General features: G+C 65.0%; 56 protein-coding genes (2 of these 56 cut by a window edge). 20 read left to right on the plus strand and 36 right to left on the minus strand.

The features are described from left to right. Nucleotides 1-729, plus strand: the 3' portion of a protein-coding gene (locus tag ACSYG9_RS06270) for a phosphotransferase family protein (RefSeq protein ID WP_454841642.1). The gene continues 333 nt to the left of window position 1, outside the view; 729 of the gene's 1062 nt are visible here — the last part of the coding sequence; the start codon falls outside the window, past its left edge; its stop codon occupies nt 727-729. Nucleotides 730-752: 23 nt separating this feature from the next. Beyond that, nucleotides 753-1670, plus strand: a complete 918-nt coding sequence (locus ACSYG9_RS06275) for an enoyl-CoA hydratase (protein ID WP_454841643.1) — start codon at nt 753-755, stop codon at nt 1668-1670. 8 nt (nt 1671-1678) lie between these two features. On the opposite strand, the gene ACSYG9_RS06280 is transcribed toward ACSYG9_RS06275, so the two are convergent. The 7 genes from ACSYG9_RS06280 to ACSYG9_RS06310 form a co-directional block, all read right to left on the minus strand. After that, nucleotides 1679-2092 carry a DNA-binding protein gene (locus ACSYG9_RS06280; protein WP_454841645.1) on the minus strand — a complete coding sequence of 138 codons (414 nt, stop codon included), beginning with the start codon at nt 2090-2092 and terminating at the stop codon, nt 1679-1681. A gap of 77 nt (nt 2093-2169) precedes the next feature. Next, a complete protein-coding gene (gene dctP / locus ACSYG9_RS06285; protein WP_454841647.1) occupies nt 2170-3432 on the minus strand; it encodes a TRAP transporter substrate-binding protein DctP in 1263 nt (420 codons plus the stop codon). Nucleotides 3433-3465: 33 nt separating this feature from the next. After that, the gene (locus tag ACSYG9_RS06290; RefSeq protein ID WP_454841649.1) at nt 3466-4503 is read right to left on the minus strand and encodes an LLM class flavin-dependent oxidoreductase; all 1038 of its coding nucleotides are present in this window, start codon (nt 4501-4503) and stop codon (nt 3466-3468) included. Beyond that, nucleotides 4500-4970, minus strand: coding sequence for a Zn-ribbon domain-containing OB-fold protein (locus ACSYG9_RS06295; RefSeq protein ID WP_454841651.1), 471 nt, complete (start codon nt 4968-4970; stop codon nt 4500-4502). The genes ACSYG9_RS06290 and ACSYG9_RS06295 overlap by 4 nt, the downstream gene beginning before the upstream one ends. Before the next feature lie 5 nt (nt 4971-4975). Further along, nucleotides 4976-6124: a thiolase family protein gene (locus tag ACSYG9_RS06300; RefSeq protein ID WP_454841652.1), complete on the minus strand. Its 1149-nt coding sequence runs from the start codon at nt 6122-6124 to the stop codon at nt 4976-4978. Then, on the minus strand, nt 6121-6918 hold the full coding sequence (locus ACSYG9_RS06305; RefSeq protein ID WP_454841654.1) for an SDR family NAD(P)-dependent oxidoreductase: 798 nt from the start codon (nt 6916-6918) through the stop codon (nt 6121-6123). The genes ACSYG9_RS06300 and ACSYG9_RS06305 overlap by 4 nt, the downstream gene beginning before the upstream one ends. A gap of 43 nt (nt 6919-6961) precedes the next feature. Next, nucleotides 6962-7816: an SDR family oxidoreductase gene (locus ACSYG9_RS06310; protein WP_454841655.1), complete on the minus strand. Its 855-nt coding sequence runs from the start codon at nt 7814-7816 to the stop codon at nt 6962-6964. A gap of 119 nt (nt 7817-7935) precedes the next feature. Between ACSYG9_RS06310 and ACSYG9_RS06315 the strand changes: the two genes are divergently transcribed. Continuing rightward, nucleotides 7936-8406: a nuclear transport factor 2 family protein gene (locus ACSYG9_RS06315; protein WP_454841656.1), complete on the plus strand. Its 471-nt coding sequence runs from the start codon at nt 7936-7938 to the stop codon at nt 8404-8406. Between the two features lies 1 nt (nt 8407). On the opposite strand, the gene ACSYG9_RS06320 is transcribed toward ACSYG9_RS06315, so the two are convergent. The 5 genes from ACSYG9_RS06320 to ACSYG9_RS06340 form a co-directional block, all read right to left on the minus strand. Next, a complete protein-coding gene (locus tag ACSYG9_RS06320; protein WP_454841657.1) occupies nt 8408-8623 on the minus strand; it encodes a ferredoxin in 216 nt (71 codons plus the stop codon). Between the two features lies 1 nt (nt 8624). Beyond that, the gene (locus ACSYG9_RS06325; RefSeq protein ID WP_454841658.1) at nt 8625-9821 is read right to left on the minus strand and encodes a cytochrome P450; all 1197 of its coding nucleotides are present in this window, start codon (nt 9819-9821) and stop codon (nt 8625-8627) included. A 19-nt stretch (nt 9822-9840) separates the two neighbouring features. Next, entirely contained in the window at nt 9841-11124 is a 1284-nt protein-coding gene (locus tag ACSYG9_RS06330) for a C4-dicarboxylate ABC transporter substrate-binding protein (protein ID WP_454841659.1), read from the minus strand. Nucleotides 11125-11327: 203 nt separating this feature from the next. Then, nucleotides 11328-12068 (minus strand): FadR/GntR family transcriptional regulator, encoded by a 741-nt coding sequence (locus ACSYG9_RS06335; protein ID WP_454841660.1) that lies wholly within the window; start codon nt 12066-12068, stop codon nt 11328-11330. Between the two features lie 130 nt (nt 12069-12198). After that, nucleotides 12199-13260 carry an enoyl-CoA hydratase/isomerase family protein gene (locus ACSYG9_RS06340; RefSeq protein WP_454841662.1) on the minus strand — a complete coding sequence of 354 codons (1062 nt, stop codon included), beginning with the start codon at nt 13258-13260 and terminating at the stop codon, nt 12199-12201. A 55-nt stretch (nt 13261-13315) separates the two neighbouring features. Here ACSYG9_RS06340 and ACSYG9_RS06345 point away from each other — a divergent pair, with 55 nt between their 5' ends. Together ACSYG9_RS06345 and ACSYG9_RS06350 are read left to right on the plus strand one after the other, a co-directional pair. Next, the gene (locus tag ACSYG9_RS06345; RefSeq protein WP_454841663.1) at nt 13316-14530 is read left to right on the plus strand and encodes a CoA transferase; all 1215 of its coding nucleotides are present in this window, start codon (nt 13316-13318) and stop codon (nt 14528-14530) included. Then, nucleotides 14527-15927: an amidohydrolase family protein gene (locus ACSYG9_RS06350; RefSeq protein ID WP_454841665.1), complete on the plus strand. Its 1401-nt coding sequence runs from the start codon at nt 14527-14529 to the stop codon at nt 15925-15927. Before ACSYG9_RS06345 ends, ACSYG9_RS06350 begins: the two co-directional genes overlap by 4 nt. A 1-nt stretch (nt 15928) precedes the next feature. Here ACSYG9_RS06350 and ACSYG9_RS06355 read toward each other — a convergent pair whose 3' ends face one another. From ACSYG9_RS06355 to ACSYG9_RS06370, 4 genes are all read right to left on the minus strand, one after another. Beyond that, nucleotides 15929-16831, minus strand: a complete 903-nt coding sequence (locus ACSYG9_RS06355) for an LLM class flavin-dependent oxidoreductase (RefSeq protein WP_454841666.1) — start codon at nt 16829-16831, stop codon at nt 15929-15931. Nucleotides 16832-16880: 49 nt separating this feature from the next. Next, nucleotides 16881-17978 (minus strand): 2-oxoacid:ferredoxin oxidoreductase subunit beta, encoded by a 1098-nt coding sequence (locus ACSYG9_RS06360; RefSeq protein WP_454842893.1) that lies wholly within the window; start codon nt 17976-17978, stop codon nt 16881-16883. Next, nucleotides 17978-19945, minus strand: coding sequence for a 2-oxoacid:acceptor oxidoreductase subunit alpha (locus tag ACSYG9_RS06365; protein WP_454842894.1), 1968 nt, complete (start codon nt 19943-19945; stop codon nt 17978-17980). The genes ACSYG9_RS06360 and ACSYG9_RS06365 overlap by 1 nt, the downstream gene beginning before the upstream one ends. A 108-nt stretch (nt 19946-20053) precedes the next feature. Further along, on the minus strand, nt 20054-20770 hold the full coding sequence (locus ACSYG9_RS06370) for a dienelactone hydrolase family protein (RefSeq protein WP_454841668.1): 717 nt from the start codon (nt 20768-20770) through the stop codon (nt 20054-20056). Nucleotides 20771-20958: 188 nt separating this feature from the next. On the opposite strand from ACSYG9_RS06370, the gene ACSYG9_RS06375 reads away from it, so the two are divergent. Together ACSYG9_RS06375 and ACSYG9_RS06380 are read left to right on the plus strand one after the other, a co-directional pair. Next, on the plus strand, nt 20959-21651 hold the full coding sequence (locus ACSYG9_RS06375; RefSeq protein WP_454841669.1) for an SDR family NAD(P)-dependent oxidoreductase: 693 nt from the start codon (nt 20959-20961) through the stop codon (nt 21649-21651). 76 nt (nt 21652-21727) lie between these two features. After that, entirely contained in the window at nt 21728-22225 is a 498-nt protein-coding gene (locus tag ACSYG9_RS06380) for an SRPBCC family protein (RefSeq protein ID WP_454841670.1), read from the plus strand. A gap of 181 nt (nt 22226-22406) precedes the next feature. Here ACSYG9_RS06380 and ACSYG9_RS06385 read toward each other — a convergent pair whose 3' ends face one another. From ACSYG9_RS06385 to ACSYG9_RS06395, 3 genes are all read right to left on the minus strand, one after another. Then, nucleotides 22407-22682 (minus strand): WhiB family transcriptional regulator, encoded by a 276-nt coding sequence (locus ACSYG9_RS06385; protein ID WP_454841671.1) that lies wholly within the window; start codon nt 22680-22682, stop codon nt 22407-22409. 10 nt (nt 22683-22692) lie between these two features. After that, nucleotides 22693-23889: an acetyl-CoA C-acetyltransferase gene (locus tag ACSYG9_RS06390; protein ID WP_454841673.1), complete on the minus strand. Its 1197-nt coding sequence runs from the start codon at nt 23887-23889 to the stop codon at nt 22693-22695. A 137-nt stretch (nt 23890-24026) separates the two neighbouring features. Further along, the gene (locus ACSYG9_RS06395) at nt 24027-25241 is read right to left on the minus strand and encodes a CaiB/BaiF CoA transferase family protein (protein WP_454841674.1); all 1215 of its coding nucleotides are present in this window, start codon (nt 25239-25241) and stop codon (nt 24027-24029) included. A gap of 235 nt (nt 25242-25476) precedes the next feature. Between ACSYG9_RS06395 and ACSYG9_RS06400 the strand changes: the two genes are divergently transcribed. After that, a complete protein-coding gene (locus ACSYG9_RS06400; RefSeq protein WP_454841675.1) occupies nt 25477-26916 on the plus strand; it encodes an MFS transporter in 1440 nt (479 codons plus the stop codon). Between the two features lie 54 nt (nt 26917-26970). Here ACSYG9_RS06400 and ACSYG9_RS06405 read toward each other — a convergent pair whose 3' ends face one another. After that, entirely contained in the window at nt 26971-27864 is an 894-nt protein-coding gene (locus ACSYG9_RS06405; protein WP_454841676.1) for a LysR substrate-binding domain-containing protein, read from the minus strand. 109 nt (nt 27865-27973) lie between these two features. Between ACSYG9_RS06405 and ACSYG9_RS06410 the strand changes: the two genes are divergently transcribed. Both ACSYG9_RS06410 and ACSYG9_RS06415 read left to right on the plus strand, forming a co-directional pair. Beyond that, entirely contained in the window at nt 27974-28894 is a 921-nt protein-coding gene (locus ACSYG9_RS06410) for a CoA transferase subunit A (protein ID WP_454841678.1), read from the plus strand. After that, nucleotides 28891-29667: a CoA-transferase subunit beta gene (locus tag ACSYG9_RS06415; RefSeq protein ID WP_454841680.1), complete on the plus strand. Its 777-nt coding sequence runs from the start codon at nt 28891-28893 to the stop codon at nt 29665-29667. Before ACSYG9_RS06410 ends, ACSYG9_RS06415 begins: the two co-directional genes overlap by 4 nt. Nucleotides 29668-29692: 25 nt before the next feature. On the opposite strand, the gene ACSYG9_RS06420 is transcribed toward ACSYG9_RS06415, so the two are convergent. The 8 genes from ACSYG9_RS06420 to ACSYG9_RS06455 all read right to left on the minus strand — a co-directional run bounded on the left by ACSYG9_RS06420 (nt 29693) and on the right by ACSYG9_RS06455 (nt 38198). Continuing rightward, nucleotides 29693-30166 carry a DoxX family protein gene (locus ACSYG9_RS06420; RefSeq protein ID WP_454842895.1) on the minus strand — a complete coding sequence of 158 codons (474 nt, stop codon included), beginning with the start codon at nt 30164-30166 and terminating at the stop codon, nt 29693-29695. Between the two features lie 138 nt (nt 30167-30304). After that, on the minus strand, nt 30305-31333 hold the full coding sequence (locus ACSYG9_RS06425; protein WP_454841682.1) for an acyl-CoA dehydrogenase family protein: 1029 nt from the start codon (nt 31331-31333) through the stop codon (nt 30305-30307). After that, nucleotides 31330-32475 (minus strand): acyl-CoA dehydrogenase family protein, encoded by a 1146-nt coding sequence (locus ACSYG9_RS06430; protein WP_454841683.1) that lies wholly within the window; start codon nt 32473-32475, stop codon nt 31330-31332. Before ACSYG9_RS06430 ends, ACSYG9_RS06425 begins: the two co-directional genes overlap by 4 nt. After that, entirely contained in the window at nt 32472-33089 is a 618-nt protein-coding gene (locus tag ACSYG9_RS06435; RefSeq protein ID WP_454841684.1) for a TetR/AcrR family transcriptional regulator, read from the minus strand. Before ACSYG9_RS06435 ends, ACSYG9_RS06430 begins: the two co-directional genes overlap by 4 nt. Continuing rightward, nucleotides 33086-34654 carry an acyl-CoA synthetase gene (locus ACSYG9_RS06440; protein ID WP_454841685.1) on the minus strand — a complete coding sequence of 523 codons (1569 nt, stop codon included), beginning with the start codon at nt 34652-34654 and terminating at the stop codon, nt 33086-33088. Before ACSYG9_RS06440 ends, ACSYG9_RS06435 begins: the two co-directional genes overlap by 4 nt. A 2-nt stretch (nt 34655-34656) precedes the next feature. Then, nucleotides 34657-35814: an acyl-CoA dehydrogenase family protein gene (locus tag ACSYG9_RS06445; RefSeq protein ID WP_454841686.1), complete on the minus strand. Its 1158-nt coding sequence runs from the start codon at nt 35812-35814 to the stop codon at nt 34657-34659. A 24-nt stretch (nt 35815-35838) separates the two neighbouring features. Continuing rightward, nucleotides 35839-36648 carry a crotonase/enoyl-CoA hydratase family protein gene (locus ACSYG9_RS06450; protein ID WP_454841688.1) on the minus strand — a complete coding sequence of 270 codons (810 nt, stop codon included), beginning with the start codon at nt 36646-36648 and terminating at the stop codon, nt 35839-35841. A 119-nt stretch (nt 36649-36767) separates the two neighbouring features. Further along, a complete protein-coding gene (locus ACSYG9_RS06455) occupies nt 36768-38198 on the minus strand; it encodes an ABC1 kinase family protein (protein ID WP_454842896.1) in 1431 nt (476 codons plus the stop codon). A gap of 187 nt (nt 38199-38385) precedes the next feature. Here ACSYG9_RS06455 and ACSYG9_RS06460 point away from each other — a divergent pair, with 187 nt between their 5' ends. Beyond that, nucleotides 38386-39417, plus strand: a complete 1032-nt coding sequence (locus ACSYG9_RS06460) for a sigma-70 family RNA polymerase sigma factor (RefSeq protein ID WP_454841689.1) — start codon at nt 38386-38388, stop codon at nt 39415-39417. A gap of 20 nt (nt 39418-39437) precedes the next feature. Here ACSYG9_RS06460 and ACSYG9_RS06465 read toward each other — a convergent pair whose 3' ends face one another. Both ACSYG9_RS06465 and ACSYG9_RS06470 read right to left on the minus strand, forming a co-directional pair. Beyond that, nucleotides 39438-39896, minus strand: coding sequence for a VOC family protein (locus ACSYG9_RS06465; protein ID WP_454841691.1), 459 nt, complete (start codon nt 39894-39896; stop codon nt 39438-39440). A gap of 70 nt (nt 39897-39966) precedes the next feature. Continuing rightward, a complete protein-coding gene (locus ACSYG9_RS06470; RefSeq protein ID WP_454841692.1) occupies nt 39967-40503 on the minus strand; it encodes a hypothetical protein in 537 nt (178 codons plus the stop codon). 115 nt (nt 40504-40618) lie between these two features. Here ACSYG9_RS06470 and ACSYG9_RS06475 point away from each other — a divergent pair, with 115 nt between their 5' ends. From ACSYG9_RS06475 to ACSYG9_RS06485, 3 genes are read left to right on the plus strand one after another with little or no spacing between them, the layout of a single operon-like run. Continuing rightward, complete coding sequence (locus ACSYG9_RS06475) at nt 40619-41845, plus strand: sensor histidine kinase (protein WP_454841693.1); 1227 nt, start codon at nt 40619-40621, stop codon at nt 41843-41845. Beyond that, nucleotides 41842-42480 carry a response regulator gene (locus ACSYG9_RS06480; RefSeq protein WP_454841695.1) on the plus strand — a complete coding sequence of 213 codons (639 nt, stop codon included), beginning with the start codon at nt 41842-41844 and terminating at the stop codon, nt 42478-42480. The genes ACSYG9_RS06475 and ACSYG9_RS06480 overlap by 4 nt, the downstream gene beginning before the upstream one ends. A gap of 34 nt (nt 42481-42514) precedes the next feature. Beyond that, complete coding sequence (locus tag ACSYG9_RS06485; protein WP_454841696.1) at nt 42515-43456, plus strand: PaaI family thioesterase; 942 nt, start codon at nt 42515-42517, stop codon at nt 43454-43456. Here ACSYG9_RS06485 and ACSYG9_RS06490 read toward each other — a convergent pair. Further along, complete coding sequence (locus ACSYG9_RS06490; protein ID WP_454842897.1) at nt 43431-44606, minus strand: serine hydrolase domain-containing protein; 1176 nt, start codon at nt 44604-44606, stop codon at nt 43431-43433. The two genes, ACSYG9_RS06485 and ACSYG9_RS06490, sit on opposite strands and share 26 nt — an antisense overlap. 180 nt (nt 44607-44786) lie before the next feature. Between ACSYG9_RS06490 and ACSYG9_RS06495 the strand changes: the two genes are divergently transcribed. Further along, nucleotides 44787-46754 (plus strand): M13 family metallopeptidase, encoded by a 1968-nt coding sequence (locus ACSYG9_RS06495; RefSeq protein WP_454841697.1) that lies wholly within the window; start codon nt 44787-44789, stop codon nt 46752-46754. Between the two features lie 65 nt (nt 46755-46819). Here the strand turns inward: ACSYG9_RS06495 and ACSYG9_RS06500 are convergent, their stop codons facing one another. Together ACSYG9_RS06500 and ACSYG9_RS06505 are read right to left on the minus strand one after the other, a co-directional pair. Continuing rightward, entirely contained in the window at nt 46820-47542 is a 723-nt protein-coding gene (locus ACSYG9_RS06500) for a M23 family metallopeptidase (RefSeq protein WP_454841699.1), read from the minus strand. A 276-nt stretch (nt 47543-47818) separates the two neighbouring features. Then, nucleotides 47819-48535: an enoyl-CoA hydratase/isomerase family protein gene (locus ACSYG9_RS06505; RefSeq protein WP_454841700.1), complete on the minus strand. Its 717-nt coding sequence runs from the start codon at nt 48533-48535 to the stop codon at nt 47819-47821. A gap of 161 nt (nt 48536-48696) precedes the next feature. Between ACSYG9_RS06505 and ACSYG9_RS06510 the strand changes: the two genes are divergently transcribed. Genes ACSYG9_RS06510 through ACSYG9_RS06525 form a run of 4 tightly spaced genes read left to right on the plus strand, consistent with a single transcriptional unit; the run spans nt 48697 to nt 53208 of the window. Next, nucleotides 48697-50238, plus strand: a complete 1542-nt coding sequence (locus ACSYG9_RS06510) for an AMP-binding protein (RefSeq protein WP_454842898.1) — start codon at nt 48697-48699, stop codon at nt 50236-50238. A 39-nt stretch (nt 50239-50277) separates the two neighbouring features. Then, complete coding sequence (locus tag ACSYG9_RS06515; RefSeq protein WP_454841701.1) at nt 50278-51459, plus strand: amidohydrolase family protein; 1182 nt, start codon at nt 50278-50280, stop codon at nt 51457-51459. Then, nucleotides 51456-52883, plus strand: coding sequence for a FadD3 family acyl-CoA ligase (locus ACSYG9_RS06520; RefSeq protein WP_454841702.1), 1428 nt, complete (start codon nt 51456-51458; stop codon nt 52881-52883). Before ACSYG9_RS06515 ends, ACSYG9_RS06520 begins: the two co-directional genes overlap by 4 nt. 34 nt (nt 52884-52917) lie before the next feature. Next, entirely contained in the window at nt 52918-53208 is a 291-nt protein-coding gene (locus ACSYG9_RS06525) for a DUF3263 domain-containing protein (RefSeq protein WP_454841703.1), read from the plus strand. Between the two features lie 51 nt (nt 53209-53259). On the opposite strand, the gene ACSYG9_RS06530 is transcribed toward ACSYG9_RS06525, so the two are convergent. Beyond that, nucleotides 53260-53688, minus strand: a complete 429-nt coding sequence (locus tag ACSYG9_RS06530) for a pyridoxamine 5'-phosphate oxidase family protein (protein ID WP_454841704.1) — start codon at nt 53686-53688, stop codon at nt 53260-53262. Between the two features lie 188 nt (nt 53689-53876). Beyond that, nucleotides 53877-54470 carry a TetR family transcriptional regulator gene (locus tag ACSYG9_RS06535; RefSeq protein WP_454841706.1) on the minus strand — a complete coding sequence of 198 codons (594 nt, stop codon included), beginning with the start codon at nt 54468-54470 and terminating at the stop codon, nt 53877-53879. Nucleotides 54471-54552: 82 nt separating this feature from the next. Here ACSYG9_RS06535 and ACSYG9_RS06540 point away from each other — a divergent pair, with 82 nt between their 5' ends. Continuing rightward, a complete protein-coding gene (locus ACSYG9_RS06540) occupies nt 54553-55350 on the plus strand; it encodes an SDR family NAD(P)-dependent oxidoreductase (protein ID WP_454841708.1) in 798 nt (265 codons plus the stop codon). Between the two features lie 7 nt (nt 55351-55357). Here ACSYG9_RS06540 and ACSYG9_RS06545 read toward each other — a convergent pair whose 3' ends face one another. Further along, nucleotides 55358-56533, minus strand: the 3' portion of a protein-coding gene (locus ACSYG9_RS06545) for an MFS transporter (protein ID WP_454842899.1). Its footprint extends 189 nt past the window's final position; only the last 1176 of its 1365 coding nucleotides appear in the window; the start codon falls outside the window, past its right edge; its stop codon occupies nt 55358-55360.

The raw sequence follows: 56533 nt of genomic DNA on the forward strand, positions 1-56533 counted from the left end.
ATCAGCGGTTTCACCGCCACGACCGAGGTGCCGGAGCCACATGCATCGTCCGCCGAAGTGCAGCACGCGATGGGACTGGCCATGGTCGACGCCGCAGCCGCACTCGGGCGCGTCGACCCCGCCGCCCTCGGACAGAAACAGTTCGATCGCGCCGACGGCTGGATCGAGCGGCAGGTCGGACGCTGGCGTAAGCAACTGGATTCGTACCACGAGCTGGACGGCTGGCCCGGACCCGATCTCGATGGCGTCGACGAACTCGGCCGGTGGCTCGACGAACACCGCCCCACCGAATGGAGGAAGGGCGTCATCCACGGCGACTTCCACTTCGGCAACGTCATGTTCCGGCACGGCGGCCCCGAGGTCGCCGCAGTCGTCGACTGGGAACTCGCTACGATCGGCGATCCCCTGCTCGATCTCGGACATCTGCTCGCGACGTGGCCGGACCCGAACGAACCCCGCACGAAAGGGCTGGCCCGACAACTGGACGGCCTGCCGTCCCGAACCGAGCTCATCGCACGGTACGGCGAGACGAGCGGTCGTGACATGACCGGATTCGACTGGTACCAAGTCCTGGCCTGCTATCGCCTCGCCATCATCCTCGAAGGCACTCATGCACGCGCGTGCGCAGGCAAGGTCGACGAGGACCTCGGGAAACGCTTCCACAGCGTGTCCCAGGCTCTGCTCGACCAAGCTCGCGCGCTCGTCTCCACATCACCGCAGGCTCTCTGAGCCTGTTCCAGGAAGGACTTCCCGTGACCACTGATCCCCGGGCAACCACCGAGTACAAGTACCTGCAGTACGAGACCCACGACGAGGGCACCATCGCACGCATCGTGCTCGACCGCGTCAAGTACCGCAACGCCCAGAACCGCGGGCTCCTCGTCGAACTGACCGACGCGTTCCTGCGCGCGGAGGCCGACGACGACGTGCGGGTGGTGATCCTCGCAGGCAACGGCCCCGTCTTCTCCTCCGGGCACGATCTCGGCAGCCCCGACTATCTGGCCGAGCGCAACCCCGGCCCCGATCAGCACTGGTCGTACGCCTGCACCGGCGGCACGAAGGACGCAGTCGAGTCACGCTTCCACCAGGAGTGGCACTACTTCTACGAGAACACCCGCCGCTGGCGTGATCTCCGCAAGATCACCATCGCCGAGGTGCACGGCAACGTCTTCTCCGCTGCGCTGATGCTCACGTGGGCATGCGATCTCATCGTCGCCGCCGAGGGCACGCAGTTCGCCGACGTGGTCGCAACGCGACTCGGCATGTGCGGTGTCGAATACTTCGGTCACCCATGGGAATTCGGACCGCGCAAGGCCAAGGAACTACTCCTGACTGGAGACAGTCTCGAAGCCGAGGATGCCCGCGCTCTCGGAATGGTGAGCAAGGTCTTCCCGGCGGAGAACCTGACCGAGCGGACCCTCGAATTCGCCCGGCGCATCGCCCAGGTGCCCACGATGGCGGCGTTGCTCGTGAAGGAGTCGGTCAATCAGAGCCAGGATGCGATGGGCTTCTCCAGCGCGCTCGACGCGTGCTTCACGATTCATCAGCTCAACCACGCCCAGTGGACCCACCTGTCGGGTGGAAAGGCCGTCGTGGGGACTCCCGAACTCGGAATGCCCGACTGGAAGACCGCGCCCCCTATCAGGCGCGCGGATCCGTACACCCCCTGATCGTCCGGTCAGGAGTCAGTGCGTTTCAGCAGTCGTTCGTAACGCTGACGGGCAGCCTGGGTGCTTCCGAGGCCGAGCCCGAAAGCGATTTCCTGCCAGGTCATCCCGCGCTCACGTGCGATACCGAGTATCAATGCCTCCAGCTGGTCCATCTCGGCTCTCGCCTTGGGAACGAGTCCCAGCGCAGCAGTGACGTCGGCGGTGTCCACCTCGGGTTCTTCGGGACCCGGCTGGTGGACGCCGCCGGCGAGTGCCGCGACGATGCGGATCGCGCCCAGCGGGTCGAGCATCTCCGGATGCGACTGACGGGCTCGCTGTTCCGCAGTGGCGCCGTGCCGTTCGGCGATCCGGAACAGACCGGCGTACTCGCGGTGGGCACGTTCCCGGCTGGGGTTCGGCGGAGTGAATTCGTCGTCTGTCATACATACAGCGTGAGCCGTGAACACCACGTTGTCAACCAACCGTTGTAAACATAGCGTTCACGGCTCATCGTTGTTGTTCAGGAAGGGCGATGCTCGAGCAGCACCTCGGCGAAGAGCTCGTCGACGAATGCGGCCGTGTCGAGTTTCTCAGGGCTGTACCAGTCGGCGAAGCCCGCGTAGTCCACGGCGCCGTCGTAACCCAGATCGGTGACCGTCGTCTTCCACTTCGACGCGGCATCACGTACCCGCTGAACGAATTCGTCGCCGCCGGGCGCCGTTTCGGCAAGACCGTCCACGATCGTCTCGTTCTTCGCGATCAACACGTCGCGGGCGTCGTCGGCGAACGGTTCGGCCGAACCGTTGAACTGAGCGATGGTCGCGGACGCATCGACAGTTCCCTCCCAGATCTTGTTCATGCTGCCCTCGACGAACACGTCGAGACGATCCCACATCAACTGCTGCGCGACGAGTGGAAGATCTTCCCACACATCAATATTCATCGCCAGCGCACCCGAGGTGTTCACGAATCCCGCCTCGGGATCGATCACTACGTGAGGCGCGACCTCCATGATTCCCGCGATCATGCCTGCGGTCAGCGTGGTGGCAGCGCACGCCGCGACCCCGCGCTGGAGGCTTTCGTAGTACTCGGTGTACCCGATCGACACCGGGTTACCGCCGAGCGCGGCAACCTGTGTACCGAGGGTCGCAGAGCCGGAGGCGATCGACTGCCCCTTCAGCTCGGCCAGATCGTTGCGGGCCTCGGAGCAGATCAGGGCGATCGAACCCGAGTTGAACGACGGCAGCAGCAGCTTCAGATCATGGTCCTCGTACTCGGCCAAGAGCTCCGGAGTCGCGAACGCCACATCGACCGGCCAGGCGTTCGACGACAGGCTTCCGACGATCACGCTGTTGTCCGACAACACGCTGGCGTTGTTGAGGGCGAAGGTGGCCGGGTATTCCTGCGGTTCGTACGCGCCCATGACCTGGGCCAGGTCCAACCGACCGTCCTGCACCGCGTTGTCCGATTCGGTCGGAGATGCCACACCGTTGGAGTAGACGATGTCGAATGTGATCTTGCCACCCGACCACTCGGACACCGCTTCGGCATACTTCTCGATGTGCTGACCTCCCGAAGCGCCTTTCGCTGCGGGCGACTGAGTGTGGATCACAATCGGATCCACGGAATCGAACGCCTCCCGGTACTCCGCGATGCTCGCCCCGTACTCGACACCGGCGCCGCCGCCCTGCCCACCAGTCCCGGTCGATTCGGCGCAGGCCGTCAGCACCGTCGCGCCCGCAGTGAGACCTGCGACCGCACACGCAACCGATCGAAATCTCATGATCAACTCCCTTTTCCTGATGATCTTCGCTGATTATGCCGGAGCGGCACTGCGACGGGAGTCGCTCGAATCGCGCAGTCCGAGTTTTTCGAGTTCGGGGAGAACCTCGGCTGCGAACAGTTCGAGGCTCCGCCACCCGATCTCTGGTGCGAGTCCGCCCATCAGCGGCTGGAACATCAGCTCGGAGTCGTCGCCCCGACTCTGCGCGAACTCGACGCACTGTTCCGGTGTGAGCACCACGAACTGCGGTTGTTTCTTCAGATCGTCCACGGTCTCGACATGCGTGTACCCCGTCGTCCCGACACCGCGCTCCTTCGCCCACTGCGCATTCATGTTGGTCGTGTATGTCAGATGCGGTGCAAGCAATTCCCAATCGCGCTCGGGATCGTGGGTCACGTGCAGGAACAGGGGGCCCGCCGGCGCGGGGCGCGGCGGGATCGGCAGTCCCAGACGGGTGCGCTCGGCGTCGTACAGCGTGTACAGCCGGTCCTTCTCCGAGCCCGCAGGCATGTAGTTGTCACCGAGTCGTGCCGCACGCGCCGCGGACGCGTCCGCCGAACCGCCGATGTAGATGGGGGGACGCGAGGGACCGACGGGGGTGGGACGCACCTGCACGGTCTGTCCCCGGAATTCGAATGGCTCGCCTGTCCATGCCTTGTTCAGGACTTCGACGATCTCTTCGAGAATTCGGACGCGACGCTTCATCGGTACGTCGAACATGTCGAATTCGTTCGGCCGGTATCCGATTCCCATCGTCATCTCGACGCGGCCACCGCCGCCGACGAGGTCGAGGGTCGCGAGATCCTCGGCGAGCCGTAACGGATGGTGCAACACCGCCACGAGGGCCGAGAAGTGCACGTGGATCCGTTCGCTCCGCCCGAGCATCGCCGCACCCAGGATCATCGGGGAGGCGCAGTAACCATCCTCGGCGCCGTGATGCTCCGCGATGTAGACGGTCTCGAAGCCGAACGAATCCGCCCATCCGGCCTGTTCCACTGCCGCCTGGTAGAGGTCGACAGCAGGCGCGCCGATCGCGGGGGCGCGCATGTCGTAGCGCAGTGACAGTCTCATTGCGATTGCCTTTCTCGTACACGCCGATCCTGCTCGAGCGCGAAGGTCGGCAACGTGTGGGTGTCGAAGACGGACGGAGACAGCACAACCCGGTCGCCGATCCGCGGGGACTCAGCGCCGTCTCCGACCAGGTTGGTCACGAGGCGCACGCCCGGCGCGTCCTCGAACTCCACCAGCGCCACGACGTACGGCGGTGTCGATCCGGACGGCAGAAACGCGCGGTGCACGATGGTGAACGAGTAGATCACTCCCCTACCCGCAACTGCAGACCACTCGAGCTCGTCGTCGTGACCGCACGGGCAGCCTGGGCCGGGGTACCAGTGCCATCTCCGGCATCCGCGGCACCGCGGAAACACGAGTTCCCCGCGAGCGACTCCGTCCCAGAACGGTGCGAGTTCCGGAATGTCCTTCGGTGGTGCATATTCCGGGACGGACACCCCGGCATCGGTAAGGTCTGTCTCGGTCACGCTTCTCACCGGTCCTTCGTCAGGATCAACGTCGTGTGCTCGCCGCCGGCCAACGCGGCAACCAGCGCGGTCGAGGTATCCGGCACCTGCGCCTCGCCTCGAATCCCGCGAACCTGACGCACGGCTTCGATCACGTGGACGATCCCGGGGATGTAGGCATACGCGAGGTGACCGCCATGGGTGTTGACCGGCAGCGAACCGCCTGGCCGGGTGTGTCCGGCGCGGTGGAATTCCACCGCGTCACCCCGACCGCAGAGTCCGAGGTCCTCCATCTGGATCGCCTGTGAGATGGAGAAGCAATCGTAGATCTCGGCGACATCGATATCTGCCGGAGCAAGGCCGGCATCGGCGAATGCACGCGGGCCGGAGACCGCAGAGCCGAACGAGCACATGTCCTCGGCCTGGGTGAAGTACGAGGTCATGGACGGTCCCACGGCCACGGTCGACGATCCGGCCACGACGACAGGTGTGCCTGCGATGTCGCGTGCACGTTCGGTCGTGGTGACGACGACGGCACCGGCACCGTCGGAGATCAGGCAGCAGTCCGCAGCGCGCAACGGCGACGCGATCATGGGCGAGGACAGGTAGTCGTCCTCGGTGAGCGCTTTGGGTCGCTGCGCGTTCGGTGTCATCGCCGCCCAGACGCGGTTCGAGATTGCGATCGAACCGAGCGCATCGGGCTCGATCCCATAGGTATGGCAATAGCGCTGTGCCCACGCTGCGAAGTACACGGGTTGGCCGTACCACCCGAAGGGCATTTCCAGGCTGGCCTTCACCGGGTCCTGCGCGTGGAAGCCGTACGGACCCCCCGGCTTCGACCCTGCATAGCCGTAATACACGAGTACCGACGTCGCACGACCGGATTCAACTGCCGCGCGGGCAGTCTCGACGGCAGCCAGCGGGCCCGCGCCCGCGGGGATCCCGGGAGCCGCCGTGTACCTGCGGTCGATGCCCAGCGCGACCGATACCTCATCGGGTCCCGGATACGCCCCCGCCGCGACCACGCCGTCGATGTCCGGCGCGGTCAGTCCCGCGTCGTCGAGTGCGTTGCGGCATGCGTCGAGGACCAGCTTGGCGATCGGACGGTCCACGGACCTGCCGAACTGCGACTCACCCGCCCCGACAATCACCGCTGCAGACGCTGACGCACTCATGCGCGCAGTCCACGCCACGCGGTCGTACCGCCGTCGACGGGGACGACTATCCCGGTGAGGAACGACGAATCGTCGGACGCGAGGAATGCCGCGACCTTCGCGATCTCGTCGCCGGTGCCGAATCGAGGGATCAGGTGTGCCCCGACCATCGAACGTTTCCGGGCTTCGCGTACCTCGTCGGTGTCTGCAGCGTCGAGATACGCACGGCTCATCGGGGTCTCGATCGAACCGGGAGCGAATGCGTTGACGCGGACGTCGGGAGACAGTGCGATTGCCGAGGTGCGGGTGAGCTGGATGACCGCGGCCTTGCTCGACGGGTACGCCGTACTGACGTAACCGACCATGCCTGCCACGGAGGCCGCGTTGATCACCGAAGGTCCACGGCCGGAGGCGCGCAGATGTGGTGCAGCAAGTTTCGTCGCAAGCCACACCGACTTGACGTTGATCGCATACACCTTGTCCCAGACGTCCTCGGGAAGTTCCTCGAAGGTCGTGTGCTCGGTGAACGCGTTCTCCATGACACCGGCGTTGTTCACGAGGGTGTCGAGACCACCGGAGGCGGAGACGACGGTATCGATCATGCCCGCGATCGCGGAACTGTCCGCCAAGTCCACGGTGATCGCAACGGCAGCGACACCCATTGATTCGATCTCGGCGGCCACTTCCTTGGCTCCGTCGCCGTTGAGGTCGGCGACACCGACGAATTCGGCGCCGCGCCGGGCATATTCCAGCGCGATATCCCGGCCCATTCCCTGCGCCGCCCCGGTGACCAGCGTCCGCTTGCCTGTCAGCATGTTCTGCTTCCCTTCTCCGTCGACAGCGTCGACGACATCTCGATCACAACCGTGTGGTCGTTGCGGTGGTGGTACGTCCGGCTTCGAGCAAGGTCACGGGCTGCTCGTAGCGTCCGCTCGTGTACGGCGATCGACCCGCGATGCCCGTCATCCCGGCATCGATCGGGAACGTCACTCCGGTGACGTAGGCCGCTTCGTCACTCGCGAGGAAGAGCACGCCGGCAGCGACGTCCTCCGGTCTGAGCGCGCGGTCCATCAGTGCACTCTCGCTGAGCGCCGCAGTCGCGCCGGGGAGGTCGTCGGCGCCGCCCGCAACGACGACCGCCGTCATCGGTGAGACCACAGCCCCGGGGATCACCGTGTTGACCCGGACCCCGAACGGGCGTAGCTCGGCCGCCACCGACTTCGACAGACCGACGACGGCAGCCTTCGCCGCGCTGTACACGTGCGGGCCCACGCCGCCGAGCACGCCCGCGGGGCTCGACGTCGCGATGATGACTCCCGAGCCCTGCGGCTTCATCACGCGCGCGGCGTGCTTGAAGCCGCACAGCACTCCGCGCAAGTTCACCGCAAGTGTCACGTCTGCCTCGTCCATCGGCGTCCGATCGATCGGGCCCAGCGTGCCCATCACCCCGGCGTTGTTGAACATCACATCGAGCCTGCCGAAGCTGTCGACGGCCAGGTCCACGGCTGCCGCGATATCCGCTTCGACGGCGACGTCGGTGCGGATGAAACGAATCCGCCCACCGAGTTCGTCGGCGAGCAGACGGCCCGCCTCCTGCACATCTGCCACGACGACGGAAGCGCCTTCTGCATGCAAGGCCCGCACCACGGCCTCACCGATGCCGCTTGCGCCGCCGGTGACGACTGCGACCCTGCCCTCGAATCGGTTGCTCATCCGCTTCACAGTCGACTCTCCCGCTTCTCGGTGATTCTGCAATTCCGTCCGAATCTTTCTCTACTCAAGTAACTTTCACTCGCCTATAGTCGACTGATCGTGTCCGACAGAGGAGGAACATGTCTACCGAACTCCGATTGCAGGCCCTGCTCGACGATCTCGTGTCGAGGGTGACCACGCTCGAATCAGAACGAGCCGCGTCCGGTCTGATGCACCGATACGCGGCCCTGCTCGACAACCCGGTCCCGGATTCCCTCGCATCTCTGTTCACCGACGACGGAGTGCTGACGACCGGCCGCGGCATCCACACCGGCCGCGACGAGATCGCCGGCTTCTTCCGATCCGCACGGTCGACGGACGACTCCGAGAAGCGCCATTTCATCTGCCAGCCGGAGATCCGGGCACACACCCACGACCGTGTGCACCTCCAGTGCTATTTCGGTTACACCGCCAGGGCCCGAGGGGGCTCCGGTATCGGCTGGGGAACCTACACAGCCGATATCCGGGCCTCCTCGGGCGAAGCGCGGTTCGAGTCGTTGACGATCGATCTGCATGTCGGAACCGATCTCGAACGAGGCTGGGACCGCTGACCTACCTGGCGACGGTGATCGCGTGCTCCGGGCACGCGTCCACCGACGCCTCGGCCTGACCGACGAGTTCGGCGGGCACGTCGAATTCCTCGCCGGCCTGCGCGACGAAGCCCTCTTCGTCGTCGCTCAGCAGATCGGGGGCGACGGAGTAGCACCGCCCGTGGCCCATGCACTTCTCACGCGTGATCGTCATCGTCGTTCCGGATGTCCCGGCCATGTCAGACCTCCCATTCCAATTCGAGCTCTTTCAGGGTCAATTGAGAACCACGCTCGACCAGCCCTGCACCGGCCTTGATCCGGTACTCCGGGATCAGCTTGTGCCATTCTTCGAGGACGACGGCGAGTTCGAGTCGCGCAAGGTGCATACCCAGGCAGCGGTGCGGTCCCGCGCCGAATGCAAGGTGCTGGTTGATTCCCGGCCGACCGAGGACGAAGGTGTCCGGATCGTCGTACTTTCGGGGATCCCTGTTCGCCGAGCCGATTCCGAGCCAGATGACGTCCTTCGCAGCCATGTCGATGCCCTCGAATTCGCAGCTCTCCTGCACCTCGCGCCCCGCCTGGATCACCAGCGGATACATCCGGATGAACTCCTCGACCGCGTCGCGCGTCGACTCGGGCTCCTCGATCAGCATCCGGCGGTCGTCGTCGTGGGTCGCAAGGTGCGTGAAGATGTATCCGAGTGCCGACCGGGTGGTGTCGAGACCGGCAAGCATGATGGACATGCAGGTGGTGAGAATCGTGTCGTGCGAGAGGGGTTCACCGTCGAGCTCGGCTTGGACCAGGCGTGTGACCATGTCCTCGGCGGGATCCCGCGGATTCTTGCGTCGCGCCTCGATGGCCACGGTGAAGTAGTCCAGGATCTTCTGTCTCGGAACCTCGGCACCATCGAGATCGCCCTGGAGCATGCAGTTGAACATCTCTTCGGTCCACGGCAGGAAGAAGTCGCCGTCTTCGACGGGCAGGCCCATCAGCACCAGGAAGAGATCCGTCGGGTACCGGATGGCAAACTCCGCCACGAAGTTGCAGTGCCCCTTGGGGGCGAGTTCTTCGAGCAGTTCCACACAGCGGGTATGCGCCAATTCCTCCATACGCCGAACCGCAGCGGGCGCGAAGAACGGATTGATGATGCGACGGAACTTCTGGTGCTCTTCCCCGTTGAGGTCCTGGGGAAGCAATGGAATCTTGCTCTCGGGGAACAACGCCGTACGAACCGCCGTCGTCCAGTTCTTGTGATTCTGAAAACCGGCGAGGACATCCTCGTAACGCGTGAGCATCCAGAAACCGCGTTCGGTGGTGTCGTTGAAGTGGAACCGCGCGGCCTCACGCTCTGCATCGAGAGTTGTGTAATGGCCGTATATTTCGGTCTCTGTGGTGTAGTCGGTGTGGCTGACGGGGCAGCCCGTGGGGTGCGACATGTGTTTCCTCCGGTTGCGGTCAGGACGGACGGTGCGGCAGGAAGATCTCCTCGTAGACCTTCGCGCTGTAGTCCTCGAGATCGAGCCTCTCCGGGCTGTACCACGTAGCGAACTCGTCGTAGGGGACATCGTCGTAGAGATCGGCCAGTGTGGATGCCCACTTCTCGGTCGACGAATCGATGCGGTCGACGAACGCGTCGCCGTCCTCGAATGCCGCGTTGGTCCGCTGCGCGTCGAGGAGTCGCTCGTTCTCGGCCGCGAGTGCGGCCCGGGCGTCTTCGGCGTACGGGCCGACGGTACCGTTTGCGGCGAGGACCGCTTTCATCCCGTCTGCGGTGTTGGGAAGAATCTTGTCTTCGATGTTCGACTCGACGTACACGGTGAGGCTGTCCCAGATCAGCTGCTGCGCGACGAGCGGAAGCTCCTCCCACGCTTCGGTGCTCATGGCCATGCCACCCCAGCCGACCGCGACGCCTGCCTCCGGATCGATCACTACCTGCGGTGTCTGCCCGAGGAAGCCGCCGAGCATTCCGACGGTGAAGGAGGTGACGGAGCAGTCGGCGATGCCGCGCTCGAGCGCCTCGAACAGTTCGGTGTATGCGATCGACACCGGCGTTGCGCCGAGCGACGCGACTTCGGCGTTGATCGAAAGACCGGAAGCGGTGACCTGAGCGCCCTTGGTGGACGCCAGATCTCGCCGCTCGGTGGCACAGAACAGGCCGTTGGAACCGGAGTTGTACGCGGGCAGCAGCAGCTTCATGCCCTTGTCCTCGTACTCAGCGACGAGTTCCGGCGTCTCGAACGCCACTTCGTTGGCCCAGGCATTCGATTGCAGCGGCCCGAGCACTGGTGTCTGGAGCGAGACGAAGCTCGAGTCGATCAGGGCGGCCGTCGCGGGATACTCCGACGGTTCGTACTGCGGGATCACGTGTCCGAGGTCGAGCCGGCCGTCCATCAGCGCATTGTCGATCTCTGCGGGAGGCGCGACTGCATTCGAGTAGGCGACGTCGAAGGTGATCTTGCCGCCGGACCACTCGGTGATCCGGTCGAGGTACTTCTCGACCGGTACACCGGTCGCCGAGCCCTTCGGGGCGGGGGATTGAGTGTAGAGCTGGATCGGATCGACACCCTCGAATGCCGCGATGTAATCGTCTTTGGTGGCGCCGTACTCGACGCCGTCGCCGCCTCCGCCACCGGAGGCCGAGGCCGATTCGGCGCATCCCGCAACGAGCGTTGCGGCGAGTGCCAGGGCGGCGGTCGAGCCGCAGAGCGTCCTCGAGCGGGTGGTGCGGAAAAGGGTCATGCGCTGCTCCGTCTCTTGGGGTGCGTAGCACGCTCACGCATCGGTGATGCAAATCACGACTATCATGCGCATGATTAATTCCATTGTCAACACTTATCCATGACCCAAGTCACTGGATACTGCGACTCACGGAACGACAGCAGCGGCGGGGCGACCGTGAGGGTCGCCCCGCCGCTGCAGGCCGGGTCAGGGATGTGAACGCGTCAGGTGACAGCTCCCCACGCTATCGGCGTTTCGAGCGCGTCCGGGTAGTGCTTCTCCTCGTAACGCCAGATGCCTGCGATGTGCTCTTCCATCGCCGTGAGCGCGGCCTCCGGGTCGCGGTCGGCGACCGCATGGTAGATCTTCTCGTGGATGTCGAGAGTGGCACGGCGGTGCCGTTCCGAATACTCCATCCCCATCGCCGATCCGTCCAGCATGTCGAGCAACGCGTGAATGAGGTAGCCGAACAGGGCATTTCCCGACCCCTTCGCCACGGTGTCGTGGAACACGCGACTCATCTCGAGGAAGATCTCACCGTCGTCGAGGTTGTCTCGCATGTGCTCGACGGAGTACTTCAGATCGGCCAGCTGCTGCTCGTTGATCCGCTCCGCGGCGAGCTTGGCCATCATCGGCTCCAATGCCGTCCGCGCCTCGACGATGGTTCGGAACGGTGCGTTCTCGAACTGCAGCAGGAGCGTGATCGAGGTCGCGAGACCTTCACTGTCGGGTTGCTGGACGATCGGTCCACCTCCCGGCCCAGGCTTCAGTGCAATCACACCCTGCAGCTCCAGAAACCGCAGGGACTCGCGCAGGGTGCCCCGGCCGACGTCGTATTCATCGAGCATGACCCGCTCCGGCGGCAGTCGATCACCGACCTTGTTCCCTCGCCGATTGATATCCTGAACGATCCGCTGCGCCACCAGCATCGCCGTCTTCTGCGGCCGTAGCCCTGCCCGTCCCATCGATGAACCTCCGCCGTCAGAACTCCCCCGGGTTCCCGGACCGAGTACCCCAGATATAATCTATGACAATCTTTACACTATAAGCGATTCATGACAACGATTTCTTGAACATTCATCCAACGCATCGATATCATCCGAGCTCCGAGACCTCGTCGATCAATCCCCATGCGAGTGCGCGACCGGCATCGAGAGCACACGCGGTGACGAACAGGTGCATCGCTCTCCACCTGCCGATCCGTCGTGGAATGCTCGCCGTCCCCCCGGCTCCCGGGATCAGGCCCATCGACACCTCGGGAAGCCGGAACACCGTTCCCCGAGCCGCAACCACCCGACTCGCGAAAGCCGGGATCTCGATCCCCGCACCGACACAGTGCCCGTGCACCCGCACTTCGATCCGATCTGCAAGCCGCGCGACCAAACGGCCCGCACCACCGCGAGTGCGGATCAGATGTGCGGTGGCGGTGTCGGGAGTGCGTCCGAATTCGTCGAGGTCTCCCCCTGCACAGAACGACGGGCCCGCACCGTCCACCACTACACGCTCGATGGTGTCGTCGAGCTCGACGAGGCGCAATGCCTCGACAAGCGCGTCACGCAACTGGGTCCCGTAGGCGTTGCGACGCTCGGGGCGGTTGAGCGTGATCTGCAGTGTGTCGCCCACCCGCGCGACGAGGACCGGATCTGCGGGGGCAGGCGGCGGAAGCGGGCGCGGTCCACGCTCGTCGAGCCACCGCAGGAACTCGGGTCCACCCTGCAACGTCGAGTACCCGAGCGACTCGACGTCGATCGCGGCAGCCACCCCCACGGTGTCGGCAGCTCGGAGCACATGCCGCACGACCAGCGCAGCGTGCGGATTCTGCGCGACCGCGGTGTCGAACGCCGACAGGCTCGCGCCGAGATCGTCCGTACCGACGACAGTCGACGACCGTGGATCGGGCTCCACCGAATAGGTCAGGTCGAGAGACTCCAGTAGGGGCGCCAATGCCGTGTCATCGATCGAACCACCGGTGAATCTGCCGACGAGTAGGTGATCGCTCCCCCTCGCACGTTCAGCTGCACGCTCGATGACCGAGTCGGGCACGTCGTCCAGATCGACCATCAGGAGAGGGTGAGCGACCACGCCGCCATCACCGAGAACCGGCGTATCGGCGATCCCGTCTGCAAGCTCCACGGCAGAGATCGTGTTCGCGCCCATCAGTTCTGCCCTCGTGCTCGCCGCCTGCTCATTCCGGCAATGTAGCATCACGGGCGTGTTCGAATCCCCGTCCGCGGACTCCGTGCGCGACTGGGCAGAGAGCGGAATCGCTTGCCTGACCGGCAGGCCCGACGGCCCCCCGCTGATCCCACCCGGACGTGCCGCAACCATCGCCCGCGAACTCGCGGCTCGGATCCGGTCCGCGACCGGCGGAGCAGTACGGCTCGACGGAGCGCGGCTGTTGTCCGAGCGGGCCGCGTTCACCGGACACCGGCGGGCAGGTGCGATCTCCGTCGGCGGCTCGTGCAGATTGCTGCCCACCGCCGACGGCTGGGCCGCAATCTCGTGCGCACGCCCCGACGATCCGCTGCTTCTCGGCGCACTGGTCGGTACCGACGTGGGCGAGGATCCCTGGCCCGCGGTCACCTCGTGGCTGGCAGAGCACACCGGCCACGACCTTCTCGAACTGGCGGAACCACTCGGCATCGCAGCGGGACCGGTCTCCGCGGTTCCCACGACAACACCGCGGCCCCTCGTTCCACGTTCGGTCGACGGGTTGCTGGTCGTCGATTTCAGCTCACTGTGGGCAGGTCCGCTGTGTGCACACATTCTCGGCCTTGCAGGTGCCCGCGTGATCAAGGTCGAGACGCCGACACGGCCGGACGGCGCGCGCCTGGGCAATGCCGAGTTCTACCACCTGCTACACGGCGGGCACGAGTCGGTGGTGCTCGACCCCGGCGACGCCGTCCAGCGCCGGGAACTCACGGACCTGGTGGCGGCAGCCGACATCGTCATCGAAGCGTCCCGGCCGCGGGCTCTCGCCGGATTCGGTCTCGACGCCCACCGTTTCGTCGCGGACGGTGGCACGTGGGTGTCGATCACTGCGCACGGCCGCGATTGTTTCCGCATTGGTTTCGGCGACGACATCGCGGCCTCGGCAGGGTTGATCGCTCACGACGCACACGGACCCATGTTCGTCGGCGACGCCCTGGCCGACCCCCTCACCGGTCTCGACGCCGCAGCGCTCGCGCTCTCGCGTCCCGCTGACGGCAGCGGAGCGCTGTGGGACATCTCGATGTCGGCGCTGGTGTCGTCCACGCTCGGCACCGACGCACGTCCACCTGTGTACGAGCGGGCCGGGCGTTGGTGGGTCGATGCACCGTCCGGCACGGTCGCACTCGCGGAACCGGAACGTCGTGAGCCGGCGGGCGAGATCGCTGAGACCGGCCGCGACACGTCGAAGATACTGTCCGAGTTGGGTATACGATGACCGATCTGATCCTGCGCAACGTCGAGATCGACGGAGATACCGGACTCGACGTGCTCCTGCGCGCAGGTGTGGTCGCGCAGGTCGGAAAGGAGCTGGAGGCATCCGAGCGGTGCGAGATCGTCGACGGCAGCGGCGGCGCACTGATCCCCGGCCTCCACGATCACCACATCCACCTGCACGCTCTGGCCGCCGATCGCGTCTCTGTGCGATGCGGACCACCTGATGTCACCTCGTCGGACGATCTCGCGTGCACCCTCGCCGCTGCTCCCGGCGATGGGTGGATCCGCGGCGTCGGATACTTCGAATCCGTCGCCGGAATGCTCGATTCCGAGGTCCTGGATCGTCTGCAGAACACGCGGCCCGTGCGCATCCAGCATCGCAGTGGCGCCCTGTGGATACTGAATTCCGTGGCCGCTCGACTCGCGCGACTCGACACGGCCGATCATCCCGGCGTCGAACGCAACGACGCCGGCCACCCCACCGGGCGGATATGGCGGGCCGACACGTGGCTGCGCGAACGCCTCCCCGCTACCACTGCACCCGAATTGGACTCGATCGGCGCGGAACTCGCGCGATACGGCATCACCGGTGTCACCGACGCGACACCCGATCTCACACCGAGCACGGTCGCCGCCCTGATGGATGCACATGCCACCGGTGCGATTCCCCAGCGTCTGCACCTGCTCGGCGCCCCGAGCGGCTTCCTTCCCGGAGAACCGCACTGCACTGTCGGTCCGTACAAGATCGTCATCGCCGACTCGGCTCTCCCCGACATCGACGATCTCGTCTGCTCCATTCGCGGCGTTCACGCGGCCGGCCGTGCCGTCGCGGTGCACTGCGTCAGTCGCGAAGCGTTCGTGATCCTCCTCGCGGCCCTCGACGAGATCGGCCCCCACCCCGGCGACCGGATCGAGCACGGCGCGCTCGTCCCGGCCGAATCGATCGACGACCTGCGGCGACGAGGCATACACGTGGTGACGCAGCCCGGATTCCTCGCCGACCGCGGCGACGCATATCTGCGCGACGTCGATCCCACCGACCTGCCCGATCTCTACCGCTGCCGCAGCCTGCTCGACGGCGGAGTTCCCCTCGCGTTGTCGAGTGACGCCCCGTACGGCCCGGTGGACCCGTGGGAGGTCATGGTCGCCGCCGTCACCCGGCGCTGCCCGACCGGTGACGTCGTCGGTGCAGTAGAGCGGATCACGCCGCCCGCGGCGCTCGACCGCTACCTTGCGCCTCTCGACGACCCGGGCGGACCGGCGCGTCACGTGACGATCGGCGCCGAGGCCGATCTGGTGCTACTCGACGGGCCGCTCGCGGAAGTCCTCGACGATCCCGATGCGAGGAGGGTGCGTGCCACGTGGATCGGTGGTCGCTGCGTCTACTCCAGCCCCTGATCTACTCCAGGCCCTGCTCCCGAAGTGGCGCGATGACATCACGCCCGAACCTTTCGAGTGTTTCCGGTGGCGAGAAGTCGTGGAAGCGGAGCACGAACAATTCCACTCCGCGCTTGTGTTCGACAGCGATCTGTTCGATCAGATCCTCGGCTGTGCCGATCAGCGGTGCGCCCCAACCGCTTTCCGGCAATCTACGCGACACCGACACCGTCACGCCGGGGATGTCCTCGGCATCGCCCGCAAATCCCACCGCGTACTGGACCGAAATCCGGGCATCACCCTTGAGCGGTGTGAGTTCCTCGAGCCGGTTCCGTGCGTGACCTACACAGTTCCACCAGTCTGCGTGACGTGCGACCAGCGGCATCGTCAAGGTTTTCCCTGCGCCACCGATATGCACCGGAATCCGATCTTGCACGGGTGTCGGCAGTCCGTACGCCCCGCGCAACCGGAAATGTTCACCATCGTAGTCGAACTGCTCGCCCGTACACATCAGACGGAATATCTCGAGCGTTTCGTGGAGTGCTTCCGCGCGTTCCCGCCGCGAACCGACCTCGACACCGAAGGTCTCGAATTCTGCCTCCACCGAACCCCACCCGAGCCCGAGGTCGAGCCGGCCGCCACTGATGTGGTCGACGGTGGCGGCCATCTTCGCGAGTAGGGCCGGGTGCCGGAACGGCGCACAGCCCACCATGTGCCCGAGCCGGATGGTGGAGGTGGCGCCGGCGAGCGCTGTCAGCAATGTCCAGCTTTCGAGCGAATCCGCCGGTCTGCCACCCGGTGAATACAGATGATCCATGAGCCAGAACGAGTCGAAACCGGCGCGTTCCGCAGCCGACGCCCGGGCCTTCACTTCGTCGACACCGAGCCGGAACTGCGGAACGAACACACCGAATTGTATTGTCATCGATCACTTTCCGAAATCAAAGGCGTGGGCCTGATCGACAGGATGGACGTCACGGCACCGTCCAGGTACTCGAGCCATTGAGCAACGACTGCAGATCAGCCGGTTCGTCGGCCGCGGCGGCCGCGACCTGGGCGCGCGCCCGGTCGTCGTAGGTGGGTTGCGACACCGACCGCACGATTCCCGTGACCGTGTACGTGAGGTCCTGCGCAGACAGTCGCGACAACGCATACGCGTACTCGGGATCGACACTGTGCGCGTCGTGAACCACGATCTCGTCTCGGTTCACCTCCGTGATGCGTGCCACGCGCAGCCCGAAACCTCTTCGTACGACGCAGAGCTCGTCGTCGGTCCCGAAGATGATCGGTTCCCCGTGACGAACGTGGATGAGATGGTCCTCGGCATTGCCCTTGCGGAGCACATCGAACGACCCGTCGTTGAAGATCGGGCAGTCCTGAAGGATCTCCACGAAGGCGGCACCGCGATGTTCGGCGGCCGCGAGCAAGACCTCGGTGAGCCCGGCGCGGTCGGAATCGAGCACCCGCGCGACGAAGGTCGCCTCGGCACCGAGAGCGAGTGACATCGTGTTGAAAGGGGCATCGATCGACCCCATCGGCGTCGATTTGGTGATCTTGCCGGATTCCGATGTGGGCGAATACTGCCCTTTCGTCAACCCGTAGATGCGGTTGTTGAACAGCAGGATCCGCATGTTCACGTTGCGTCGCAGGGCATGGATCAGGTGGTTTCCACCGATCGACAGCGCATCACCGTCACCGGTCACCACCCACACCGACAGGTCCGGTCGGGTCACGGCGAGACCGGTTGCGAAGGTCGGGGCTCGGCCGTGGATCGAATGGACCCCGTAGGTGTCGAGGTAGTACGGGAACCGCGACGAGCACCCGATACCCGACACGAAAACGATGTTCTCCCGCTTCAGACCCAACTGCGGCAGCATGGCGCGGACCGTTGCGAGAATGACGTAGTCACCACATCCCGGACACCACCGGACCTCCTGGTCGGACGTGAAATCCTTTGCCTTCTGCGGACTGTCGGCTCGTGGCACCTCGGCAAGAGCACTGATTCCGAGGTCGGTTCCGACAGGCACCCGGGCACTACCATTGTGCACGGCACCGTTCGTGGTTTTTCCCATCATCGATCACCTCGCTGAATCGTCGCGGCCGCGGAGACCGCGGCGAACGTCTTGGCGTCCTCACTGTCGCTCAGTGTGCCGTCGATCTCCGCGAGGAGTGCTGTGTGTAGTTCATCCGCGCGGAATGCCATGCCGGAGACCTTGGTGACAGGCTGGATCTGCGCGGCGCACCGCGCCTTCAGCAACATAGACAGCTGGCCCAGGTTCATCTCCGGAATCAGTACGCGCCGATAGCCTTCGAGCACGTCGCAGAGGTTCTTCGGCATGGGATTGAGGTGCCGGAGGTGAGCCCTGGCGACCGCATGGCCGCTGCGGCGGGCACGGAACACCGCCTCACCGATCGGACCGTAGGACGAACCCCAACCGAGGACGAGGATTTCGGCGTCGCCCGTGGGGTCGTCCACCTCGAGGTCGGGGACATCGATACCTGCGATGCGAGCCGCGCGCACGCGGGTCATCAACTCGTGATTGGCGTGGTGATACGAAATGTCGCCGGTGCCGTTTGCCTTCTCCAACCCGCCGATACGGTGTTCTCGCGATGCGGTGCCCGGAATCGCCCAGTCCCGTGCGAGTGTCACGGGATCGCGGGCATACGGTTGGTAGCCCGGGTCGTCATCATCCGGTGGTGTGGCGAATCGAGGTTCGATCGGGGCGAGGGCACTCACCTGGGGAATACGCCACGGCTCCGAGCCGTTGGCGATCGCGCCGTCGGACAGGAGCATCACCGGTGTCCGATACGACACGGCGATTCGCGCCGCCTCGAGCGCCGCGTCGAAGCAGTCGGCAGGCGACTGCGGCGCAATGATCGCAACCGGCGACTCACCGTTGCGACCGAACATCGCCTGCAGCAGATCGGCCTGCTCGGTCTTGGTGGGAAGACCGGTCGACGGCCCACCGCGCTGGACGTCGACGACGACGAGCGGCAGTTCGGTCATCACCGCGAGCCCGATGGCCTCCGACTTCAGTGCGATCCCAGGACCCGAGGTGCTGGTGACTCCCAATGCGCCGCCGTACGATGCCCCGACCGCCGCACCGATACCGGCGATCTCGTCCTCCGCCTGGAAGGTGTGGACGCCGAAACGCTTGAGTCTGCTCAGCTCGTGGAGGATGTCCGACGCGGGCGTGATCGGGTAGCTGCCGAGGAAGACTTCCATACCTGCCGCCTTGCCTGCAGCGACCAGTCCGTATGCGAGCGCGGTGTTGCCGGTGATCTGGCGGTAGGTGCCCGGCGGCAGATCAGCGCGGTCGACTTCGTAGGTCGATGCGAAGGATTCGGTCGTCTCCCCGTAGTTCCAACCCGAGTGCAATGCAAGGATGTTGGCGCGGACGATGTCGGGCTGTGACGCGAACTTGGATTCGAGAAAGGCCTCGACGGCGGTGATCGCGCGGCCGTACATCCACGACAGCAGACCGAGCGCGAACATGTTCTTCGCTCTGTGGGCCTCTTTCTTGCCAACTCCGGAGGGTTCGACCGCACCGAGCGTCATGGTGCTCATGGGGACGGTGTGTACCTGCAGGTGCTCGAAGTCGTCCGACTCGAGCGGGTTGCTGTCGTACCCCGCCTTCGAGAGGTTGCGCTTGCTGAACTCGTCGCTGTTGACGATGAGGATGCCGCCGTCGGGCAGGTCGCCGACGTTCGATTTCAGCGCTGCCGGATTCATCGCGACGAGCACGTCGGGCCGATCACCCGCGGTGAGGATGTCGTGGTCGGCGATCTGGATCTGGAAACTCGACACGCCGGGTAGAGTGCCCTGCGGTGCGCGGATCTCGGCCGGAAAGTTCGGCTGCGTAGCGAGATCATTTCCGAAGGCTGCGGCTTCGGCAGTGAATCGGTCGCCGGCAAGCTGCATGCCGTCGCCGGAGTCTCCGGCGATGCGGATGACGACCTGGTCCAGCCTCGTCACGTGACCGGTCACGTGCTGGTCGGGCTCTGCCACGTGCGACGTGCGGGTGTCCTTCGACTCCATACTTGTCTCGCTTCCCCCGGCCCCTGTGCGGTCCGGTGCCTGCGCTCCATAGTCGTCTTCTGTCGCGCACATGCAACCGGTTCCTGCAGTTTCTGTAGAACTTCCCGGCTAAAGGCCGGGCACCGTGTCGCCGATGAACCGCAGTACCTGCGGCCACGACACGGCATACGCGTCGGCGTTGGTCGGGTTCGTGTGCCGGTCTCGGCTGCTGAATCCGTGCTCGGCACCGGGAAACACCGAGATGATGCTCGCGCCCGCGGTGCGATTCTGCAGCACGGCCTGTAGTTCGCCGAACGTTTCGGGTGACATGACGGTGTCGGCACCGGCGTGGAGGATCATCACCGGCGCGGTGATACGTGATGCGGACTCGACCGCCTCGACGGTGTGGTTCGGGGGCGTGGGCACGAAGATCGATGGGTGGTAGGCAATCACATTCGCCAGCCGAGGATCACCACCGCCGAGGATCAGCGCCAGCCGGCCCCCGAGACACCAGCCGATCACCCCCATCTTCGACAATCCGAGTTCACCGAAGGCGTACTCGAGCAGGGTGTTCATCTCGGTGAGGACGGCGTCATCCTGAAGTGCGGCCATCCATTCGACGAGTTGTTCCCGCGGTGTGTCCTCGGCACTGTGGCCGTGCCACGGGTCCCACACGAGGGCGGTCACGCCGGTGTCTGCGATGTCCTCGGCGTATTCGCGGACCTGCTCGTTGATGCCGGTGATCATGGGGAGCAGCAGCATCCCGCCGCTGCTTCCGCCCAGGGGGCGAGCGAGAAACGCCCGCAGACCACGGGCTTGGACGAACTCCGCTTCGATGTCGGTCACGTGATGCACCTTTCGACGATGAACCTGCGCTTCATCATGCCGATCGCAGAGCAAAGGACACCCTCTTCCCACTGTATGAGATTTTCGAGAATGTCATTTCCCTATGCGATAGGGTCGTTATCAGTCCCGCACCGGGCAGGACCGGATCAACACGCGAGACCTCGACAACACTCGGAAGGACGGTGGCCATGACTCGCACCGCACTCGTCAGCGGCGGCACCGGCGGACTCGGAGCTGCCGTGACCGCGCATCTTCTCGACACCGGGTGGCGTGTCGTGGTCCCGTGGGTCGCCTCCGAAGAACTCGAGCGCGTCGGCACTCATCCGAATCTGCACCTCGTCAAAGCCGACCTCTCCGACGAACAACAACTCGAGGATGTGCTCGCGGTTGCGGCCGATGATCCTGGCGCCCCACTGTTCGGCGTCGTCAACCTGGTCGGCGGATTCTCCTCCGGCCCGCGAGTTCACGAGACGCCGATCGGCGTGCTCGATTCCCAGTTCGACCTCAACGTGCGCACCGCCTACTCCGTCAGCCAGGCTGCGCTGCCCCACCTGATCCGTCGCGGCGGTGGATCGATCGTCTGCATCTCCGCCGCCGCGACTCACAATCCGTTTTCGGGCGGCGCATCGTACATCGCCTCCAAGGCTGCGGTCTCGGCGCTGGTCGAGACCATGGCCGTCGAGTACCGCGACGATCACATCCGCGTCAACGCACTGCTCCCCGTCGTCATCGACACGCCGACCAACCGCGCGGCCATGCCCGACGCCGACACCAGCCGGTGGTCACAGCCGGCCGAAGTTGCGAAGGTCATCGAATTCCTGCTGTCCGACGCGGGATCCCCCGTGACCGGCGCACTGATCCCGGTGACGAACGTCGGCTGAGTAGGCCGACCCGATCTCGGTTAGCATCGGCGCACCGTCACCGTCGAAGATCGAATCGAGACCAGAAGGAGTATCCGTGCGTCTGCGCGACACCCCGACCGTTGAAGTCACCGGTACATTGCCCTGCAGCCCGGAACACGCCTGGGCATTGGTCACCGACATCGAATTACCTACCCGTGCAGACGGTGAGCTGCAGCGCGCAGAGTGGCTGGACGGCGCCGACGGTGTCGCAGTCGGGGCACGATTCCGCGGACACAACCACAGCTCACAAATGGGTGAGTGGCACACCGAACCGGAGGTCGTCGAGGTCGAGGACGGTCGCCGCTGGGTATGGCGCGTCGGCCCGACTGATGCGCCGATCGCCTTCTGGGGCTTCGAGGTCGATCCCGCAGCCGAAGGCACCATCGTCCGTCAGTGGGCCAAGGTCGGTTCCGGCAAGTCACCGTTCTCCGATTTCATCGAGCAGCATCCGGACAGGGAAAGTGAGATCGTCGCCTACCGGCTCGGTGTGTGGCGAGACGGCATGACAGCCAATCTGTGTCTGCTCGAGCAGCTCGCAGCCGACAGAAACTGAATCCCTCGAGCTGCTACTCGCGCCCCGACTCGTCACCCCGTGCACTCGTGTGCGGCGACTTCTCGCTTGTCTTCACCCAGCTGGCAACAGCGGGACTCCTGTGACGCGCTCGCAACAACCGCAGTAGACGGATACACCGGTCCTGAACCGGTGTATCCGTCTACTGCGTAAGCGAATTCAGTCAGGCAGGTATCGGCCGGCCCAGTTTCTTTGCCCTGGCGACCGCGCGCCGCTCGGAGTAATTCATCCCACCCCAAATGCCGTGCGGCTCATCGTTGACCAGCGCATGGTCGCGGCACTCGATGATCACCGGGCATGTGCGGCAGATACCCTTCGCATTGCGCTCGGCACCGGCCACCGGGCCACGGCCCGATTCCTTCTGCGGAAAGAACACGGAGGTCTCGAACCCGCGGCAGCGCGCGGAGAGCATCCATTCCCTATCGGCCAGCCCGCTCATACCGCTCCCCTCAGGCCGTGGTGATCGACGCGGCCATTCCCTGGCCACCGCCGATGCACATCGTCACCAGCGCGCGACCACCGCCGCGACGATTCAGTTCGTGCAGAGCCGTCGTCGCCATCCGGACACCCGTCGCCCCGATGGGGTGACCCAGGGAGATCCCGGATCCGTTGACGTTGAGCTTGTCCCGATCGTCCCAGCCCCACTGCGACAGCACACCGAGCACCTGGCACGCGAAGGCTTCGTTGAGTTCGACGAGGTCGACATCGTCGAATCCGAGACCTGTGCGATCGAACAGCTTCCGGGTGGCCGCTACCGGGCCCAGCCCCATGGTCGCCGGGTCGCATCCGGCTGCGGTCCATCCTTCGAGGAAGCCGATCGGCTCGAGACCGTACTCGTCGAGCTTGTCCTCGGCGACCACGAGAAGCGCTGCGGCCGCATCGTTCTGCTGACTGGCGTTACCCGCGGTGACCACCCCACCCGGCGTCACGGATCGCACCTTCGCAAGGGATTCGGGGGTGCTGTCCGGACGGATACCCTCGTCCCGCGCAACAACGGTGACGTTGCCCTTCCGGTCCTTGACCTCGACCCCGACGACCTCGTCGTCGAAACGTCCTGCCTCCCATGCGGCGTGGGCACGACGATGACTCTCCGCGGCGAGCGCATCGGAATCCTCGCGCGTGATCCCGCACTGCTGCGCCACGTTCTCGGCAGTTTCGATCATTCCGCTGATCTTGCCGAATCGCCATTCGGGCTGTGACCGCTCGCGACCCCGATCGAGGCGATCGTACAGATTCAGACCACCGGAGCGGGCGCCCCAGCGGGCACCGGTCGTGTAGTGCTCGATGTTGCTCATCGACTCGACACCCCCGGCAACCACGACATTCGCGGCACCGGTCTGCACCATCATCGCGGCGGTCACGAGAGCCTGGAGGCCGGTGCCGCAGCGGCGGTCGGTCTGGATGCCTGCCACCGAGATCGGCAGGCCCGCATCGAGCGCAGCCCACCTTCCGATGCACGGCGCCTCCGAACTCGCGTACGACTGACCCATCGCCACTTCTTCGATGAGTTCGGGGTCGATACCCGAACGCGCGACGGTCTCCTTGATGACGGTGGTCGCAAGGGTCACCGCCGAGACATCCTTCAGCGCCCCTCCGAAGCGGCCGACGGCGGTACGAACGGGGGCGACGAGTGCCGCTCGGGTCATGACCCACTCCTCTGAGTACAACGATTTGTACGGCCATTTTCGAATATGTACGCACCGAGGTCAATCGGCGGGCGCTGCACCAACGATCCGAATTGCCGATACGAATGGCTTGCCGTACCTATATGGCCGGATATTCCCTACCCGACGATCCCGGCCGCACGCAGGCCCGCAACCTGTTCGTCCGTCAGACCGAGCCTGTTCAGGACAGCGTCGGTGTGTTCACCCAGCGAAGGCACCGCACCCATGGGCAGTTCGACGTCGCGGAAGTTCATCGGCGGCAGGATGGCGCGTATCGCTCCCGATTCGGTCTTCACTTCACGCCATCGATCGCGCTCGCTCAACTGCGGATGTTCGATCAGCCCCGACAGGTCACGCAATCTCGCCGCGGGGATTCCGGCCGCGGCGAGTTTCTCGTCCAGGTCTGCGCTGGCATATGCAGCGGTGGCGTCACCGACCAGTTTGTCGACCTCGCCCCGGCGAGCGACTCGTTCGACGTTGGTCGCATACCGCGGGTCGTTCGCGAACTCCGGCATCCCCAGCACCTCGGTGAGAGCCCGCCAGCCTCGATCGTTCTGCACACCGATGAGAATCTCACCGTCGGCGGTCGGGTACTTGTCGTACGGGGTGATCGACGTGTGCGCGAGCCCCATCCGCGGGACCTGCCGATCCTGATACATCTGCAGGTACATCGGATATCCGAGCCACTCGGCCGTCGCATCGAACATGGACACGTCGATCGTCGCGCCCGCTCCCGTGCGGTATCGCCGCAGCAGCGCCGCCTGGATCGAGGTCAGCGCGTACATACCTGCGGCGATATCGGATGTGGGAATACCCGTCTTGACCGCGGTCTCGGGGGTACCGGTGATCGAGCACAGTCCGGACTCCGACTGAACCAGCAGGTCGTAGGCCTTCCGGTCACGCATGGGGCCGTCGGTCCCGTACCCGGACATGTTGATGACGATCAGCTCCGGATGATCGGCACGCAGGTCGTCGGCAGCCAGACCGAGACGATCGACCGCGCCGGGAGCGAGGTTCTGCAGGAACACATCGGCACCCGCGATGAGCGACTTCACCGCTTCGACGCCCGCGGCGGCCTTGAGATCCACCGCGAACGACTCCTTCCCGCGATTGAGCCACACGAAGTGCGCCGCGAGACCGAGGACGGCACTGTCGTAGTCGCGAGCGAAGTCGCCGTCGCCGACACGCTCGACCTTGACGACTCGTGCGCCGAGGTCGGCCAAATGCCGGGTCGCCAGAGGCGCCGCAACCGCCTGCTCGAGACTCACCACGGTGATGCCTTCGAGCGGCAGCTCGTACGCACTTGCCGCGCTGTTGGTTTGCTCGCCTGTCATATCGACGTCCTCCCTCGAAACTGGATCGGCTTGTAGTTCTACCAGCGATTCCTGATCGATATTTCGCAAAACATAATATTTATGAGCATCAATACCCTAGTTATTGATACGTTTTTCGAAACAATCCGACAGGAATCAAGTATTGGACGGGATCAGATTCGGCTGCCAATCTCAATGAGACGTACGACACATCCGGCTGCTTCGTCCGACCGGATCGACCAGAGAGCGGAGTCGCATGGCACCCTCGGCACCCACCGAACAGGAAGTCGCGAAGAAGGCCCGGAAAGCAGGAATTGCCTCCTTCATCGGCACGACCATCGAGTGGTACGACTTCTACATCTACGGAACGGCGGCCGCGCTCGTCTTCGGAGAGATTTTCTTCTCCGACGATCTACCCGCCGGCGTCGGGACCCTGCTCGCATTCGTCACGCTGTGGGCAGGCTTCCTCGCCCGGCCCATCGGGGGCATCATCTTCGGGCACCTGGGCGACCGCATCGGCCGCAAGAACACCCTGGTCATCACCCTGATCATGATGGGCATCGCGACCGTGGGCATCGGCCTGCTCCCCACCTACGCCCAGATCGGGATCTGGGCGCCGATCCTGCTCGTCGCACTCAGAGTCCTGCAGGGTGTCGCGGTCGGCGGTGAATGGGGCGGTGCGGTTCTCATCGCCTCCGAGAACGCACCCAAGGGCAAGGGGATTCTCTACTCCGCGTTCGCGCAGCAGGGCTCCCCCGCCGGGAACCTCCTCGCGACCATGGCGTTCTTCTTCCTCGCCGCGATGCCCACCCCCGAGTTCCTGCTCTACGGCTGGCGCATCCCGTTCCTCGTGTCTGCGTTGCTGGTGATCGTCGGCATGGTCATCCGCCTCAAGCTCGAAGAGTCGGACGCGATGAAAGCAGTCATCGCCAGCAAGAAGGTCGTCAAGCTCCCGATCGCCGAAGTACTGCGCAAGCACTGGGTTCTGGTGCTGCTCGGCGCAGGCGCTCTCCCCCTCGCTCAGGTCACCTATTTCAAGAACACGTTCGCATTGTCCTGGGCGACAAGTGAACTCGGGTACGAACGAGGAACCTTCCTCGCGATCATCGCAATTGCCCTCGTCGTTCAGTTCATCGTCCAGCCGTTCGGCGCGGTCCTGGTTTCCCGGATCGACATGCGCAAGGCCATGTGCTTGATGATCGTGCCCGAGTTGTTCCTGATGCCCGCGATGTTCTTTGCGATCCGCACCGAGACGTTCGCCGTCGCCGCGATCGGAATGTGCCTTGCGACGATCCCGCATTCGATGTTCTACGGCGCCATTGCAGGCGTACTCGCCCGGGCATTCCCTGCAAACATCCGCTACTCGGGACTCTCCGCGTCCTACCAGCTCTGTTCACTCATCGTCGGCGGCGGCACGCCTGTGCTCGCCCAGTGGATCCTCAATTCGTCGGGCAACGTCACCGGTGTCGCGATCGCGGCAGGATGCTATGCAGCGGTGTCGCTGGTGTGCACGCTGCTACTGCTCAATCGCACCGGCTACGACCCGAAGGCCCTGTCCCACGCGGAACAGTCCGACGAGAACGAACTCGAACTCGACCACCACGACGGCGAACGCACAGGCAACGACGACGAGTCGCCGATCCACGTCGAGACCGGCAAGGCCGCGAAGCACGAACAGGTGCGCGTAGGAACCTGATTCGAAACGTCCGATCCGAGCGGTGCCGACGGTCCCAGTGACCGTCGGCACCGCTCATTCGTGGGTGGGCAGCGCCTCTTCTGACAGCCTGAGGACCTCGGCGAGTGCCGAACTGGTGTCGTCCTCCCGCCATACCAAGCGCACATCGATCGGCCCCCGCTCGGCGAGGGGCACGAACACGACTTCCGAATTCACGACGTGCCGGGCCACCGACGACACCGTCAGTGTGCACCCCACTCCGGCCGAGACCAACGCGACCAATCCCAGCGAATCGGGAGCGCTCTGCACGATTCTCGGTGTGAACCCGTCCTCGTGCGCAAGCTGCAGCAGCAGGTCGCGCAGCATCGAGCCCGGCTCGGACGGAAGCATCACCCACGGCTCGGTTGCCAGATCCGCCAGGTGCACTGCCGGTTCCTCCGCGAGCCGGTGTTCCCTCGGCATTCCGATGACGAGATCCTCACGAGCGATCACACGCGAGGCGATCCCCGGCGGGAAGAACAGCATCCGCACGATACCGATGTCGAGCGTGTTCTCCGACAACCGATTCAGAACTTCGCTCGCGTAGGCCGAGCTGGCGAGCACGAACTCGATACCGGGGTGGGTACTGCGCACCAGCTTCGCCCACTGCCCCACCAGGTGATGTGACGACGACCCCGCGAATCCGATGCGTACGCGGCCGGTCTGTCCGCGGCCCGCTGATGTCACCGCCATCTCCGCGAGCCGCACTGCGTCGAGGACGGCCCGAGCCGGCTCCACGAGCGCTCGTCCGGCTTCTGTCAGCTGCACGCTGCGCGTGCTGCGCTCGAACAGAGACGCGCCGAGTTGCTTCTCGAGCTGCTTGATCGTCCGGCTCAACGGGGGCTGCGCCAGGTGCAACCGCTGCGCGGCCCTGCCGAAATGCAACTCTTCCGCCACCGCGAGAAAGGCCCTGATCTGATGGATTTCCACGCGTTCATTATTACCGAGTACGCAATAAAAGGCTCGACACTTTGTATTGGACTACATCTATTACTCATGTCACAGTCAATGTGACGCCAGACCGCGGCAGGAGATGGATATGCCAGCAGACAAGACCATGACCATGCGTGATGCCATCGCGACGTACGTCCAGGACGGGATGACCGTTGCCCTCGAGGGCTTCTCGCATCTCATTCCGTTCGCCGCAGCACACGAGATCATCCGTCAGGGCCGCAAGGACCTGACACTGTGCCGGATGACACCGGACATCATCTCCGACCAGCTCATCGCCGCAGACTGTGTCGCGACCCTCGTCGCGTCATTCTTCGCGAGTGGATCCGCCGGGTCACTCTACGAGATCCGCCGACGCATCGAGAAGCACGATCCCGTCAAGCTCGACGTCGAGGAGTACAGCCACTACGGCATGGTGTGCCGCTACCAGGCAGGCGCAGCAGGCCTGCCGTTCTTCCCGCTGCGTTCATACGCCGGGAGCGACCTGCCCGCCCTGAACCCGAAGATCAAGCTCGTCGAGGATCCCTACGGCAACGGCAGTACCTATGTGGTTCCGCCGCTCAACCCGGATGTCACGATCATCCATGCGCAGCGCGCGGACCGGGCAGGGAACATCCAGATCTGGGGAATCGCCGGGGTCCAACAGGAAGCCGTGTACGCCGCGAAGCACGCGATCGTCGTGGTCGAGGAGATCGTCGACGACGAGATCGTCCGCTCCGACCCCAGCCGCACACTCATCCCGTCACACGCTGTCGACGCGGTGGTCGTGTGCCCCCGCGGTGCGCACCCGTCGTACGCGCAGGGCTACTACGACCGCGACTGCGGGTTCTACCGCCGCTGGACCGACATCAGCAAGGATCCGCAGTCCCTCCGCACCTGGCTCAAGGACTGGGTGTACGAATGCGCCGATCACGAGGAGTACCTCGTCAAACTCGGCGACAATTACTGGAGCGATCTCGAGGTCGCGCCACGCTACTCCGAAGCGGTCAACTACGGGAGCCGAAAGTGACTACTGCCGAAACGTTTTCCACCACCGAACTGATCGTGTCGGTCGCCGCCCGTGCCCTCGCCGGTAAGAGCCGTGTATTCGCAGGCGTCGGCCTTCCCACCCTTGCCGTGGATCTCGCGTGCCGCACCTCGAATCCGGGTATCGAACTCATCTACGAGTCCGGTGTGTGCGGGGCACACCCGGAGGCGATGGCCGAAGGCATTGCGGATTCCGTCGTCGTGTCCGGCGCCGAATCCGTCGTCTCCATGGCGTCGCTGTTCGGATACGTCCTGCAAGGCGGCAACGTCGACGTCGGATTCCTCGGTGCCGGCCAGATCGACCGCTACGGAAGCCTGAACACGAGCTTCATCGGTGACTGGGACAAGCCCACCGTGCGGCTTCCCGGCGCGGGCGGTGCCGTCGAGATCATGCCGAACGCCGGCGAGGTCTTCGTCGTCATGCGCAGGCACGACCCGAGCGCATTCCCCGCAGAACTCGACTTCTGCACGTCACCGAGTCCGGTACGGGCCCGCGAGGCAGGCGCAGGCATCATGCCTCGGGGACGCGGCGTCACCAAGGTGTTCACCAGCCTCGGGGTCCTCTCCCGCAGCGGCCCTTACGACGAACTCGAACTCACCAGCGTCCACGCCGGCGTCACCGTCGACGAGGTGCGCGCGGCCACGAGCTGGGATCTGCAGGTCTCGGCCGACCTCACCACCACCGAACCGCCCACGGCCGAAGAAATCGACCTGCTGCGCAACGAGATCGACAAGGTGCGCCTCTACCTGCGGTGACAGGAAGTCCGAGCGAGCGGTCGCGTCAGGACACCGACACTGATTCGTCGTCCGCCTTCGGCGCGGGCCGATAGCACGTCCCGAGGAGGACTCCGGCCGCACCGAGCCCACCGACCAGGGCGATGACGCCACCGGCCCACCCGTCGAGCAGATTGCCGCCGAAGATCAGGTGATCGAGGCTGGCGCTGCCCGCACCCATCACAGCGACAGCAACAGCACCACCTGCGAGAACCAGATTGTATTCCCACCCGTTGGCGGTCACGAAGAAGCCGCTGCCCCGGTGCACCGTCCACGCAGCGACGAACATCAGCGACACGAACCCGGCGGCGGCGAACGGGGTGAGCAGACCGACCGCGAGCAACAGACCGGCACCGACTTCCGTCAGCGCGGCAAGCCAGGCGTGCACCTTGCCGGGTCGCATCCCCATACTGTCGAACCATCCGGCTGTGCCTGGGATGCGGCCGCCCCGGAAGAGCTTTCCGTAGCCGTGTGCTGCCATCGTCAATCCCAACAGCACGCGCAGTATCAGCAGTCCGGTGTCGATCGTATCCACGTATGCTCCGTTCCTGGACAGGTCCGCTCGTGACGGATGTCCTGACGTTGCCACACCGACGACATCAGGGGATTGTTACCTGCGTCACTCGGTGATCACCGCCCACACATCCCCGGCTGCGACAGCTGCCTCGAGAAGCTCCGCGTCCCATGACGACACGGTTCCGAACTCGCTCCGCCACGAGAGGACGCGGTTCGCATGCCGATGCAACTCGTGTTCCATCGTGAAGCCGATCGCGCCGAGGGCCTGGTGCGCATTTCGGGCGACCACGGCCGCCGCATGACCCGTGCAGGATGCCGCAACGGCAATCGCAAATCTCGTTGCACTTCTGCCGAACCCGTTCGCGGAGGCCGCTGCGACCGCCGCGTCCGCAGCGGCGCGTGCAAGAGCCGACTCCGCGGCGATGTCGGCCACGAGTGCCTGGACTGCCTGAAACTTTCCGAGCGGACGTCCGAACTGGACGCGTGCCGTGACGTGTTCGACGACGAGTTGCAGAATCCGGTCCATCGCACCCACCGAGGAAAGTGTGCGCGCCAGCGCACCCCGATACCGAAATTCCTCGGCCACCGACGCGGGCACCTCCGCACCCGAGAGCGCAGCGACGTCGACGTGGATGTGGTCGCGTGGTTCCGACGCGAGATTCACACCCGCGGTGAGTTCGATCCGAGCACGGGGCACATCGGCGACCCGCCACGAATCCGCGCTGTCCTGCCAGAGCACGACGATCGAGTCCACGTCGCGTGCCCAAGGCACGAATCGGGCATCACCGTCGACATCGAGCACGGCGGCGGTGCGCACACCGTCGTTCGCTTCGAGTCCGGCGGTAGCGAGCAGCCACCCGGCGAGCAGGTCGTTCTCGGCGACAGGCACCGCCGCCGCCGCTGCCCCCGCCGCGGTGAGGAGCAGCGACGCCTCCGTCCAGCCTGCGCCACTGCCCCCGGCGGATTCGTCGCCTGTGAGGCGAGCGAGCCCCAGCTCGCTCAACGTGCTCCACAGGGTGCGGTCGAACTCGACGACCTCGCCGATGCGGTGGTCGTCACCGGAGATGAAGACTTCGGCGAGCATTCGCTCGAAGTCGCGCAATTCGGTGTTGTCCGTGGCCTTGTCGGTCATCTCAATCCCAATCCTCGTGCGATGACGCCGCGCAGGATCTCGCTGGTGCCCCCGCGCAATGTGAAGCCCGGACGCTGCATGACTCCCGCCCGGATGAGTTTCGCCAGATCCTCGTCGCTCGCGGTATACCCCGCGAGTTCGTCGGCGAGGTCCGCAATGTCGCCCTCGGTCTTGGTGCCGAGCACCTTCACCACGGATGCAGCAAGTTCTGCATTCTCGCCGCGTTCGAGCGATTCCGATACCGCCGTGGACATCCGATGCAGCCCCGCGATCCGGCCGATGGTCGCGCCGAGCCTGGTGTCGGCTTCGACAGTTCCGGTGCCGACTCCGCGGACGAGGCCCTCCAGCACACCGAACGTCGACAACAAGCGTTCGGGCCCGCTCCGTTCGAAGCCGAGCTCGCTCGTGACCTGCTCCCAGCCCGACCCGACTGCACCCAGCACGAGGTCGTCGGGAACGAAGACGTCCTCGAGCAGCACCTCGTTGAAGTGGTGGTCGCCCGACATCGACAGGATCGGACGAATGGTCACCCCTGGCGAGTCGAGCAGCACGATGAACTGGCTCAGACCGTCATGACGGTGAGCGGGATCGAGCGGCGCGGAGCGGGCGAGTCCGAAGAACGCGTCGGCGTGATGCGCGCCCGAAGTCCACAATTTCGTGCCTGTGATCTTCCAACCGCCCTCGACCTGCACGGCACGGGTCTTGACGCTGGCCAGGTCCGACCCCGACTCCGGCTCCGACATCCCGATGGCCCAGCAGATTTCGCCCGCTGCGATGCCGGGAAGGAATCGCTGCTTCTGCGCTTCGGTGCCGTACTTCAGCAGCGACGGCGCGGCCTGCCGGTCCGCAACCCACTGCGCCGCCACCGGAGCGCCAACGGCCAGGAGTTCCTCGGTGACCACGAACCGCTCCATGAAGGTGCGCCCGTGGCCACCGTATTCGGTGGGAATCGTCATGCCGACCCACCCCTTCGCAGCAAGTGCCCGGGTGAACTCGACGTTCCACTGGGTCAGCCAGGTATCGATTCCCGGTGTGAACACACCGGCGGCGATCTGTTCCCTCAGGAACACCCGCACCTGCGCACGTAGTTCGGCGAGCGCCGGATCGGGTGCCCCCGCCTGCGGGACCAATCGTGTACTCATCGTGATTCTCTTCCGTCGTGCGGAGCAATGCTCGCCCCGCTCGGGCACAACAAATCCATTGCCATGTCGGAGTACCGCTCGGCGATCTCGTCGGGACCGTCAGGGCCTGCAGGGTCGTACCAGTTCGCGATCGCCGACACCATCGCCAGGATCGATCTACGGCAGTCGTCGGGATACCTCGTCGTGAACAGCCCCTGGCGGACGCCTTCGTCGATGATGTCTCGCATCCGCTTGCGACCCGCTCGACGGCGCTCGTCGTACTGCCGTGCTCCGTCGGGTTCCAGGTTGCGCACCTCGGTCGCGATCAGCTGACCCTGCAGCGGGTACTGAGTACGGAACTTGACGTTGCCACGGACGAACGCGCGCAACTGCGCTACGGGATCATCTCCCGCACCGGCGAGTTCGGCATCGCACACCGCGTCGTACGTGTCGACACCGTCGAGCAGGATCGCGAGCAGCAGATCCTGCTTGTTCTTGTAGTGGTAGTACAGCGCCGACAGGCTCACGCCCGCTTCCTGCGCGATGGTGCGGATCGAAGAGGCACCGTATCCGTTACGCACGAACTCTTTGCGCCCCACATCGATGAACAGCCGCTGTTTGGGAGACGGGGTCATCCCGACATCCCCGCATCGGCAAAATCCGCAATGAGGTCCTGCAACGCACCCTTGACCATCTTTCCGGTGGCGGTACGCGGCAGGGCGTCGACGAACCGAACCTTTCGCGGGCACTTGAACTTCGACAGTCGTTCGTGACAGAAATCGATGATCTCACGTTCGAGATCATCGCTCGGGTCGACGCCGTCTGCCGGTCGCACGAACGCTTCGACCCGTTCACCACGGTCTGCATCCGGCACACCCACGACCGCGACATCGCCCACACCCGGGTGGAGAGCAAGAATGTTCTCGATCTCCTGCGGGTAGATGTTCACGCCACCGGAGATGATCGTGAACTTGTCGCGACCGGTGAGGAACAGGTAGCCGTCCGCGTCGAGATAACCGAGGTCGCCGTTGGTTGCCCAGTTCTTCTCGAACGGATGTCGCGCCGATTCGGTCTTGACCGGGTCCTTGTGATATTCGAGGTTCTGCACGGGTTTCTCGAAGTAGACGGTCCCCGCTCGACCCGCAGCCAGTTCAGTTCCGTCACCATCACAGATGTGTGCGATTCCGCTGCTTCCTGGTCCGCCTGTGCGCCCGACACTTCCGGGCTTGCGGAGCCACTCCTGCGGTGTGATCACAGTACTGCCGATCGCCTCGGTGGCCGAGTAGTACTCGTACACGATCTCGCCCCACCACTCGATGAGGCGCTGCTTGACCTCGACGGGGCACGGCGCCGCCGAGTGGATGGCGCACCGCAGCGACGACAGGTCGTACTTGTTCCGGACCTCTTCGGGGAGACGAAGTAGTCGCACGAAATGTGTGGGGACCCATTGGCTGTGCGTAACGCGATAGCGTTCGATCAGTTCCAGCGAGTGTTCCGCGTCGAAGCGGTCCATCAGTACGACGGTGCCGCCCATTGCCTGAGTGAGCACGCTGTAGCGCAGTGGCGCGGAGTGATAGATGGGTGCGGGCGACAGGTAGACGGTGTCGTCGCCGAATCCGAGGTGTCGCATCATTCCGATGAGGGGGATCCCCGGGTCCTCGTCGATCTGCACACCGCTGAGTCGGGGCTTGATGCCCTTGGGACGCCCCGTGGTTCCTGACGAGTACAGCATGTCGCTGCCTCGTGGCTGGTCAGCGGGCGGCACAGTGGGCAGGCCGGCGACCTCGGATTCGTAGTCGAGGTGGCCTTGGATCGAACCGCCGAAGGCGATGCGATGCTGCACCTTCGGTGTCGATTCGACGACCTCCGCGGCGAGCGACGCGAGAGGCGCCGACACCAGGAGGATCTTCGCGTCGCAGTCGTCCACGACGTATGCGGCCTCCGCAGCCGCGAGATGCGAATTGACGAATGTGATGTACACGCCCGAACGAATTGCACCCCAATACAGTTCGTATACCGTGGCGTCGTTGACCGTGATCACTGCGATGTGGTCACCGGCACCCACATCGTGCGCGCGCAACCAATGCGAGAACCGGACGGAGTTCTCTTCGAGTTCACGATAGGTGATCGCCCGTCCGGTCGCGGCCTCGTGTACCGCGGGCCGATCCGGGTGTGTTGCTGCGTAGCGGCCCGGGTACATGATTACAGCCCCAGGTCCTTGGAGATAATCGTCTTCATTACTTCGCTGGTGCCACCGTAGATCCGCGTGACCCGCGTGTCGGCGTAGAGCCGCGCGATCGGGTACTCGGTGATGTAGCCGTAGCCACCGTGCAACTGCAGGCATTTGTCGATGACCCGGCCCGCAACTTCCGTGCAGAACAGTTTTGCGCGCGCGGCGTCGGCGACCGACAGTTCCTTGCGGTCGAGCAGTTCGAGGCAGTGGTCGACGTAGACGCGCGCGGCCTGAGTCTCGGCGGAGCACTCGGCGAGCACGAACTTCGAATTCTGAAAGGAAGCGACGGGCTTACCGAACACCTTGCGGTCCTGCGTGTATGCGATCGCATGCGAGATCGCGGCCTCTGCGAAGCCCACCTGGTTCAGTGCGATGGCGAGGCGCTCCTGCGGAAGGTTGTGGGCAAGGTAGCCGAATCCGGCACCCTCCTCACCGAGGAGGTTCTCGACCGGGACCACGACATCGTTGTAGGACAATTCTGCGGTGTCCTGCTGGTGCAGGCCGATCTTGTTGAGCTTGCGGCCGACAGCGAAGCCTTCGGTCGCGGTCGGGACGGCGATGATCGACAGCCCGCCTCGGCGGTTCTCCGGATCGAACGGCGAGGTGCGGCACACCGTGAGGATCAGATCTGCGGTAGCGCCTCCGGTGATGAAGGTCTTGGCGCCGTTGACGACGTAGTGCGAGCCGTCCGCCGACAGCTTCGCCGTCGTCGCGATATTCGCGAGGTCGGAGCCGGTGCCCGGCTCGGTCATCGCGATCGCGGTCATGTTCGAGCCGTCCGAGAAGCCGGGAAGCCAGCGCTTCTTCTGTTCGTCGGTGGCGTACGCGAGCAGGTACGGCAGGATCAGGCACGCGTGGACGGTGTAACCACCGAAGGACACGCCGGCGCGCGCGACCTCTTCGAACACGATCGTGTTGTAGATGAAGCTGGATTCTCCTCCGCCACCGAATTCTTCGGGTACCTGGATGCCGAGGATGCCGAGTTCGCCGAGTCGACGGAAGAACTCGCGCGGGGGATGCCCGAGCTCGTCCCACTCCTCTCGGTGCGGTGCAACCTCGCGCTCGATGAAATCGCGTACCATCTGGCGGAACGCGTCGTGCTCTTCGGTGAGGATCGTCCTCTTCACAGCTGTGTCCTTCGGTCTCGGAGTTCAGTTACCGGTGAAGTTGCCCGGCCTGCGTTCCATGAACGCGGCGAGAGCTTCTCGGTGGTCTTCGGTGTGGTGCGACAGCGCCTGCAGCGAGGCGGACAGTTCGAGGAGGGTGTCGAGGTCGACGCGCTGCCCTTCCCGGAGCAGCTTCTTGGTCATGCGAAGCGCGTGCGGCGGATTGACGGCGACTCGATCGGCGAGAGCGCGTGCGGTGTCGAGCAGCTCTTCGGGTTCGACAACCTGGGAAACCATGCCCCAGTCGAGTGCGGTGGCTGCGTCGACGCGGTCGCCGGTGAAGGCCATTTCGGCGGCGCGAGCGGCACCGATCGCGCGTGGTAGCAGCCACGCGCCGCCGTCACCGGGGATGATGCCGAGCTTGACGAAGCTCTCCGCGAAGAACGCCTTGGTCGACGCGACCCGCATGTCGCACATCATCGCGAGGTCGCAACCCGCGCCCACGGCTGGTCCGTTGACAGCCGCGATGATGGGCACCTCGCAGTGGAAGATCGCTTTGGGCAGGCGCTGGATGCCGCGCCGGTAGCCGTCGCGGAGCGCATGCGGGGCACCGGCGAACATGCCGGCGCGATCGACCATGTCCTTGACATTGCCGCCCGCGGAGAACGCCGAGCCTGCACCGGTCAGGATCACGACGCGGGTGTCGACGTCCGCGTTCGCGTCGTCGACGAGTGCGACGAGGCGTTCGACGACGTCGTCTCCCGAGATGGGGTTCCGCGCCTCGGGAAGGTTGATCGTCCACGTGACGACGTGGCCGTCCCGTTCGGCGAGTACGACATCCTGCGAGGCGCTCATGGGGGCGTGGTCCTTCCGTAGCGATGCTGTCGACGGTGCCGAACCCAAATTCTTGGGTCGAACGATCGTTAAACTACGGCGTGCGCAACAGACTGTAAAGAGCCCCCGGCCGATTTCGCTCAGTCGGGCAGGCTCACGCCCGATTCGGCAATTCTTATGGCCACTTCCTCGGGAAAGACATTGCGGAAGACGAACGGATCTCGGCCCAGCACCCAGCCCGGGGCGAGCGCGGTTGCATAACGCTCGAAGTAGCCGATCTGCTTACCGAACAGCACCATTTCCTCCGGACTGGTGGTATTCCATTGCCGTCCCAGTGATACGAGCGCACCGATCAGCGCACTGAGCCGGAGCTCCGACAGATCGCGTCCCAGTAGCGGCCCGAAAGTTTCCGCCACCTGCCGGCCGACCTCCACGTCGTCGACGTCGAGGTTCTCCGCGACGCCGAGCTCTCGGATACTCCTCGCAACGGAGGAGAAGTCACCGTCGAGCAGCGCCGAGCGGAACAGCTCACGCAGCACCGTCCGCCACTGTTCGGGGAGTTCGCCGACGATCCCGAAGTCGAGCAGCGCAACGCGGCCGTCGTCCAGGTACCACAGGTTTCCGGCGTGCACATCACCGTGGAACGGGCCGTGCATCAGCACCGCCTCGATCCACACCTTCACGCCGCGCCGAACCAGGAGAGCGGTGTCGAGACCATCGTCCTCCCGCACGACACGATCGAGGGGTGTTCCCTTCAGTCGCTCCATACAGATCACCCGCGGACCACACCACTGCCAGTACACCTCGGGCACAGTGACGAATCGGTTGTCGCCGAACGCCCCGATATTGTTGCGGAAGCGATCCTGCCGGTCCGCTTCGACCGCGGCGTTGAGCTCGGTCATCGTGGCGTTGTAGAGATCGCGGATGATCGCGGGAGTGTTGGCGATCCGGAAGAACTCGAAGATCCGCAGGATCTTGGCGCCGACGTACGCCGCGCGCAGGTCGACGAGCATGCGCCGCGCGATCCCCGGCCGTTGCACCTTGATCACGGCTTCGCGCCCGTCCCGGAGCACACAACCGTGGACCTGCGCCACCGAAGCCGCCGCGAGCGGCACATCGTCGAACGACGAGAACATCTCGCCGATCGGATGCCCGAGGTCTTCCTCGATGACCGCGCGGGCCTGCTCGGACGGGAACGTGGGCACGTCGTCGAGCATGCGCAGGCAGGCGTCGGCGAGCGGAGCGGGAAACAGTCCCGGCGACGACGCGACAAGCTGCCCGAGCTTCACGAACGTGGGTCCGAGGTGTTCGAAAGCGTCGACCGTGCCGTGCGCGGCGGCGTCGACGAGTCTGCGACAGTCAGCACGCCCCACCGACCACCGCAGGATCGCCCACGTCACGAAGGCGACGAGGGCACAGGCGACGACGACCGCGCGTCCGAGTTCGGCGAGCCCGAACCGTTCGAGTGGCGGAGTCTCGACATGCAGCGCGCCCGGAGGCGGCCCACTCGCGAACGGACCCACCGGCCCCGCCCCGTCCGACGCACCGTTCCGCCCGGTGTTCTCGTGCAACACCCGCCCCAATCCCTCCCATCGTGCCCCCCACCAGGACACGGCTTCGTGCACGCTACCCGGAGAACGGCCACAATCGAAGTGCCCGCAACCTGCTTCGGAAGACTTCTCGGTCTGTTATGTGTCGGTGCCCGGTACTACGCTCGGGCAGGTAGTTGTTCAGGAAGTCGACCGAGGGCGGGGACCCATGACAGAGCAGCTCCTTGACACGACATCGAGTGGCCTCGGCGATGCCACATTCATGGATGCCGCCGAACCGTACCGACGCGAATTGCTCGCGCACTGCTACCGCATGAGCGGTTCCCTCCACGACGCCGAAGACCTGGTGCAGGAGACGTACCTGCGGGCGTGGCGCGGATACGACAACTTCGGTGGGCGCTCGTCGTTGCGCACATGGCTGCATCGCATCGCCACCAACGTGTGCCTCACGGCGCTGGAGGGACGCAAGCGCAGACCCTTGCCCACCGGGCTGGGTGCACCGAGCTCCGATCCGACGGACGACCTCGTGACGCGTCAGGAAGTCCCCTGGCTCGAGCCGATTCCCGGCAGTTACACCGACGACGGCCACACCGACGACCCGAGCGATCCCGCAACGATCGTCGCGTCACGTGATTCGATCCGGCTCGCATTCGTCGCCGCGCTCCAGCACCTGTCGGCGCGGCAGCGCGCAGTCCTTCTGTTGCGCGATGTATTGCAGTGGCGAGCAAGCGAAGTCGCTGCCGCTCTCGACACCACTACGGCCGCGGTCAACAGCCTGCTCCAACGCGCCCGCGCGCAACTGCGCGATGTCCAGGAGGCGAAGAGCGAGCTCAGCGAGCCGGACAGTGCCGAAACTCGCGCGCTCGTGAAGCGGTGGGTCGAGGGATTCGAAAAGTATGACATCGACTCGCTCGTCACCATGCTCACGGAGGACGCCATCTGGGAAATGCCGCCGTTCGACGGCTGGTATCAAGGCGCCGACGCCATCGTGACCCTGATCAAGTGCAACTGCCCGGCGAAAGGGCCGGGCGACCAAATCCTGCGCCCCACGATGGCGAACGGACAGCCGGCCCTCGGACTCTACATGCGCGGTGAAGACGGGCAGCATCGCCCGTTTCAGCTCCAGGTTCTCGACGTCGTCGACGGCAAGGTCGCGCACGCGACGGTGTTCTTCAGCGACGATATCGTCGGTCTGTTCGCACGCTTCGGGCTACCGGAAACTCCGGTAGCCCGAAGCTGAGCACCTCGGCAGTCCCCGACTCAGGCCTGAGCGCCCTCGCCCTCGGGAGCCCACTGCCGGGCAGCAGCCTCGACATCCATCCACATGACCTCCCACACGTGGTTGTCGAGGTCGCGGAATGCGCGGCTGTGCGAGAATTCGCCCATCTCGGCGTTTGCCTGCTTCGATCCGGCCGTGACCCACTCGCTGCCGCCCGCGGCGACCGCTCCGTCGACCAACTGGTCCACTGCCTCGCGACTGTCCGCAGACACACACATCAGCACCTCACGTGCAGTCGAGGTGTCGCAGATGTCGTCGTTGATGAAATCGCCGAAGCGCGGCTTCTCGAGCAACATCACGAAGGCCTGTTCGTTGATCTCCAAGCACGCGGTGTTCTCGTCGCAGAACATGTCGTTGAATGTGAACCCGAGCTTGTCGAAGAACGTGCGGGTCGCGGCGATGTTCTCGACTGCGAGGTTGGCGAAGAGCATGCGGGCCATCGGTATCTCCTTGGGTCGGTGAGCGTTCGCTTGGACAGACCCACAGCCGACAGGAAATTCATCGCGCTGATCAGATCTTGCTCAGAACCCACACCGGACCGGTGAGCAACCAGATGGCAGTGATGATCCCGAGCGTGGGAAAGATCGAGTTCAGGGCGGCGCTCTGCGCATCGGTGGCAACGGTCGCGCCGAGCCCCAGCACAGCAGCGCCGCTGATCCCGGCCGCGATGAGCCAGCGCCCGAAACTCACGATCTCGTGCCGGAACGCTTCCGGTCCTTCCTTCGGCGTAGGTGTGGGTTTCTTGCCGTCGGCGAACAGGTAGGCGAACCGACGATCGGCCCAGCGGACGATGCTGGGTCCGAAGGCGACGCTCACTCCCAGATAGATTCCGGCGATGCGGTGGATGTAGCCGACCTCGGTGCCGTTCCGTAGGTCCAGTGCAACAGCAACGAGCAGCACGACGTCGATAACGGGGATCAGCGCGAGGACCACCGCACCGGCCTTCGGCAGGCGCAGCAGATAACGGACGACGAGACCCAGAGCGAGGACCACCCAGAACCCGACCTCGCTGGCGATGATGAATGCGGTGATGTGGCTGGCGAACATGCTTCGAGCATGTCGTCGGGTGGCTCGTCGCCGCGTCCGCCGATCGGGTCGCAGAGCGTCATCACTTCGGATGACGCCGGTCTGTTCGGGCAGGTCGTTGTGATCGAATGGCATCGTGATCGACCGATATGCACCCGCTCTGATCGCACTCTCATATTTCGTGTGCGGCGCGGTGTTGTATCTGCTGGACCTCGGTGCCTTGGTTGCCCACGACGAGACTTCGGTTCAGGTGCGACTGTTGCTTCTCGCTGCCGTGTGCGTACCGATCCTCCTGCGCCGGTCGCACCCCCTACTCGGTCTGGTGCTGGCCGCGGTGCCCGTCGCCGTCGATTTCGCGCTCGGTATCTCCCTACCGGTCTGGCTCGCATACGGCGACCTGCTGTTCGCAGCCGCGCTGTACGGGAGTGCGCGGACGAGCGTGTTCCTGGAGCGGGCACCGATCGTCCCGATCGCAGTACTCGCCGTCGGCTTCGGCATCTTCACGGGCGAGCTGAGGCCGGCGGTATTCGTCGCGGCCATGGGCGCGCTCCTCATCTCACTGCCGGTGTGGTGGGCCCGATCGGTGCGAACCCACCGCGACGCCGCCGAGGCCGAGCGCACCAAAGCCCAGGCGTTGGCCCAGGTCGCCGAACTCGATCGAGCGGCGGCGATCACGTCCGAACGGGCACACCTTGCACGCGATCTCCACGACATCGTTGCCGGGCACCTGTCGGCGATCGCCATCCAGAGCGAGGCCGCGTTGCGGCTACGCGACCGCGATCCGCAGAAGGCGATGTCGGTACTCGAATCGGTGCGAGCCAACAGCGTCGACGCCCTGCGGGAGATGCAATCGATGGTCACCCTGCTGCGTAGCGACGACGTCCGGGAGGGAACTGCCACCGCGGGGCGGCTTTCCGATCTGACCGCTCTCGTGGCGTCGGCCGAGGCGAGCGGCAGCATCGTTACCGTGGAGGCCCCCGACCTGACCGGACTTGATGCCGACGTGGACGTGACCGCCTTCCGAATCATCCAGGAAGCCATGACGAACGCAACGAAACACGCCCCCGGACTCCCTGTCCTCGTGCAACTCGGGATGGACGATCGCGAACTCACGATCCGAGTGTCGAACCCGCTTCCCCCGGACCGGGGTCGAGCGGAGCCCGCCCGTGTCGGACACGGTGGCTCGCACGGTCTGCGCAACATCGCCGAACGCGCCGCAGCCATCGGTGGCCGCGCCCGCTCGCAGATCGTCGAGGGCTCAGGCGAGCGAAGCGACGGGAAGGACCAAGGCGAGCGAAGCGACAGGGAGAAACGGTGGCGAACGGAAGTACATCTGCCGCTGCGAGACGGAGGCCCTCGATGACCATCACTGTGCTGCTCGCCGACGACCACACCGCCATCCGCAGCGGCCTGCGGATGATTCTCGAGTCCGACCCCGACATCGAGGTGGTCGGTGAAGCAGCCGATGGCTCTGTCGCCGTGTCGCAGGTGCGAGCTCTGAAACCTGACGTGGTGCTGATGGACATCAGGATGCCGGGGACCGACGGCATCGCCGCGACGCGCATCATCGCCTCGGAAACCGAAAGCCGGGTCCTCGTGCTCACCAGCTTCGAGATCGACGAATACGTGTTCGACAGTCTCCGGGCCGGCGCGGGCGGCTACCTTCTCAAATCTGCATCGGCCGATGCCCTCCTGCATGCGATCCGCTCGGTCCATGCGGGCGACGGGGTGCTCGCGCCTGAGGTAACCAGAACGGTGATCGACGCGTTCGCTGCCGTACGTGAGCACACGCCCGCGCCTGTTCCCGCTCTCGACACTCTCACGGGCCGCGAGCGCGAAGTGTTCGACCTCATCGGTGAAGGTCTGTCGAACAGGCAGATCGCCACCCGCCTCGGGGTGAGCGAAACCACCGTCAAGACACATGTCGCGCGGGTTCTGCACAAGCTGGATCTGCGGTCGAGGATCCAGGCCGCGATCCTCGCGCACGAGTCCCGCTGAGCCGCTTCTGAACGCCTGGGTGACAATCGTGGGCATGACGCTCGAGGCAGCCACGTTTCCGATCGACCGACCTACCGCGTATTCAGGGGTCGGTGTGAACGTGTCGGGGCCCGGTTCGCTGACGCTGACTCAAATGGTCGGCCCCCGCTTCTACGACCACCGCGGACAGGTCACGATGTCGGCGTTGGGGGCGTTCGCCGATGTCGCTGTGGGTGGCCCCACCAGCGTCGCGCGCGTGCACGCCACGGGTGTCCGCCCGCAGGGCGTGCTCTCCCGGCTCACCGCATCGACCGCCGCTCCGTTTCCGGTGGCCGGTGAAGTTACCGGTATCGGTCGTGCGCTGCATTTCGACGACACCTCGGGCTTGTCATCGGCGGAGGTCCTCGACGAGCACGGCAACGTGGTCTTGCACCTGACCGGACGGATGATCGTCGTGGGTCGGGCACCGGTCGACAGCGTCACCGACTCGGCCGCCCTCACCGTGGACGGCACCGCAGACCCACGCGAGTCGTGGGTCGGGGCCGATGTCCTCGACTCGATGGCCGGCGTCGATATCGTCGGCGGCATCGCCGCAGGCTCGCTTCCCAGGGGTCCGCTCGCCGAGATGCTCGATCTTCGGGTGCACAGCGTCGAGCGCGGCGCCGTCCGTGCCACAGTCTCCCCCGCAGAGTGGACCGCCAATCTGATCGGTTCGATTCAGGGCGGTGTCCTCCTCTCGATCGCGGAGACCGCCAGCAGTCTCGCGGCGCAGACTCTCACCGATGTGGGTGGGCACTACCGGATGCTAGAGATCTCACTCGACTACCTGCGCTCGCCTGCCGCGCCCGGTCCTGCCGTGCACTTGCAGTCAGCCGTGGTGCGCGCGGGGCGGCGCCTCGCGTCCCTGGAAACGTTGCTGACCGGCGAGGACGGCACCGTGTACGTGCGAGCCCATGCGAACGTGCAGTTGTTCATCCCGACCGCCGGGCAGCGGTGATCGCGGCGCCGCCGAGCCGCGGGAACCGTCCGTCCGAGATCGTGGTGTACGCGTTGCCCAGCCGGTTGGTCACGAAGGCGAACGACAGTCCGGTCTCGGGATCGGCGAACGCGCCGGAACCTCCGAATCCGTAGTGCCCGATGGACCTGAGCGGTTGCTGCCGCACCGCGACCCAAGCGGGGTGGTAGCCGAGCCGCCAGTTGGGCCGAAAACCGAGGACGTAGTCGCGGCGACGCGTCTGTGTTTCGAGCAGTTGTTCGACGGTCTCGTCCTTCAGCAGCCGGTGGTCACCACCGTCCAGGGCACCCCCGTTTGCGAGCGCGCCGTACATCCGGGCGAGCGAGCGTGCGGTGAATACTCCGTTCCAGCCGGGCATCACTGCGTCGTGGGCGCGGGGGCTGCGCATCACCTCGTCGAATCCCTCGGCCATTCCGGCCTCGGCGAGGCCTTTGATCCCGGGCATCCGCGACATCACAGCGCTGGTGGTCGCCCACGGCGCAGGAAGAAAGTTGATCTTGGGGAAAACTCGCGCGATGCGGTGCCGCTGCTCGGGGGGCACGCGGTACCAGTACTCCGCTGCTCCGAACTCCTCTGCACCGAGCGGCTCGGCGATCTCCTGTCCGACAAGATCCTGGAACGGTACGCCCGAGACCCGCGCGGCGACCTCCGCAACGAGGTTTCCGTAGGTCACGGCGTGGTAGCCCGGGCCTGCGCGCCTGCGCGCGTCCGGTGGGGCTGCCGCGAGTGCCGCGGCGACCTTCTCGGAGTCGAGCAGACCGTATCGTCCCGGAACGAGCCCGCGGATCTTGTGCAGACCCGCGCGATGCGACATGAGTTCGCGGACGGTGATGGCCTCTTTCCCGGCTGCACCGAATTCGGGCCAGTACTGCGCGACCGGCGCGTCGTACGACACCAGGCCACGCTCGGCGAGACGATGCAACACCGTGCTGGCGACGCCTTTGCCTGTCGAGAACGACAGCACGATCGTGTCACAGGCCCAGCGGCGCTGTTTGTCGGCCCATCCCGCCCAGACATCGAGTACGGGTTCACCGTGCAGGTACGCGGCGATCGCGCCGCCGCCCTGGCCAGGTTTGTCGAACATCCTGAAGAAGAGGTCGGCGACGGGCAGGAATCGCTTGTCGACGAGCATTTCCGTGCGCAACGTCGCGTTCGACGCCGGCACCCGTTCGTCACCGCTGGCCACCGTGTTCTTCTCCTGTCCGTAGGTTCCCGACCCGATGGTAGGGATCGCCCGGACGACGTGCGCACGTTCTCCGGCGTTGGAGCGCTTACTGCGTCCGGACTGTTACGAGGTGTAAGGATGGTTGGCATGACCACTGCGCACTCGGAGACCCGATCCGGAATCGATCTCGACCACGTCGACGAGGGCACACGCGCCCAGGACGACCTGTTCGAGCACGTCAACGGCCGTTGGCTCACCGAACACGAGATCCCGGCCGACCGCGCCCTCGACGGCGCCTTCCGCACTCTCGCCGACAAGGCCGAGGTGGATGTGCGAACGATCATCGGGGAGGCGGCCGACTCGGACGCCGCACCTGGAACCGATGCACAGAAGATCGGCGACCTGTTCACGAGTTACATGGACACCGACACGATCGAGGCCGCCGGGCTCGGGCCGATCGCCGGCGAACTGTCGTCTGTCGCGGATGCCACCGACCGCACCGCACTCGCGTCGGTGCTCGGGCAGTTGCAGCGAGTGGGTGTGGGCGGCGCGTTCGGGCATTACGTCGATACTGATTCGAAGAATTCCCAGCGCTACCTGATGCATGTCGCGCAGGGCGGCATCGGGTTGCCCGACGAGTCGTACTACCGCGAGGACCAGTACGCCGAGATCCGCGACGAATATGTCGCGCATATCGGCAGGATGTTCGTGCTCGCAGGCATCGAACACGATCCGCAGCGTGTGCTCGCGCTCGAGTCGAAATTGGCCGCGGGGCATTGGGACGTCGTCAAGCGTCGCGATGCCGACTTGACGTACAACCTCGTCACCCTCGATTCGGTGCTCGCCGATCACCCCGATTTCGACTGGTCCGGCTGGATTGCCGCGACGGGGGCCACCGCACAGCAGTGGGCCGAGATCGTGGTGCGGCAGCCGAGCTTCCTCGAAGTGTTCACGCAGGTGTGGGCAAGTGAGTCGCTCGAGGATTGGAAGGCGTGGGCGTCGTGGCGGATCTTGCGCGCACGTGCCCCGTATCTGGCCGACGCGTTCGTCGACGAGAACTTCGCGTTCTACGGCCGCACTCTCACGGGCGCCGAGGAGATTCGCGAACGTTGGAAGCGCGGCGTGTCACTCGTGCAGGACCTTCTCGGTGAGGCCGTCGGGAAGCTCTACGTCGAACGCCATTTCCCGGCCGAAGCAAAAACTCGCATGCAGGTACTCGTCGAGAACCTCACGGAGGCATACCGTCAGAGCATCACGAATCTGGAGTGGATGAGCCCGGAGACCCGTCAGGCAGCACTCCGAAAGCTCGAGAAGTTCACGCCGAAGGTGGGCTACCCCGACAAGTGGCGGGACTACTCGGCGGTCACGATCACCCGCAGCGACGTGGTGGGTAACTACCGCAGCGGTTACGCAGCCGAGTACGACCACGAACTCGCCAAGCTCGGCGGCCCCGTCGACCGCGACGAGTGGTTCATGACTCCCCAGACCGTCAATGCCTACTACAACCCGGGCATGAACGAGATCGTCTTTCCCGCGGCAATCCTGCAGCCACCGTTCTTCGACCTGCATGCCGACGACGCCGCGAACTACGGCGGGATCGGAGCGGTCATCGGACACGAGATCGGTCACGGCTTCGACGACCAGGGCGCCAAGTACGACGGCGACGGCAACCTCGAGAACTGGTGGACCGACTCGGACCGCACCGAATTCGGAAAGCGCACCGCAGCTCTCATCGCCCAGTACGACGAGTTCGAACCGAAGGCGCTTCCCGGCAAGCACGTCAACGGCAGCTTCACCATCGGTGAGAACATCGGCGATCTGGGCGGACTGTCGATCGCTTTGAAGGCCTACGAGATTGCCGTCGGGGAGAAAGAGCCGCCGGTCCTCGACGGACTGACGGGTCTGCAACGGGTGTTCTTCGGGTGGGCACAGGTGTGGCGCACGAAGGTGCGCGACGAGGAGGCGACGCGCCGGCTCGCTGTCGATCCGCACTCACCGCCGGAGTTCCGGTGCAACGGCGTCGTGCGCAACATCGATGCGTTCCACACCGCATTCGACGTGAAGCCGGGCGACGGACTCTACCTCGAACCCGAGGAGCGCGTGAAGATCTGGTGATCGAACGATCGCGGCCCCCGCACACCGACCAGGTGTGCGGGGGCCGCGATCGTGGAGCAGGCGACTCAGGACAGATGTGTGCCGGGGATGGGGATTCCGCGGTTCGCGAGCCACGGGGCGGGATCGATCTTGGTGCCGTCGGCGAGGTGAACCTCGTAGTGGAGGTGCGGTCCCGTGGATTGCCCGCGATTTCCCATCGTGGCGATCTGGTCGCCGGCGCTGACCGGCTGGCCGACCGAGACCAGCGACCGGTCGATGTGGCCGTAGACACCGACGGTGCCGTCGTCCTGCTGCACTCGGACCCACAGCCCGAATCCCGATGCGGGGCCGGTCTCGATCACATGACCGTTGGTGACGGCGAGAATCGGAGTTCCGATGGGGCCTGCGATGTCGATGCCGTTGTGGTTGGTGCCCCACCGGGCACCGTAGCCGGAGGTGAAGATACCCGCGGCAGGGAACACCGATGCGGGACGGCGCGCCGCTTCCTCGCGTGCGGCCTGCTCCGCCGCCTCACGCGCGATGCGATCCAGTTCGGCCTGGTGCGCCGCTGCCGCCTCGGCGATGCGCTGTTGTTCGCGTTCGGTGGCCTTGCGGAGCTTCTCCGAGTAGCTCGACGTGTCGATTCCCGGAACGGACAGCACCTGCGGCGCCGTGGACAACGCCTCGTTGCTTCCGGTCCACGAGATCCCGGCCTGCGCGCGGGGCGTCGTGTTGTCGGCATGGGCAGCCGTCGTTCCGGCTGCCGTCACGGCCCCGGTGACGAGTACGAGCGATATCCACCTCCCCACGCGCACGGTAGCGGGGCGGCCTCGGGAGGCGACGGGCGAAGCATGGTTCTGGGCAGTGAAAGACAAAACAGCGTTCCTCTGAGCGGCCTCTCGGTAACGAAAGGGTTACGAATCCATCACAGAGTACGTGTTTCTCAATCACCCGCGGCGTGTCGATTTGACGCAGACCGATTGCGAATCAGAGAAATGTCCGAAATTTCTCCACATGAGTCACAGGAACACCACTCACTCTCATCCATGACATCGAAAGTGTGTGCGGGTTCACGAGCCGAAGCGTCACCTTCCGCGGTTCATCACCTTGTCTGCGGCTTCCCAATGAGCGTCGGCGACCCACAACTCGGCGAACGCATCGATCGCCTCATCGGGCGACGCGCCACTGATGACGTGCTTGATCGAACCGGACGACTCATTGACGAGCGAGCGCGCCAGTGCGCGCCAGCCCTCGTCGAATGATTCGCGAGGCAACACCTGATCGACGAGACCGACACGGCGGGCGTCCTCTGCGCCGAGGATCGTTCCCGAGCCCGCGAGCATGAGCGCCCGGCCACGGCCCACGAGGGCAGCAAGGCGCTCGGCCCCTCCCCACGCGGGCATGATGGCGAGCGAGACCTGGTTGAACCCGATCTTGATGTCGTCGGCGGCGATTCGGATATCGGCCGCTACGGCGAACTCCGCACCGCCCCCGAGCGCATGACCGTTGAGCGCCGCGACCACCGGGCCCGGGAAGGCTGCGATCCTGTCGCAGATCGTCCGCATACGCCTTGCCATATCCGCGGCCTGCTCCAGGGTGCGCAGCTTGGCCAGTTCTTTGAGGTCGCCTCCGGAGACGAATGCGCGGTCGCCCGCGCCGGTGATGACCAGGACGCGAGCATCCCCCACCTTGTCGAGCGTTTCGTCCAGACGATCCATCGTCTCGAGCGAGATCGCGTTGCGCGCCTGCGGACGATCGATCGTGAGGACCGCCAATCCGTCATCCAGTTCGAGCTCGACCATAGGGTGATTCTCCCAAGTGATATTGGAATTCTTCCTTAGAGAGAATAACATGCTCGAAGCTGATGCAGATCAGCAGGAACTCCGCCGACGCCGCGGTGTACCTCGGCGCGGCTCCGCCAGACATGGAGCGCAAGCTCCACCACGACATGGAGCGCAACACGATGCGGCAGATACCCCCCGAGCTGGTCGAACGTTACGAAAACGAAGGGTGGTGGACACGCGACACCCTCGGCGACCTTCTCGCCCGCGGCCTCAAAGCCGCTCCGGACACCGAGTTCCGGATCTTCTCCGACGCACGACCGTGGGAGGGCACCTTCGCCGACGTCGAACTCGTGGCACGTCGGCTCGCGTCGGGACTGCGCAAGCGCGGCGTAGGCCCGGGCGACACCGTCGCGTTCCAGCTACCCAACTGGATGGAGGCCGCGGCGGTCTTCTGGGCATCGTCGTTCCTCGGCGCCGCCGTCGTGCCGATCGTGCACTTCTACGGACGTAAGGAACTCGCCTACATCCTGGGTGAGGCCGAGCCGAAAGCGTTCGTGAGCGCCGAGCGATTCGGAAACATGGAATTCCAACCCGATCTGTGCGCCGACATCGCGGTCGTCGGCGTCGTCGGCCAGGACTCGTTCGAGGACCTGCTCGACGACGAACCGTTCGAGGGTGTACTTCCCACCGACACCGCAGGCCCCGCGCTGCTGGCATTCACGTCCGGCACCACGAGCAACCCCAAGGGTGTGATCCACAGCCACCGGAGTCTCGGGTGTGAGACCCGACAGCTCGCCGCGCGCTACCCCGCCGACCGCGGCAAGCAGCTGACGGCCGCGCCGGTCGGTCACTTCATCGGCATGGTCAACGCCTTCCTCATTCCGGTCCTCGACGGCAGCCCGATCAATCTGCTCGACGTGTGGAATCCTCAGCGAGCACTGCAACTCATGGAGACCGAGGCTCTCGTGGTGGGTGGCGGAGCCACCTACTTCATGACGAGCCTCGTCGATCACCCCGATTTCGCTCCCGAGCTGCACATTCCGTTCATGAAGTATGCGGGGCTCGGCGGTTCCACGGTCCCTGCAGCAGTGACTCGCCGACTCTCCGACCTCGGCATCATCGTCTTCCGCGCGTACGGCAGCACCGAGCACCCGTCGATCACGAGTTCACTGGTGACCGACCCCGAGGACAAGCGGCTCTACACCGACGGCAATGCCGCCCCTGGCGTCGAGATCCGGCTGACCGACGAGGGCGAGATCCTCAGCCGCGGGCCGGACCTGTGCGCCGGCTACACGGATCCCGAACTGACCGCGAAGGCGTTCGACGACGAGGGCTGGTATCACACCGGTGATATCGGAGTGCTCGACGACGACGGCTATCTCACCATCACCGACCGCAAGGCCGACTTCATCATCCGCGGTGGCGAGAACATCAGTGCCCTCGAGGTCGAGGAGGTTCTGCTCACCCTGCCCTCGGTCGCGGAGGCCGCGGTCGTCTCCGCTCCCGATGAGCGCCTCGGCGAGCACGCCGCAGCGGTGTTGAGGCTGCATCCGGGGCATGCGCTGCCCTCGCTCGACGACGTCAGAGCCCACTTCACGCAGGCAGGCCTCGCGAAGCAGAAGTGGCCCGAGGAGTTGCACGAAGTCACCGACTTCCCCCGCACCGCAAGCGGCAAGATCCAGAAGTTCTTGGTCCGAAAGGATATTGCGGCACGCAACTGAAGAGAATAGTATTCTCACAACGAGAGAAGGAGCATTCTGATGTCAGCGAAAGACCTGCCGTACCCGCTCTTCGACGCGGACAACCACCTCTACGAGACCGAAGACGCCCTGACCAAGTTCCTCCCGGAGAAGTACAAGGGCGCGATCAAGTACGTCCAGGTCGAAGGCCGGACCAAGATCGCGATCGGCAACCAGATCAGCGAGTACATCCCCAACCCCACCTTCGAGGTCGTCGCCCGGCCCGGCGCCATGGAGGACTACTTCAAGAACGGCAACCCCGAAGGCAAGAGCAAGCGGGAGATCTTCGGCAAGCCGATGAAGTCGATCCCGGCCTTCCGTGAGCCCGCCGCGCGTCTCGAGCTGATGGACGAGCTCCAGATCGAGCGCACCCTGATGTTCCCGACGCTTGCGAGCCTCGTCGAAGAGCGGATGCGCGACGATCCGGACCTGATTCACGCGGTCGTCCACTCGCTCAACCAGTGGCTGTACGAGACCTGGGGTTTCAACTACAAGGACCGCATCTTCACCGTTCCCGTCATCAGCCTGCCCATCGTCGAGAAGGCGATCGAGGAGCTGGAGTGGTGCGTCGAGCGCGGCGCGAAAGCCATCCTCGTGCGTCCCGCGCCGGTGCCCGGCTTCCGCGGTCCCCGATCGTTCGCACTCCCTGAGTTCGACCCGTTCTGGAAGCGCGTCGTCGAGCTCGACGTTCTCGTCACCCAGCACTCCTCCGACAGCGGATACGCCCGCTACAACCAGGAGTGGGACGGCACCGGGGCCGAGATGCTCCCGTTCGTCACCAATGCCTTCCGCATGGTCAGCGAGTGGCGTCCGATTCAGGACGCTGTCGCTTCCTGGGTCTGCCACGGCGCGCTCTTCCGCTTCCCCGAACTGCGTATCGCGGTCATCGAGAACGGTGCCTCCTGGCTCCCGCATGTGCTGCAGACCCTCGAAGACACCTTCAAGAAGGCACCTGAGGGCTTCGGCATGCAGGACCCGGTCGCGGCCATCAAGAAGAGCATCCACGTCAGCCCCTTCTGGGAGGAGGATTTCAGCAAGCTGACCGCTCTCATCGGCGCGGAGCGCGTGCTGTTCGGATCCGACTACCCGCATCCGGAAGGTCTGGCCGAGCCGACCACCTACATCGATCACATCCAGCATCTCCCCCTCGAGGATCAGAAGCTGGTCATGGGTGGCAACATGGCAAGGCTCCTCAAGGTATGAGTTGGCAGACCATCCCCGAGATGGTCCTGAGTTCGGGCGACCGCTTCGGCAATGCCGAAGCGGTCGTCGACGGGGACCTCCGGATCACCTTCTCCGATCTCACCGACCGGATTCGTCGCGCTGCAGGCGCTTTCGCCGACATCGGCATCCGCAAGGGCAATCGAGTAGCGATCTGGGGCCCCAACTCGGCCGAATGGGCGATCGCCGCGTTCGGCCTCCTCACCGCAGGCGGGATACTCGTCCCGATCAACACCCGGTACCGGGAGGACGAGGCCGCCGACATCATCCGCCGGAGCGGGGCGAAGGCCGTACTCGTCGAGAAGGGCTTCCTCGGCCAGGACTTCACGGTCACCGAACCCGTCCCGGTGTTCGACCTGAAATCCGATTTCCTTTCCAGCGGAGAACCGTTCGAAGTGGCCGTGCGCGGCGACGACATCGCCGACATCATGTACACCTCCGGCACCACAGGGCGCCCCAAGGGCGTCATGATGAACCACCAGCAGACCCTGCGGATGTTCTCGGAATGGTGCGATCTCGCCGATCTCCGCCGAGGCGACCGCTACATGATCGTCAATCCGTTCTTCCACATGTTCGGTTACAAGGCGGGACTGATCGCCTCGATGATCCGCGGCGCCACGGTCCTGCCGATCCCCGTACTCGATGTCGACCGGGTGCTCGAACTCGTCGAGCGCGAGAAGGTCACGATGCTGCCCGGCCCCCCGACTCTCTACCAATCGTTGCTGAACTCCCCTACCTCACATGATCTCTCGTCTCTGCGCGCCGCCGTCACCGGCTCTGCCGACATTCCCGTCGAGCTCATCCGGCGCATCAGCAAGGAATTGCCCTTCGAGACGATCATGACCGGCTACGGATTGAGTGAAGGCGGGACGGCAACCGCGTCGCGGCACGGCGACACGTTCGAACAGATTGCCACCACCGTCGGAAAACCGTGCGACGGAATCGAGGTCCGCATCGCCGACGACAGTGAAGTGCTCATCCGCGGCTACAACGTCATGCAGGGCTACCTCGACGATCCGCAGGGCACCGCCGAGGCGATCGACGACGACGGGTGGCTGCACACCGGCGACCTCGGCACACTCGACGACGAGGGCAGGCTCCGAATCGTCGGCCGCAAGAAGGACATGTTCATCGTCGGGGGATTCAACGCCTACCCCGCCGAGATCGAGGGATTCCTGCTCGAACATCCCGCGGTCGACCAGGTCGCCGTCATCGGTGTGCCCGACGACAGGCTCGGTCAGGTCGGCAAGGCATTCATCGTCTCGAGCAACCCGGTACCCGCCGACGACCTGATCGCATGGAGTCGCGATCGCATGGCGGGATTCAAGGCACCCCGTTACATCGAGTACCTCGATGCACTGCCACTGGGGGCCACCGGAAAAGTCATGAAAGATCAACTGCGGTAGGTCGAATCACCACCGCACTACAGGAGGAGGCACGATGAGGGACGAAGCTGCAATGCTGGCCTTCGCCTTGAAGTGGAGGCACTGGAACGGCGGCCCCGACGAAGACATCTTCGTCGAATTCGGCATCACGCCAACGGAGTTCTTCCACCGCCTGCGCGTGCTCCTGACACGGGACCGGTGGAATCGGCTCGACCCGGAGATCCTCGACAAACTCGTGCGGGTCTGCGACGAGCGCATCGGCGCGATCGACATCCGGTCGGTCGCCGACCGTGACCGGGCGAAGTTCATCTCCCCCCAGCACCCACTCAGCAAGCTGTCGGCCTGACGCGTCGCTCCGGTACGCCTTGCCGCGTCCGGAGCAACGCTCACCAGCCCTTCACCTACGCATCTTGCTGAAATCCCAGCTCACGATCTTCGTCGGCTCGAGCTTGCACCACGCGTGCCGTCCGTCGTACGAAAAGCCTCGCCCGCTCGCATACTTTTCTGCGAAAAGCCTTTCGGGCTCGGTCAGTTCGTCGACATCGTCGCCGCGCCGTGGTACTTCGCCGACGATCGTTGCGCGCCCCCGCAATTCCACACCTCGAAGGCTCATGAAGTCGGCACCTCCGTCGTCGACGATCACGGCCAGCCGTGCGTCGCGATCGATGTCCGTCCAGCGCTGGCTACGAACCAGAGAGTTGAGCCACAACGCCTTTCCGTCCCAGACGTACCACAGCGCGCTCAAGTGCGGGCCGGTCGAGCCGAGTGTCGCAACCCGGCATACCGGCTGATTCTGCAGGAACTCGTCGCGCTCGTCGTCGGTCATCGCGATTGCGGTACCGCGCCGTTGTTCTCCCATATCGGTCTCCAATACTGCTCGGCCCGTGTCATGTTCGGTCGCCGAGTGTCGTGTGCGTCGCTGTCGCTCGTCGATGACCCATCATCGTGTCGCGCCAGCAGCAACCAGAGCGGTCGCGCATTTCGATCATAGGGGCAGACGACGGTTCGTCTCCATCAACGATCGAGTTCCACCGAGCCGACCTCGGCTACGAGCTCGAAGGCGCGGCCGAGCGCGGCGCCGAAATCCGCACGCTCGTCGGAACTCCAGATACTCCATGCCAGATCGATCGCCGCCATCGAGGCGTGCGCGGCGGCGTACGCGGCAATCGGATCCGCTACGCGTTCGAGCAGAGCCTCCTCCAGATCTGCTCGCTGCTCCGACCTCTCCGATGCCAGGCGAGCCCTCAGCGCCGGCGACTCGGAGATCATCTTCAGCCGCGCACGAAGCAGTTCCGGGGTCGCTCGGGCTGCATCGATGGTCGGCTGCATGGCCGCCCGGACAACTTCGACCACACGCGTGCCGAGCACCGGTTCGGCACGGCGCACCTGGTCGCCGATCGAGAGCCGTCCGATCCGGACTGCATCGACGACCGCGGCTTCCTTCGAGGTGAAGTACCGGAAGAACGTTGCCCGGGAGATCCCGATTGCACGAGCGATGTCATCGACTGTCACAGCATCGAAGCCGTATTCGGCGCAATAGGTTGCCGCAGCATCCGCCAGTTCGGCGGTGAGAATCTCTCGACCTCGATCGCGGATGTCGTGACCCATGGAGATGAAGCGTACGGGATGATACTTTGACTTAAGTATGAGACTCAGTCTCACCCCAACTGCAAAAGAAAGAGACGACACCATGACCGAACGGAATCTGGCGTTTCTCGACGGCGCACTCACAGGCAAATCGGCCGTCGTGACGGGCGCTGGTCAAGGACTCGGACGCGACATTGCGATCGCACTGACGCAGGCCGGAGCGCGTGTCGCAGTCGTCGACATCAACCCGGACACCGCGGATGCCGTGAGCCGAGAACTCGGCAGCTACGGCACTCCGGGTCTTGCGATCACGTGCGACGTGTCGCAGCGAGACCAGGTCGACGCCAGTGTTGCAACCGTCGTATCCGAATTCGGCGGCATCGACATCCTCGTCAACAACGCCCAGGATGTCCGCAACACCCAGATGCCTTTCGTCGACACCGACGAGGACCATCTCATGGTGCATCTGCGCAGCGGACTCCTCGGCACGTACTACTACCTTCAGGCCTGCTATCCACATCTCGTGGACCGCACCGGCAACGTCGTCAACATCGGCTCCGGCGCCGGTGTCGGTGGGCTGAAGGACCATTTCTCCTATGCTGCAACGAAGGAAGCGATCCGCGCGACGACCCGTGTGGTGGCTCGCGAATGGGGCCCCGCCGGGATCCGGGTGAACACGATCTGTCCCGCCGCCTACGACACCCCCGCGATGAAGGCCTACCTGGCGAAAGCGGGGGAAGAAACGCAGGCGTGGATGCGCTCCCAGATTCCGCTGGGTCGTTTCGGTGGCGGCGACGAGGTCGCCTCCGTCGCCGTGTTCCTCGCAAGTGATGCTGCCAGTTACATGACCGGACACACCCTGATGGTCGACGGTGGGTCGAACATGGATGCCGGTCGCTGAACCCTGTTCAGCCCGTGGCCCGCTCCGGCACATGCGATTCGTGTGCCGGACCGGAGCCCGGCTTCGGAACACGAATGAGCATGGTCGTGGCAGCAGCGACCAGAGCGGTCACGCCGCCGATCATGAGACCGGTGACGAATCCCGCCTCGCTGGGAACCACGCTGCCTGCGAACTCGACGCTCATCCGTCCGAGAACCATGCCGCTCACGGCGGCCGAGGTCGAGCTACCCACCGATCGCAAGAGCGTGTTGACGCTGTTCGCCGACGCTCCCTCGGACTGCGGTACCGAACTCAGGATCAACGTGGGAACGGCACCGTAGGCAAGACCGAGTCCCGCGGCGACACTGCAGCTGACGAACATCAGCCCCCACGTCGAGCCCATCAGCAATGGAGAGGAACCGAACCCCGTTGCCATACAAAGACATCCCGTGAGCAGCGTGACCCTGGGACCACGGGTAGCGGTCAGGCGGGCACTGAGCGGGGCAACGGCCATCATCGCCATTCCGGCCGGCGCGCACCACAAACCCATCATCACCATCGACTGTCCCAGACCGTAGCCCGTGGCTTCCGGTAGCTGCCGCAGTTGTGGGACGAGCAACGACTGGAAGTACGCCGAGAATCCGATCAGGATCGTCACCGCGTTGGTGACCAGCACTCGCTTCCCCATGGAGACCCGCAGATCGATCAGCGGGGCGTCGGTCCGCAGCTCCCACAGACCCCAGATCAGAAGGACTACTATCGCGCCCGCGAGTAAGGCGAGTGTCGTCGGACTCACCCACCCCCAGTCGGCGCCCTTCGACACGGCCAGGAGCAGGCACACCAGGCCAAGAGCAACACCGAATGCACCGACCGCATCGAAACGCTTCCCGGCGCCGTAAGCAGGTGTGGACGGTACGACCCACGCGATGAGCACCGCGGTCAACACACTGAGCGCGGCAACCCCCCAGAACAGGAACCGCCAGCTCGTCGTTTGCGCCACCACCGCGGCGAGAGGCAACCCGAGTGTTCCCCCGATTCCCAACGACGCACTCATCACTGCGATCGACGATCCCAGCTTTTCCGGCGGCACCAGCGTGCGCAGCGCACTGATCCCCACCGGAACCATGCCGAAGCCCGCGCCCTGCAGAGCCCGCCCGACGAGCATCGGCACCAAGGACGACGACAGCGCGCACAGGACCGATCC

This window comes from Rhodococcus sp. SJ-2, assembly GCF_053750035.1.

Bases quoted from the DNA above. Each gene is read 5' to 3' on its own strand.
- ACSYG9_RS06375 (WP_454841669.1), top strand. From the start codon at position 20,959: ATGACTCGCACCGCACTCGTCAGCGGCGGCACCGGCGGACTCGGAGCT.
- ACSYG9_RS06535 (WP_454841706.1), bottom strand. From the start codon at position 54,470: ATGGGTCACGACATCCGCGATCGAGGTCGAGAGATTCTCACCGCCGAA.
- ACSYG9_RS06410 (WP_454841678.1), top strand. From the start codon at position 27,974: ATGCCAGCAGACAAGACCATGACCATGCGTGATGCCATCGCGACGTAC.
- ACSYG9_RS06490 (WP_454842897.1), bottom strand. From the start codon at position 44,606: ATGCTCGTCGACAAGCGATTCCTGCCCGTCGCCGACCTCTTCTTCAGG.
- ACSYG9_RS06480 (WP_454841695.1), top strand. From the start codon at position 41,842: ATGACCATCACTGTGCTGCTCGCCGACGACCACACCGCCATCCGCAGC.
- ACSYG9_RS06485 (WP_454841696.1), top strand. From the start codon at position 42,515: ATGACGCTCGAGGCAGCCACGTTTCCGATCGACCGACCTACCGCGTAT.
- ACSYG9_RS06360 (WP_454842893.1), bottom strand. From the start codon at position 17,978: ATGGGAAAAACCACGAACGGTGCCGTGCACAATGGTAGTGCCCGGGTG.
- ACSYG9_RS06530 (WP_454841704.1), bottom strand. From the start codon at position 53,688: ATGACCGACGACGAGCGCGACGAGTTCCTGCAGAATCAGCCGGTATGC.
- ACSYG9_RS06355 (WP_454841666.1), bottom strand. From the start codon at position 16,831: ATGACAATACAATTCGGTGTGTTCGTTCCGCAGTTCCGGCTCGGTGTC.
- ACSYG9_RS06290 (WP_454841649.1), bottom strand. From the start codon at position 4,503: ATGAGACTGTCACTGCGCTACGACATGCGCGCCCCCGCGATCGGCGCG.
- ACSYG9_RS06300 (WP_454841652.1), bottom strand. From the start codon at position 6,124: ATGAGTGCGTCAGCGTCTGCAGCGGTGATTGTCGGGGCGGGTGAGTCG.
- ACSYG9_RS06350 (WP_454841665.1), top strand. From the start codon at position 14,527: ATGACCGATCTGATCCTGCGCAACGTCGAGATCGACGGAGATACCGGA.
- ACSYG9_RS06280 (WP_454841645.1), bottom strand. From the start codon at position 2,092: ATGACAGACGACGAATTCACTCCGCCGAACCCCAGCCGGGAACGTGCC.
- ACSYG9_RS06365 (WP_454842894.1), bottom strand. From the start codon at position 19,945: ATGGAGTCGAAGGACACCCGCACGTCGCACGTGGCAGAGCCCGACCAG.
- ACSYG9_RS06435 (WP_454841684.1), bottom strand. From the start codon at position 33,089: ATGACCCCGTCTCCCAAACAGCGGCTGTTCATCGATGTGGGGCGCAAA.
- ACSYG9_RS06465 (WP_454841691.1), bottom strand. From the start codon at position 39,896: ATGGCCCGCATGCTCTTCGCCAACCTCGCAGTCGAGAACATCGCCGCG.
- dctP (WP_454841647.1), bottom strand. From the start codon at position 3,432: ATGAGATTTCGATCGGTTGCGTGTGCGGTCGCAGGTCTCACTGCGGGC.
- ACSYG9_RS06460 (WP_454841689.1), top strand. From the start codon at position 38,386: ATGACAGAGCAGCTCCTTGACACGACATCGAGTGGCCTCGGCGATGCC.
- ACSYG9_RS06320 (WP_454841657.1), bottom strand. From the start codon at position 8,623: ATGGCCGGGACATCCGGAACGACGATGACGATCACGCGTGAGAAGTGC.
- ACSYG9_RS06390 (WP_454841673.1), bottom strand. From the start codon at position 23,889: ATGACCCGAGCGGCACTCGTCGCCCCCGTTCGTACCGCCGTCGGCCGC.
- ACSYG9_RS06470 (WP_454841692.1), bottom strand. From the start codon at position 40,503: ATGTTCGCCAGCCACATCACCGCATTCATCATCGCCAGCGAGGTCGGG.
- ACSYG9_RS06540 (WP_454841708.1), top strand. From the start codon at position 54,553: ATGACCGAACGGAATCTGGCGTTTCTCGACGGCGCACTCACAGGCAAA.
- ACSYG9_RS06420 (WP_454842895.1), bottom strand. From the start codon at position 30,166: ATGGCAGCACACGGCTACGGAAAGCTCTTCCGGGGCGGCCGCATCCCA.
- ACSYG9_RS06340 (WP_454841662.1), bottom strand. From the start codon at position 13,260: ATGGGCGCGAACACGATCTCTGCCGTGGAGCTTGCAGACGGGATCGCC.
- ACSYG9_RS06520 (WP_454841702.1), top strand. From the start codon at position 51,456: ATGAGTTGGCAGACCATCCCCGAGATGGTCCTGAGTTCGGGCGACCGC.
- ACSYG9_RS06495 (WP_454841697.1), top strand. From the start codon at position 44,787: ATGACCACTGCGCACTCGGAGACCCGATCCGGAATCGATCTCGACCAC.
- ACSYG9_RS06440 (WP_454841685.1), bottom strand. From the start codon at position 34,654: ATGTACCCGGGCCGCTACGCAGCAACACACCCGGATCGGCCCGCGGTA.
- ACSYG9_RS06310 (WP_454841655.1), bottom strand. From the start codon at position 7,816: ATGAGCAACCGATTCGAGGGCAGGGTCGCAGTCGTCACCGGCGGCGCA.
- ACSYG9_RS06515 (WP_454841701.1), top strand. From the start codon at position 50,278: ATGTCAGCGAAAGACCTGCCGTACCCGCTCTTCGACGCGGACAACCAC.
- ACSYG9_RS06315 (WP_454841656.1), top strand. From the start codon at position 7,936: ATGTCTACCGAACTCCGATTGCAGGCCCTGCTCGACGATCTCGTGTCG.
- ACSYG9_RS06395 (WP_454841674.1), bottom strand. From the start codon at position 25,241: ATGACAGGCGAGCAAACCAACAGCGCGGCAAGTGCGTACGAGCTGCCG.
- ACSYG9_RS06385 (WP_454841671.1), bottom strand. From the start codon at position 22,682: ATGAGCGGGCTGGCCGATAGGGAATGGATGCTCTCCGCGCGCTGCCGC.
- ACSYG9_RS06510 (WP_454842898.1), top strand. From the start codon at position 48,697: ATGCGGCAGATACCCCCCGAGCTGGTCGAACGTTACGAAAACGAAGGG.
- ACSYG9_RS06430 (WP_454841683.1), bottom strand. From the start codon at position 32,475: ATGAGTACACGATTGGTCCCGCAGGCGGGGGCACCCGATCCGGCGCTC.
- ACSYG9_RS06450 (WP_454841688.1), bottom strand. From the start codon at position 36,648: ATGAGCGCCTCGCAGGATGTCGTACTCGCCGAACGGGACGGCCACGTC.
- ACSYG9_RS06425 (WP_454841682.1), bottom strand. From the start codon at position 31,333: ATGACCGACAAGGCCACGGACAACACCGAATTGCGCGACTTCGAGCGA.
- ACSYG9_RS06325 (WP_454841658.1), bottom strand. From the start codon at position 9,821: ATGTCGCACCCCACGGGCTGCCCCGTCAGCCACACCGACTACACCACA.
- ACSYG9_RS06400 (WP_454841675.1), top strand. From the start codon at position 25,477: ATGGCACCCTCGGCACCCACCGAACAGGAAGTCGCGAAGAAGGCCCGG.
- ACSYG9_RS06335 (WP_454841660.1), bottom strand. From the start codon at position 12,068: ATGGGACGGGCAGGGCTACGGCCGCAGAAGACGGCGATGCTGGTGGCG.
- ACSYG9_RS06505 (WP_454841700.1), bottom strand. From the start codon at position 48,535: ATGGTCGAGCTCGAACTGGATGACGGATTGGCGGTCCTCACGATCGAT.
- ACSYG9_RS06305 (WP_454841654.1), bottom strand. From the start codon at position 6,918: ATGCTGACAGGCAAGCGGACGCTGGTCACCGGGGCGGCGCAGGGAATG.
- ACSYG9_RS06330 (WP_454841659.1), bottom strand. From the start codon at position 11,124: ATGACCCTTTTCCGCACCACCCGCTCGAGGACGCTCTGCGGCTCGACC.
- ACSYG9_RS06525 (WP_454841703.1), top strand. From the start codon at position 52,918: ATGAGGGACGAAGCTGCAATGCTGGCCTTCGCCTTGAAGTGGAGGCAC.